47 protein-coding genes (2 of these 47 only partly in view) are annotated in these 57,671 nt (G+C 62.1%); 21 read left to right on the top strand and 26 right to left on the bottom strand.

What is annotated here, in order from left to right; translation table 11 throughout:
• From C4J86_RS26375 to aspA, 6 genes are all read right to left on the bottom strand, one after another.
• On the bottom strand, positions 1–561 hold the 5' portion of the coding sequence (locus C4J86_RS26375; RefSeq protein WP_124372318.1) for a histone deacetylase family protein. Its footprint begins 474 nt before the window's first position; the window shows 561 of its 1,035 coding nt (coding positions 1–561); it begins with the start codon at positions 559–561; its stop codon lies off the left edge, out of view.
• Positions 562–718: 157 nt separating this feature from the next.
• Positions 719–1,711, bottom strand: a complete 993-nt coding sequence (locus tag C4J86_RS26370; RefSeq protein ID WP_124372317.1) for an AraC family transcriptional regulator — start codon at positions 1,709–1,711, stop codon at positions 719–721.
• 48 nt (positions 1,712–1,759) lie between these two features.
• The gene (locus C4J86_RS26365) at positions 1,760–6,337 is read right to left on the bottom strand and encodes a dermonecrotic toxin domain-containing protein (RefSeq protein ID WP_256681715.1); all 4,578 of its coding nucleotides are present in this window, start codon (positions 6,335–6,337) and stop codon (positions 1,760–1,762) included.
• 115 nt (positions 6,338–6,452) lie between these two features.
• Positions 6,453–7,430, bottom strand: a complete 978-nt coding sequence (locus C4J86_RS26360; protein WP_124372316.1) for an asparaginase — start codon at positions 7,428–7,430, stop codon at positions 6,453–6,455.
• A gap of 78 nt (positions 7,431–7,508) precedes the next feature.
• Positions 7,509–8,954 (bottom strand): sodium:alanine symporter family protein, encoded by a 1,446-nt coding sequence (locus tag C4J86_RS26355; protein ID WP_124372315.1) that lies wholly within the window; start codon positions 8,952–8,954, stop codon positions 7,509–7,511.
• A gap of 392 nt (positions 8,955–9,346) precedes the next feature.
• Positions 9,347–10,771 (bottom strand): aspartate ammonia-lyase, encoded by a 1,425-nt coding sequence (gene aspA / locus C4J86_RS26350; protein ID WP_124368861.1) that lies wholly within the window; start codon positions 10,769–10,771, stop codon positions 9,347–9,349.
• Positions 10,772–10,952: 181 nt separating this feature from the next.
• Here aspA and C4J86_RS26345 point away from each other — a divergent pair, with 181 nt between their 5' ends.
• From C4J86_RS26345 to C4J86_RS26325, 5 genes are all read left to right on the top strand, one after another.
• On the top strand, positions 10,953–11,861 hold the full coding sequence (locus C4J86_RS26345) for a LysR substrate-binding domain-containing protein (protein WP_057726084.1): 909 nt from the start codon (positions 10,953–10,955) through the stop codon (positions 11,859–11,861).
• A 344-nt stretch (positions 11,862–12,205) separates the two neighbouring features.
• Positions 12,206–12,697: a 5-(carboxyamino)imidazole ribonucleotide mutase gene (gene purE / locus C4J86_RS26340; protein ID WP_003195648.1), complete on the top strand. Its 492-nt coding sequence runs from the start codon at positions 12,206–12,208 to the stop codon at positions 12,695–12,697.
• An 11-nt stretch (positions 12,698–12,708) separates the two neighbouring features.
• Positions 12,709–13,794, top strand: coding sequence for a 5-(carboxyamino)imidazole ribonucleotide synthase (locus C4J86_RS26335; RefSeq protein ID WP_124368859.1), 1,086 nt, complete (start codon positions 12,709–12,711; stop codon positions 13,792–13,794).
• Positions 13,795–13,899: 105 nt separating this feature from the next.
• On the top strand, positions 13,900–14,145 hold the full coding sequence (locus tag C4J86_RS26330) for a GlsB/YeaQ/YmgE family stress response membrane protein (RefSeq protein ID WP_057006311.1): 246 nt from the start codon (positions 13,900–13,902) through the stop codon (positions 14,143–14,145).
• Between the two features lie 77 nt (positions 14,146–14,222).
• Positions 14,223–14,759, top strand: a complete 537-nt coding sequence (locus tag C4J86_RS26325; RefSeq protein ID WP_124365022.1) for a DUF3299 domain-containing protein — start codon at positions 14,223–14,225, stop codon at positions 14,757–14,759.
• Positions 14,760–14,817: 58 nt separating this feature from the next.
• Here C4J86_RS26325 and C4J86_RS26320 read toward each other — a convergent pair whose 3' ends face one another.
• Together C4J86_RS26320 and C4J86_RS26315 are read right to left on the bottom strand one after the other, a co-directional pair.
• Entirely contained in the window at positions 14,818–15,717 is a 900-nt protein-coding gene (locus tag C4J86_RS26320; RefSeq protein ID WP_124372314.1) for a D-hexose-6-phosphate mutarotase, read from the bottom strand.
• A gap of 58 nt (positions 15,718–15,775) precedes the next feature.
• Entirely contained in the window at positions 15,776–16,180 is a 405-nt protein-coding gene (locus tag C4J86_RS26315) for an acyl-CoA thioesterase (protein WP_003176975.1), read from the bottom strand.
• 405 nt (positions 16,181–16,585) lie between these two features.
• On the opposite strand from C4J86_RS26315, the gene C4J86_RS26310 reads away from it, so the two are divergent.
• The 7 genes from C4J86_RS26310 (at position 16,586) to C4J86_RS26270 (ending at position 26,234) form a co-directional block, all read left to right on the top strand.
• Positions 16,586–17,875, top strand: coding sequence for an MFS transporter (locus C4J86_RS26310; RefSeq protein WP_124365020.1), 1,290 nt, complete (start codon positions 16,586–16,588; stop codon positions 17,873–17,875).
• A 314-nt stretch (positions 17,876–18,189) separates the two neighbouring features.
• Entirely contained in the window at positions 18,190–19,176 is a 987-nt protein-coding gene (locus C4J86_RS26300; protein WP_124365019.1) for a phosphate ABC transporter substrate-binding protein PstS, read from the top strand.
• A gap of 484 nt (positions 19,177–19,660) precedes the next feature.
• On the top strand, positions 19,661–21,694 hold the full coding sequence (locus C4J86_RS26290) for an ABC transporter permease subunit (RefSeq protein WP_164487700.1): 2,034 nt from the start codon (positions 19,661–19,663) through the stop codon (positions 21,692–21,694).
• 15 nt (positions 21,695–21,709) lie between these two features.
• Positions 21,710–23,380, top strand: coding sequence for a phosphate ABC transporter permease PstA (gene pstA / locus C4J86_RS26285; RefSeq protein ID WP_124372312.1), 1,671 nt, complete (start codon positions 21,710–21,712; stop codon positions 23,378–23,380).
• Positions 23,381–23,499: 119 nt separating this feature from the next.
• Positions 23,500–24,333 carry a phosphate ABC transporter ATP-binding protein PstB gene (pstB, locus tag C4J86_RS26280; RefSeq protein ID WP_048723523.1) on the top strand — a complete coding sequence of 278 codons (834 nt, stop codon included), beginning with the start codon at positions 23,500–23,502 and terminating at the stop codon, positions 24,331–24,333.
• A gap of 70 nt (positions 24,334–24,403) precedes the next feature.
• On the top strand, positions 24,404–25,165 hold the full coding sequence (phoU, locus tag C4J86_RS26275; protein ID WP_124372311.1) for a phosphate signaling complex protein PhoU: 762 nt from the start codon (positions 24,404–24,406) through the stop codon (positions 25,163–25,165).
• A gap of 166 nt (positions 25,166–25,331) precedes the next feature.
• Positions 25,332–26,234 (top strand): response regulator, encoded by a 903-nt coding sequence (locus C4J86_RS26270; protein ID WP_124372310.1) that lies wholly within the window; start codon positions 25,332–25,334, stop codon positions 26,232–26,234.
• A 121-nt stretch (positions 26,235–26,355) separates the two neighbouring features.
• On the opposite strand, the gene C4J86_RS26265 is transcribed toward C4J86_RS26270, so the two are convergent.
• From C4J86_RS26265 to phoB, 3 genes are all read right to left on the bottom strand, one after another.
• A complete protein-coding gene (locus tag C4J86_RS26265) occupies positions 26,356–27,696 on the bottom strand; it encodes a hemolysin family protein (RefSeq protein ID WP_124365015.1) in 1,341 nt (446 codons plus the stop codon).
• 265 nt (positions 27,697–27,961) lie between these two features.
• Positions 27,962–29,248 (bottom strand): phosphate regulon sensor histidine kinase PhoR, encoded by a 1,287-nt coding sequence (phoR, locus tag C4J86_RS26260; RefSeq protein ID WP_256657513.1) that lies wholly within the window; start codon positions 29,246–29,248, stop codon positions 27,962–27,964.
• 85 nt (positions 29,249–29,333) lie between these two features.
• Positions 29,334–30,023 carry a phosphate regulon transcriptional regulator PhoB gene (gene phoB / locus C4J86_RS26255; RefSeq protein WP_003195617.1) on the bottom strand — a complete coding sequence of 230 codons (690 nt, stop codon included), beginning with the start codon at positions 30,021–30,023 and terminating at the stop codon, positions 29,334–29,336.
• A gap of 154 nt (positions 30,024–30,177) precedes the next feature.
• On the opposite strand from phoB, the gene C4J86_RS26250 reads away from it, so the two are divergent.
• On the top strand, positions 30,178–30,555 hold the full coding sequence (locus C4J86_RS26250) for a hypothetical protein (protein WP_124372309.1): 378 nt from the start codon (positions 30,178–30,180) through the stop codon (positions 30,553–30,555).
• A gap of 119 nt (positions 30,556–30,674) precedes the next feature.
• On the opposite strand, the gene ubiA is transcribed toward C4J86_RS26250, so the two are convergent.
• Together ubiA and C4J86_RS26240 are read right to left on the bottom strand one after the other, a co-directional pair.
• A complete protein-coding gene (gene ubiA / locus C4J86_RS26245) occupies positions 30,675–31,565 on the bottom strand; it encodes a 4-hydroxybenzoate octaprenyltransferase (protein ID WP_124372308.1) in 891 nt (296 codons plus the stop codon).
• A complete protein-coding gene (locus C4J86_RS26240) occupies positions 31,565–32,128 on the bottom strand; it encodes a chorismate lyase (RefSeq protein ID WP_124372307.1) in 564 nt (187 codons plus the stop codon). The genes ubiA and C4J86_RS26240 overlap by 1 nt, the downstream gene beginning before the upstream one ends.
• A gap of 195 nt (positions 32,129–32,323) precedes the next feature.
• Here C4J86_RS26240 and C4J86_RS26235 point away from each other — a divergent pair, with 195 nt between their 5' ends.
• The 3 genes from C4J86_RS26235 (at position 32,324) to C4J86_RS26225 (ending at position 34,142) form a co-directional block, all read left to right on the top strand.
• Positions 32,324–32,491 carry a rubredoxin gene (locus C4J86_RS26235; protein ID WP_095093029.1) on the top strand — a complete coding sequence of 56 codons (168 nt, stop codon included), beginning with the start codon at positions 32,324–32,326 and terminating at the stop codon, positions 32,489–32,491.
• A gap of 36 nt (positions 32,492–32,527) precedes the next feature.
• Positions 32,528–33,676, top strand: a complete 1,149-nt coding sequence (locus tag C4J86_RS26230; protein WP_124372306.1) for an NAD(P)/FAD-dependent oxidoreductase — start codon at positions 32,528–32,530, stop codon at positions 33,674–33,676.
• Positions 33,677–33,866: 190 nt separating this feature from the next.
• Positions 33,867–34,142: an HU family DNA-binding protein gene (locus tag C4J86_RS26225; protein WP_003195589.1), complete on the top strand. Its 276-nt coding sequence runs from the start codon at positions 33,867–33,869 to the stop codon at positions 34,140–34,142.
• Between the two features lie 75 nt (positions 34,143–34,217).
• On the opposite strand, the gene C4J86_RS26220 is transcribed toward C4J86_RS26225, so the two are convergent.
• From C4J86_RS26220 to tssA, 13 genes are all read right to left on the bottom strand, one after another.
• A complete protein-coding gene (locus C4J86_RS26220; RefSeq protein WP_164487757.1) occupies positions 34,218–34,388 on the bottom strand; it encodes a hypothetical protein in 171 nt (56 codons plus the stop codon).
• Positions 34,389–34,462: 74 nt separating this feature from the next.
• Entirely contained in the window at positions 34,463–34,870 is a 408-nt protein-coding gene (locus C4J86_RS26215) for a hypothetical protein (RefSeq protein WP_124372304.1), read from the bottom strand.
• A 15-nt stretch (positions 34,871–34,885) separates the two neighbouring features.
• Positions 34,886–39,196, bottom strand: coding sequence for an RHS repeat-associated core domain-containing protein (locus C4J86_RS26210; protein WP_124372303.1), 4,311 nt, complete (start codon positions 39,194–39,196; stop codon positions 34,886–34,888).
• A 12-nt stretch (positions 39,197–39,208) separates the two neighbouring features.
• Entirely contained in the window at positions 39,209–39,643 is a 435-nt protein-coding gene (locus C4J86_RS26205) for a DcrB-related protein (RefSeq protein WP_124365007.1), read from the bottom strand.
• Between the two features lie 14 nt (positions 39,644–39,657).
• On the bottom strand, positions 39,658–41,598 hold the full coding sequence (locus C4J86_RS26200) for a type VI secretion system Vgr family protein (protein WP_124372302.1): 1,941 nt from the start codon (positions 41,596–41,598) through the stop codon (positions 39,658–39,660).
• A gap of 156 nt (positions 41,599–41,754) precedes the next feature.
• Positions 41,755–44,409 carry a type VI secretion system ATPase TssH gene (gene tssH / locus C4J86_RS26195; protein ID WP_124372301.1) on the bottom strand — a complete coding sequence of 885 codons (2,655 nt, stop codon included), beginning with the start codon at positions 44,407–44,409 and terminating at the stop codon, positions 41,755–41,757.
• Positions 44,402–45,445: a type VI secretion system baseplate subunit TssG gene (gene tssG, locus C4J86_RS26190; protein ID WP_124372300.1), complete on the bottom strand. Its 1,044-nt coding sequence runs from the start codon at positions 45,443–45,445 to the stop codon at positions 44,402–44,404. Before tssG ends, tssH begins: the two co-directional genes overlap by 8 nt.
• Positions 45,409–47,268 (bottom strand): type VI secretion system baseplate subunit TssF, encoded by a 1,860-nt coding sequence (tssF, locus tag C4J86_RS26185; RefSeq protein WP_124372299.1) that lies wholly within the window; start codon positions 47,266–47,268, stop codon positions 45,409–45,411. Before tssF ends, tssG begins: the two co-directional genes overlap by 37 nt.
• Positions 47,265–47,780 carry a type VI secretion system baseplate subunit TssE gene (gene tssE, locus C4J86_RS26180; protein ID WP_042945974.1) on the bottom strand — a complete coding sequence of 172 codons (516 nt, stop codon included), beginning with the start codon at positions 47,778–47,780 and terminating at the stop codon, positions 47,265–47,267. The genes tssF and tssE overlap by 4 nt, the downstream gene beginning before the upstream one ends.
• Before the next feature lie 78 nt (positions 47,781–47,858).
• Positions 47,859–48,347, bottom strand: a complete 489-nt coding sequence (locus C4J86_RS26175) for a type VI secretion system tube protein Hcp (protein WP_005792512.1) — start codon at positions 48,345–48,347, stop codon at positions 47,859–47,861.
• Between the two features lie 148 nt (positions 48,348–48,495).
• Positions 48,496–49,992: a type VI secretion system contractile sheath large subunit gene (gene tssC / locus C4J86_RS26170; RefSeq protein ID WP_065953261.1), complete on the bottom strand. Its 1,497-nt coding sequence runs from the start codon at positions 49,990–49,992 to the stop codon at positions 48,496–48,498.
• A gap of 2 nt (positions 49,993–49,994) precedes the next feature.
• Positions 49,995–50,501, bottom strand: a complete 507-nt coding sequence (gene tssB, locus C4J86_RS26165; RefSeq protein WP_003195557.1) for a type VI secretion system contractile sheath small subunit — start codon at positions 50,499–50,501, stop codon at positions 49,995–49,997.
• 54 nt (positions 50,502–50,555) lie between these two features.
• Complete coding sequence (gene tssA, locus C4J86_RS26160) at positions 50,556–51,575, bottom strand: type VI secretion system protein TssA (RefSeq protein WP_124372298.1); 1,020 nt, start codon at positions 51,573–51,575, stop codon at positions 50,556–50,558.
• Positions 51,576–51,964: 389 nt separating this feature from the next.
• Between tssA and tagH the strand changes: the two genes are divergently transcribed.
• The 5 genes in view from tagH to tssM are tightly spaced (at most 56 nt apart) and all read left to right on the top strand, a layout consistent with a single transcriptional unit that may run on beyond the window.
• Positions 51,965–53,293, top strand: a complete 1,329-nt coding sequence (tagH, locus tag C4J86_RS26155) for a type VI secretion system-associated FHA domain protein TagH (RefSeq protein ID WP_124372297.1) — start codon at positions 51,965–51,967, stop codon at positions 53,291–53,293.
• Between the two features lie 56 nt (positions 53,294–53,349).
• The gene (gene tssJ, locus C4J86_RS26150; protein ID WP_124364999.1) at positions 53,350–53,859 is read left to right on the top strand and encodes a type VI secretion system lipoprotein TssJ; all 510 of its coding nucleotides are present in this window, start codon (positions 53,350–53,352) and stop codon (positions 53,857–53,859) included.
• Positions 53,860–53,877: 18 nt separating this feature from the next.
• On the top strand, positions 53,878–55,212 hold the full coding sequence (tssK, locus tag C4J86_RS26145) for a type VI secretion system baseplate subunit TssK (RefSeq protein WP_124368840.1): 1,335 nt from the start codon (positions 53,878–53,880) through the stop codon (positions 55,210–55,212).
• Between the two features lie 6 nt (positions 55,213–55,218).
• Complete coding sequence (locus C4J86_RS26140) at positions 55,219–56,508, top strand: DotU family type VI secretion system protein (protein WP_124364997.1); 1,290 nt, start codon at positions 55,219–55,221, stop codon at positions 56,506–56,508.
• On the top strand, positions 56,505–57,671 hold the 5' end (the start) of the coding sequence (gene tssM / locus C4J86_RS26135; RefSeq protein WP_124372296.1) for a type VI secretion system membrane subunit TssM. 2,334 nt of this gene lie beyond the right edge of the window; 1,167 of the gene's 3,501 nt are visible here — the first part of the coding sequence; the start codon lies at positions 56,505–56,507; its stop codon lies off the right edge, out of view. Before C4J86_RS26140 ends, tssM begins: the two co-directional genes overlap by 4 nt.

Raw genomic sequence — 57,671 nt, 5'->3', positions numbered from 1 at the left:
CGCGTCGCCCTGATCGATAAAGGCCTGGGCGGCGATGGCAGCGTTGTTGAGGTAGCAATACCCGCCCATCAGGTCGCTGGCGGCGTGATGCCCTGGTGGTCGGCACAGGGCGAAGGCGCTGTGGGCGCCGTGTTGGATCGCCTGTTGCGCGGTCAGCGCGACCTGCGCCGCGCTGTAGGCCGCTTGCCAAGTGCCAGAGGTGATCGGTGCGCCGCCGTCGAAGCTGTAATAGCCCAACTGGCCGTGCAGGCTGGTGGGCAGTACGCGGCGCAAGGTGCGGGCGGGCCAGGTGTAGGGCAACAGGTCGCCGTCCTGGCCGAAGGTGGTCCAGCGTTGCCAGGCGCCTTTGAAAAAATCCAGGTAGTCGCGGCTGTGGATGCGCTGCAATGGGGCCAGGCCGAAGTCTTGAGGCGCCTGCACCGGGCCCAACTCGCGCTCGTTGACGCGCTGCAGTACGTAGTCGGCGCGCGAAGGCATTTCAAAACAGGGCATCAATTGCCCGTCCATCAATTCGCAACGGCCGTGGTGCAGGTGATGATCGTCCGAGTAGATCGTCAGCATTGTTGTTGTTCTCCGCAGGCTGAGTGGGGTGCCTTGCAGTGTTGCGGCGTGCGCAGGTTTGGAGAATGGCAGGAGCGGCCAAAAGGAGATAAATAGGGCCAAAGAATGTGTCCGCTATTCGCCCCTCAATGGCGCGGCGGCGCCCCAGGCCTGTGCGTCACGGCCGGAACTGACTGGGCGCCACGCCGCTCCAGCGTACGAAGGCATGCCGGAAACTGGCGGTTTCGCTGAAGCCCAACTGCTCGGCAATACGGTAGATCGGTAGTTTGTCCTCCCCCAGCAGTTGCTTGGCCTGCTCGAAGCGCAACTCGTCCAGCATTTCCTGGTAGCTACACCCCATGGCATGCAGGTGTCGGCGCAAGGTGCGCGGTGAACAGTTCATCTGCTCGGCCAAGCCATCGATGCCGGGGGCGGCGTTCAATTGCGTTGCCAGCAATAGGCGCACCCGGCCCAGCCAGGCCTGGCGACCGGTGAATTCGGTATTTTGTTTGCGGCAGCGCTCGGCCATGGCGCGGTGGGTGATGGCGTCGGCCAAGGGTAAAGGTTGCTCGAGCCAGTGCCGGTCGAAGGCAAAGGCATTGGCGGTGGCTTCGAATGTCAACGGGCAGTCGAAGCGCTCGGCATACCGCGCCTGATAGTCCGGCGCGCTGTGTTCGAAGCGGGCTCCGAGCAGCGGCAGGGGCTGGCCCAGCAAGTCGTCACAGATGACTTTTAACGAGACCAGGCACAGCTCGACGTTGAATGCGGTCAGTGCCGGATTTTCCCGATAATCACTGGCGGTGAACCAGATGCGTTGGCCGTCTTCTTCCAGGCTCAACTCAAACAGTGTTCCCAGCAGCGCCGGGTAGCGCAGGGCCAGGCGCAAAGCGTCACCGAAGGTGGCACTGGTGAGCAGCGCATAACCGAGCATGCCGTAGGACGACACGTGCATGCGCCGCCCCAATTCCAGGCCTATGTCGCGGCGCAGGGCCACGGCGTTGGCACACACGCGCATCTCCTGGTTGGTGGTGATGCGCGTGTCGGCGCGGCTCAGGTCCGCGCCGCAGATGCCGCTGCCGGCGAGCAATGCGTCAGCGGCCACGCCTTGGGCCTTGAAGGTGTCGAGCACCAGGGCAACCGCGTTCAGCGTGGTCAAGTGCGAGTGCAGCATGGGTGGTTCCTGCCGGGGTTTGGCAGGAAGCAGCAAGGAGTGTGCCGTTCAGTGGTCGAAAAATAAGCGCTTGGCCGCGTCCAGGTTGATCTCGCTACGGAAATAAGCAATTTGCTGTTGCTCGTTGAGCCCTTGCATGGAATCGGCCAGCGACCCCTTGCGGTACTCCTGGGGCGTTTTCAAGCGCGCGGAAATAAAGGACTTGGCCGGGGTCCAGGCCGCCGAGTAATGAAAGTGCGCATACCACAGCACCTCATGGCTGTAGCGTTCGCTGATGGTGTATTCATCCAGATAATCCGGCACGGTGCTCTTGAGCCGGCGCCGCTTGATGACCTTCTTGATGATGATCGCGTTGCGGTCCTTGAGCCATTCAATCCCGGCGGGGGTTGGGGCATGTTGCTTGATCATGCGCATCATGTGATCGGAGGCGAGTTTATAAAGCGCCTGCGCCGCGTCGTTGAGTTGTTTGCCGAGGCTGGCTGCCGACTGTGAGTGGGTTTCTGGGACGTTGTCGCGAGCCAGCGCCTTCTCGATGTGCCGGTTGGTTTCTTCCAGCAGCAAAGCATGCCGGTGATACAGGTACTCGATGCCGACGGCGGTGCGATCCTGCTTTTTTGCCCGCTCGACGGCGCGCTGCTTGAAGGCTGCCAGACCGTCCAGCAGTGCCCGGCCGTGGTTCAGGCTGACCTGGAGGTCGGGCACCACATCCTCGCCTTCGGGCGTGGTGACACGTTGCACCCACATGTTCGGGCTTTTCTCATGGAAGGTTGCGATGACCTGCTGGGTCAGCGGCGACCGGATATCCACCAGGTCGGTTTCAAGGCCAATGGGCGTCAGCCGAGGTTCACCGATCAGCACGCCGTTGTAACGGGTGTGGATGAATTTTTTCAGCGGCCTTGGCGGTGTCTGCGGTGGCGTCGGCCGGTTTCGGAAGACGTCACGCTCGGCGTGCAACAGGCTTAAATGCTGCAGGGCCTCCTGGGAAAATTCGCGCAACTTCAGACGCAGGCCTTGCAGCGGGTCCGACAGGACCACGGCGGGAAACTCCTGAGGGAAATCGTCCAGGCGTTCATCGATGACCTTGAATTGCTCGATCAGGCTGCCCAGCGAGTCGATACGTTCATCCAGGCGTGATTCGCTGCGCTCGTGCAGGGTGTCGCGCAACGCCTGGACCGAGAGGTCGGCGCTGTCGACTATCTCGTCCATGGCCTTCCAGGCATCGGGTTCGGTGGACGCGCTGGTTTTTTCCAGGCACAGGTTGCGCGCCAGGGTCACCTGCAGTGCCTTGAGATCGGTGCTGGTGTAGGCCGGCAGTCGCTTCCTGGCGTCCTGGATCAGGCGCATTCCGTCCTGGGCCAGGGTACGCAGTTGGGCGAATCGCGTTTGCGTGTAATCCAGGCGCGCGATCATGTCCTCGCTCAGCTCGGTCATTTGTTGCGCGCCCGCCACCTCGCGCTGCCCCGATTCGCGGCTCTGGCGTTCGATCTGGTCCAGGGTGGTCTTGAGCTTGGGGGTAAAAAGGGTTTGCGCTTCGCGGATTCCGGCTTCGTTGAGTTCCAGTTGCGCGCGTACGTAGCCCAGGGCCTTTTGTTGATAGTCGGGCACCGAGGTGAATACGTTCAGGGTCTTGAGTTGCTGCAGCGCCGTTTCATAGTCGGCACTCTGGGTGCCGAGCTTCTCCAGGTAGAGTTCGCGCTTGGCGGCGGCCGAGGTTCCGGGGGCCTCGGTCATGGCCTGGTGGGTTTGCTGCAGCTCGCTTTGTGCGGTTTTTTTCGCGTTTTCAAAGGCCACCAGCTTGGCACGCACGTCGGCGGCTTGCAGGGTTGCTTCGGCTTTCGCCAGCTTGAGCATCTGTTTGGGGCCACCGCCGCGCAGGCGCAAGCGGGTGTCGATAACCCACTGGCCCGCCGCGCTGTGAAACAGCGTCGGGCCTGTTCGCTCGAGCTGCTGCGGGTCGATGATCATGACGGTATCGTTCTCGTCCACGGCGACTTCAAACCAGCGTTCGCCGACCTGGGCGTAGTACTTATGGTCGTGCCGGGTCAGGTGTTGGTGCGGCCCCTGGTTCGTTTCGACAGTGCTCGGCTCGTGCGGCTTGCTCACCTTGAAGCTGTCCAGCACACGGCCCAGTGTGGCTGGCGCCCGATTGACCGCGCCGCTGGTGTGCAGCCATCGCGCATGGCCGGGTGGCAACTCATGGGTGGCAATCGTTTCCAGTTGGAGGGTTTCCACAGTGGGCAGCGGCGCTGGCTTGATGAGCGTGGGCTCGGGCTCCCGGCGACGACCCACGGGCCGCAGGCGCGTGCTGATGTGCAGGGTGATCGCGGTCGCGAGGTTGAGCAGCACATCGGTGAACGCCGCCCATTGCGCGGGTTTTGCGTCGTCCTCCCAGGCAATGACGAACTGTTGCACTTGCTCGACGACCTGCCAGATCCAGGCGCCGGTTGCCACGGTCGGGCTGGCAAACGGCAGTGCGGCATTGAGCAGCGTCCAGCCGGCATGCTTGAGCGTCTCCCAGCGGTTTTCCGCATTCGATACCGACTGGCGATCGGCGAGTTTGATCAGGGCTTGGGCATTGGCTTCATAGAGGTCGGCAAACAGATCGCCGTCGAGCGTGCGTTCACCCAGGCTTATCGGCCCACTCATGGTCCATTGCGTCGAGGTGTTCACCAGAAAGTCCGCGACGGCCCACGGCGAGGGCAGTGCCCCAGGGAACACATAATTGGCGTAATGGTTGCGCATGTCATCAGGCAGCCACGCCAGCACTGACTTGCGCAGGTCGGGGGACTGGGCGATGGCATACATCAGGTTGGCGTGGGAAGGGTATTGGATCAGGGCCGGGTCAAACTGCGGCCGATACAGCAGGCAGGGGCCGACGGAAGAACCCTTCGCGCCGATCACGTACATGTTTTCCACCTCGTCCGGCGAGCCATCGCTGCGGCGCTGGGGCACGAAGGCCAAGGGCCGGATGACAATGTCTTGCCCGTCGACCTTGCGGTCCTCGACGTCAGCCTGCATCGCGGCGGCGACGTAGCGGTAGCCTTGTTCATCAATCCCGTGTTCGCGACGAATCTTGCATTGCAGGGCCAGCAGCGGCAGTTGGATGCGCAGGTGGTGGGCGTAGAGACGCTTTCGCCGTGAGGCTTCGCTCTTGATCTCCAGCAGCTTGCGGTTGATCAGTGCCGGGTACTGCTTGCCGATATCGGCCTTGCTGACAAGGCTTTCCACATAGTCGACGGTCATCCATTGCGGCAACGGCCGCTCATTGCTTTGGAGCAGCGTCTTGTTGCCCAGCGGCACCGCGATCAAGTTCTGCAAGGCCAGTTCGCTGAGGCTGAAGGTGGTGGTGTCCGTCTGTCCCGGCACGGTGAAAGTGCCCCACACGACCAGGCTTTGAACCCGGATGCTGAGCTTGTCCAGCGGCAGGTGCAGCGCCTCTGGATGCTCCTTGAGCATTTCGGCCTTCAGCGCCTCAAGCGCATATTGCTCGATGGGCGGGATATCGTCCTGGTAGGACTTGCCCAGGTTCATGCTTTGCAGGGCGGCCAGGTCTTTCAAATGCCGCGAATAGAAACCCAGGTCAGAGAGAGAGGCTTGCCGCAGCCAGTCCGGCAGCAATTGCCGGTACCAATCCAGGGGCGGCCCGTTTTTGGCGATCTGCTCGGGGGTAACCAGCGCCGGTGCCGTCTCGGGTTCATCGTCGATGGAAAAATCCTGGGTGCCGATGGCCTCGATCTGCAAGGCGATCAGGCTGCAGGCCTGGTGGTCGAAAAAGTCGCCGGTCGGTTCGAACAGCCGCCACTGGATTTTTTTTCGCGTGGCCGACGGGCTCAGCCGGTCCGGCAGGCTCTGGCCAAGTTGCTCCAGCGAGGCGAATTTTTCATACCCCTTGAGCAGGGAGTAGGTGAGGATAATCTCGCGTTCGTCCCGTCGACCGATCAGTACGGCTGTCGAGCACTCGTTCAAATGCGTGACTTTTGCGTCGTCGACCTGATCGATGTCGATCAGGCACGCTCGCAGGTTGTAAGGGTCATTGAGCCGCCCGCTACGGGCCGGGGCGTGAAACAACAGGCGAGCCATGGCGCAGTCGTCGTCATCCCAGCCGTCCACCCGCTGAACATTCCACGCTGCCCGCAATGAGTTGGAAAACCCATGCCAGCGCGGGCCGTCGTCGGTGCTGTGGTTCCAGAATTCCACCTGCTGTTCCTGGAACGCGGCCGGCATCACCGGCGCCAGGGTGTTGAGGGTGTGGGCGATGTCGACAATGCGCACTGGCAGCAGCATCGGCGGGTCGGTCAGCGGTTGCTGGGTGAGGAAGTGTTCGCCTTCAATGTACGTTGTCGTCCCGCCGACTACGGACTGTCTGGCCAGGATGTCGCTGAGGGTTTGATAGAACGTCAGCCCGGGGACGATCTTGTCCTCGACGATTTCCCAGGATGGGCTGCCGACCAGGCTGAGGTCGGGATTGATGTCGAGTGCCGGGTACTGCTCTTGTAAGGTCTGGCGCAACAACACTGAGGCCACTTCTCTGAATGAGGGCCGTGCAGTGAGTTGGGTGAGCAGGTCCAGTGTCAGGTCCGCAGGCTTGACGGATGGTTGCTCAAAAGTTCGGCTGTGCGTAGTCATGGGGCATCCCTGTCTGGCCGGTTGATGGAAGCGACCCGAGGTCTCCACTCGGGTGTTCCATGCTAGGTACCGGCCAGTCAGGGCAGGGGGTGATTATGTAGCGGTCGACGCTGGCTCAGCGCAGCTCCCCACACAGGTCCAGTTCGACCAGGCGGCGGATATCGGCCGTGGCCAGCCCGGCGCCCAGCAAGGCGTTGAGCTTGCCGAAGGCCGCTTCGCGGGTCATGCCGCCGCCCGACAACACGCCCACGCCGCGCAGGCGGCTGCCGGCTTCATACACATCCAGTTCCACGCCGCCTTCATGGCATTGAGTGATGGCGACGACCACGATGCCCAGGTCCTGCGCACGTTGGAGGCTGGCGAGAAACGCCGGGTTGTCGCTGGGCCCGGTGCCGCTGCCGAAGCATTCCAGGATCAGCGCGCCGATCCCGCTGTCGATCAGCGCATCCAGTTGCCCGGCGCCGATCCCTGGCACCAGCGGCAACACGCCGACGTTGGCCAGGGCCTTGGGCTGGCGGTAATCCAGGGCGGCGGGAAGCGACTCGGCCTTGGCCGCGCCGCCGTTGCGCTGCAGCGCGGCGAAGGGATGGCGCCCAAAGCTGCGGATTTTCGCGCAACGGGTCGGCGCCATCAGCGCGCCGTGAAAGTACAGGTGCACGCCCGGTGCCAGGCCTTCGCCCAGCGCGGCCAAGGCGCCACTGACGTTTTCCCAGGCATCGCTGTCGGGCACACCGGCCGGCAGCATCGAGCCGGTAAACACCACCGGTGCCGGCAGGCCCAGCAGTTGGAAACTCATGGCTGCCGCGCTGTAGGCCAGGGTGTCGGTACCGTGCAGGATCAGCACGGCGTCGCAACCAGTGTCCACCGCTTCAACCACGGCGGTGCGCAAGCGCTGCCAGTAGGCGGGCGTCATGTTGGCGCTGTCGATCAGCGGGGACATTTCCCGGAAACGCCAGGCGGGCGCTTGCAGGTTGGCGAACTGGTCACGCATGCGGGCTTCGAATCCGGAAGCGGGTGCCAGTCCATTGGCGCTGGCCTGCATGCCGATGGTGCCACCGGTGTAGAGCACCATGACGTTATTGGCTGGTTGCATTTTGAAAATCTCCTGAACGAAAAACGCCGCCGGGCCCAGAGCATGCCCAAGGCCAGGCGGCGTGTCATCTGTCTACGCTCAGCGTTGCACTTGAGCGTTCAATTCAGCCGCCGGGGTCGCTTGCGGTTTTACCGGATTCGCCGGCCAGGCCTTGCGGTCCAGGTCCAGATCAGGGAACTGGCTGGAGTCGAACACCGGGGTCTTGATGCCTGCGGCGCGCTGATTGTCGTAGTCGTTCAGGATGCGCATGGCGATCTTGAACAGGAACGCCAGGGCGAACAGGTTGACGAACGCCAGCATGGTCATGGTGATGTCGGCGAAGGCGAACACGGTGCCCAGGTTCTCGATGGAACCCCAGAAAATCAGCACCAGCACCAGTGCGCGGTAGCCCATCAGCACCTTGCGGTTGTTGCCGACCAAGAAGCGCAGGTTGCTCTCGCCCAGGTAGTAGTTGTACATGATCGACGTGAACACGAACAACGCCAGGGCCACCGAGATGAACATGCGGCCCCAGTCACCCACCACTGCCGCCAGGGAGTTCTGGGTCAGGGCAATGCCGTCGCCTTCAAAGCCCGGGGTGTAGAAGCCGGAGAGCAGGATCAGCAAGGCGGTGCAGGTGCAGATCACAAAGGTGTCGAGGAACACGCTGAACGCTTGCACCACACCCTGGGCGATCGGGTGTTCCACCGACGCCACGGCTGCCACGTTAGGCGCGCTGCCCAGGCCGGCTTCGTTGGCAAACACGCCGCGTTTGACGCCCATGATGATCGCGCTGCCCACCAGGCCACCGAAGGCCTGGTCGAGGCCGAACGCGCTTTTGACGATCGTCGCGAGCATGGCCGGCACGTGGTCGAATTGCAGCACGATCACGTACAGGGTCACGGCGATGTAGACCAGGGTCTTGACCGGTACCAGCAGGTCGGCGATCGAGGCGATACGCTTGATCCCGCCGATGAACACCAGGCCCAGCAACACCGCCAGCGCGAGGCCGGTGTAGGTGGTGTCGAGGCCGAAGGCGTTATTCAGCGAGTGGGTCACGGCATGGGCTTGCAGGCCGTTGAAGGCGAAACCGAAGGTCACCAGCAACAGGAACGCCATCACCATTCCCAGCCAGCGTTTGTGCAGGCCGTGCTGGATGTAATAAGCCGGCCCGCCACGGTAGGTGCCCTCGGCGTCGGTGCGCTTGTACAACTGGCCCAGGGAGCACTCGATGAAGCTCGAAGACATGCCCACCAGCGCGGTGATCCACATCCAGAACACGGCACCGGGGCCGCCCAGGGTCACAGCAATGCCGACGCCGGCGATATTGCCGGCACCGACGCGGCCCGCCAGGCTGAGCATCAGCGCCTGGAATGAACTGAGTTGGCCGGAGCTGCTCTTGAGGCTGTCGCGAAACACCGAGAACATGTGGAAAAAGTGACGCAACTGCACGAAACGCGAGCGAATCGTGAAATAACCGCCGAGCCCGACAATGAGCACGATCAGTACTTTCCCTGAGAGGAAGTCGTTGATGACTTCGAGCATGGAGTGTTCCTCGCTGATTTTTCTAATGGCAAACGCAGGACGGTCCGACACATCGTATGGCACCAGGCAGTGCACGACGTTCGACCCCGATCCTTTTGCGGGTGTTGTTATTCATGCGCTTTCGCGTGGTTCCCGGGCCTCGTTACCGACGGCCGCAGACGCGAAGAGGGGCGGCACTATACCTAGGCGAATGTGATCCGTCTGCCTGGGCCGATTAAAGGTTTCAGCCAGGCCGTTACAGGAGAGGTGGGTTTGCGGTGCGATATTGGATTTTTTATGGGCGTCATTTCACAATCTCAGAGCAAAAAAAAGGGCCTGAAGAACGAGCCTTCAGGCCCTCAAAAGGTGAGAGGTGTCTAGTCCCTCAACCTGGTGAGCGGTGCAACAAACACTTAGGCCTTCAACGGGACCAAGCGTGGAGCGATCATGTTTTCGGGGCGCAGGATGTCGTCGAGCATGGCGTCGTCGAGCAAGCCTTCTTCGCGCACCAGTTCCAGCACGCCGCGGCCGCTTTCAAGGGCGATGCGCGCGATGCGGGTGGCGTTTTCATAGCCGATGTACGGGTTCAGCGCGGTGACCAGGCCGATGGAGTGTTCCACCAGTTCGCGGCAGCGCGCTTCGTTGGCGGTGATGCCGACGATGCAATGCTCGCGCAGCATGTCCATGGCGCGTTGCAGCAGGCGGATCGAGTCGAAGATCTTGAACGCGATCAGCGGCTCCATCACGTTCAACTGCAGTTGGCCGCCTTCGGCTGCCATGGTCAGCGCCAGGTCGTTGCCGATGACCTGGAATGCCACCTGGTTCACCGCTTCCGGGATCACCGGGTTGACCTTGCCGGGCATGATCGAGCTGCCTGGCTGGCGTGCCGGCAGGTTGATCTCGTTGATGCCGGTACGTGGGCCGCTGGACAGCAGGCGCAGGTCGTTGCAAATCTTCGACAGCTTCACCGCGGTACGCTTGAGCATGCCCGAGAACAGCACGAAGGCGCCCATGTCGGAGGTGGCTTCGATCAAGTCGGCAGCCGGTACCAGCGGCTGGCCGCTGATCAGGGCCAGGCGTTGCACGGCCAGGGCCTGGTAGCGCGGGTCGGCATTGATGCCGGTACCGATGGCGGTGCCGCCCAGGTTCACTTCGGTCAACAGCTCCGGTGCCAGGGTTTTCAGGCGAGCCAGGTCTTCACCGAGGGTGGTGGCGAAGGCGCGGAATTCCTGGCCGAGGGTCATCGGCACGGCGTCTTGCAATTGGGTACGGCCCATTTTCAACACATGCCCGAACTCGACGCCTTTGGCAGCGAACGCCTGGATCAGGCTGTCGAGGCTGGCCAGCAGCGCGTCATGGCCCAGCAGCAGACCCAGGCGGATCGCGGTCGGGTAGGCGTCGTTGGTCGACTGCGCCATGTTCACGTCGTTGTTGGGGTGCAGGTATTGATACTCGCCCTTCTGGTGGCCCATGGCCTCCAGCGCGATGTTGGCGATGACTTCGTTGGCATTCATGTTGGTTGAAGTGCCGGCGCCGCCTTGAATCATGTCCACCACGAACTCTTCGTGGAAATCGCCGCGGATCAGGCGGGCACAGGCTTCGCTGATGGCCGCGTGCTTGGCTTCGCTGAGTTGGCCCAGTTCGCGGTTGGCGTCAGCGGCCGCTTGCTTGACCATTGCCAGGCCGACCACCAATTTCGGGTAATGCGAAATCGGAACGCCCGAGAGGCGGAAGTTATTCACCGCTCGCAGGGTCTGGATGCCGTAATACGCTTGAGCGGGTACTTCGAGTACGCCAAGCAGGTCTTTTTCTGTGCGGAATGATGCAGCGGAGGACATGACGGAAATCATCTCGATATGGACCCGGAACTGGCCGGAACGCTGCGAATGCTAGGCTTGTAGAAGTTTTTGGGCCAATGCTGTTAAACACTGGCCTATGCACAAACGGCATAATGTGGATGTGACCCGGTTACCATGACGGGCGTGTGTGCCAAAATGGTGCATTCCCGTGGAGGCAGTGATGAACCTTGAAAGCAAATGGCTGGAAGACTTCAGCGCTTTGGCGGCGACGCGCAGTTTTTCCCAGGCGGCGGAGCGGCGCTTTGTCACCCAGCCGGCGTTCAGCCGACGCATTCGCAGCCTGGAGGCCGCGTTGGGCTTGACCCTGGTCAACCGCTCGCGCACGCCGGTGGAGCTGACGGCGGCGGGCCAGTTGTTCCTGGTCACCGCCCGCACGGTGGTCGAGCAGCTCGGTGAAGTGCTGCGCCATTTGCATCACCTGGAAGGCGGGCAGGGCGAAGTCATGCAAGTGGCGGCCGCGCACTCCCTGGCGCTGGGCTTTTTCCCACGCTGGATCGCGCAGTTGCGCAATGAAGGCCTGAACATCGCCACGCGGCTGGTGGCGACCAACGTCGGCGATGCCGTGCATGCGCTGCGCGAAGGCGGTTGCGACCTGATGTTGGCATTCTACGACCCGGATGCGGCGATGCAGATGGACGCGGAGATCTTCCCTTCGCTGCACCTGGGCAACACCGAAATGCTCCCGGTGTGCGCCGCCGATGCGGATGGAAAGCCATTGTTCGACCTGGAAGGCGAGGGCAGCGTGCCCTTGCTGGCCTACAGCGCCGGCGCGTTCCTGGGCCGTTCGGTGAATTTACTGCTGCGCCAGCGCGCCCTGCGTTTCACGACGATCTACGAGACGGCCATGGCCGACAGTCTCAAAAGCATGGCGCTGGAAGGATTGGGCATCGCCTGGGTGCCGCAATTGAGCGTGCGGGCGGAACTGGCCCGGGGCGAATTGGTGGTGTGTGGCGGATCGCAGTGGCACGTGCCCCTGGAGATTCGGCTGTACCGCTGTGCGCTGGTGCGCAAGGCGAATGTGCGGTTGTTGTGGCGCAAGTTGGAAGGTGGAGCTGCTCAAAATACCTGAGCCCAATCTCGGGCCGAATGCAGGGCAAATGTGGGAGGGGGCTTGCCCCCGATTACGGTGTGTCAGGCACGGGATATGTCACTGATACACCGCTATCGGGGGCAAGCCCCCTCCCACAAGGTTTTGTGGTGATTTGGCTGACTCTTAAGTCAATAAAACCGCCACTTTGCACCGCTGGGCAGATGGTCGTCCAAGGGGCTGTTTATCTGGATTATTACGGTATACTGCGCGGCCTTCGGCCGGTCCAACCGGCCTTAATTCGTACACCAAGCCACGCCGGATTTCCCGCGTGGCTTGTTGTTTTTTGACGCGCCTGCGGGCGCCCAGAGAGAAGAGGCACGACGATGAGTGCATTGGTTGGCGTGATCATGGGCTCCAAGTCCGATTGGTCCACCCTTAGCCACACCGCCGATATGCTGGAAAAACTCGGCATTCCGTATGAAGTGAAGGTGGTCTCCGCCCACCGCACCCCGGACCTGCTGTTCCAGTATGCCGATGAAGCAGAATCCCGTGGCATCGAGGTGATCATCGCCGGTGCCGGCGGTGCGGCGCACTTGCCAGGCATGTGTGCAGCCAAGACTCACCTGCCCGTGCTGGGCGTGCCGGTGCAGTCGTCGATGCTCTCGGGCGTGGATTCGCTGTTGTCCATCGTGCAGATGCCCGCCGGCATCCCGGTGGCGACCCTGGCGATCGGCAAGGCCGGCGCGATCAACGCCGCGCTGCTGTCCGCCAGCATCCTGGGCGCCAAGCATCCGCAGTTTCATGCGGTGCTGAAAAAATTCCGTGCTGAGCAGACAGACAGCGTGCTGGACAATCCAGACCCACGTATCGCCTGAGGTTGTTGACGATGAAAATCGGTGTAATCGGTGGCGGCCAGTTGGGCCGCATGCTCGCTCTGGCGGGAACCCCGCTGGGGATGAATTTCGCTTTCCTGGACCCGGCGCCGGACGCTTGCGCGGCCGCCTTGGGTGAACACCTGCGCGCGGACTACAGCGACCCGGACCACCTGCGCCAATTGGCCGACGAAGTCGACCTGGTGACCTTCGAGTTCGAAAGCGTCCCGGCCGAAACCGTGGCCTTCCTGTCGCAGTTCGTGCCGGTGTACCCGAGCGCCGAAGCCCTGCGCATCGCGCGCGACCGCTGGTTCGAAAAGAGCATGTTCAAGGACCTGGGCATCCCGACGCCGGCCTTCGCCGATATCCAGTCCCAGGCGGACCTGGACGCCGCCGTCGCCAGTATCGGCCTGCCGGCCGTGCTGAAAACCCGCACCCTGGGCTACGACGGCAAGGGCCAGAAAGTGCTGCGCACCGCTGCCGATGTGGCCGGCACCTTCGCCGAGCTGGGCAGCGTCGCCTGCCTGCTGGAAGGCTTTGTGCCGTTCACCGGCGAAGTCTCGCTGATCGCCGTGCGCGCCCGTGATGGCGAAACCCGCTTCTACCCGTTGGTGCACAACACCCACGTCAACGGCATTCTCAAGCTCTCCGTGGCCAGCACTGACCACCCGCTGCAGGCGTTGGCCGAAGACTACTCCAGCCGCGTGCTCAAGCAGCTGGATTACGTCGGCGTGATGGCTTTCGAATTCTTTGAAGTCGATGGTGGCCTCAAGGCCAACGAAATCGCCCCGCGCGTGCACAACTCCGGGCACTGGACCACCGAAGGCGCCGAGTGCAGCCAGTTCGAAAACCACCTGCGGGCGGTGGCGGGCTTGCCGTTGGGCTCCACGGCCAAGGTGGGCGAGAGCGCCATGCTCAACTTCATCGGCGTGGTACCGCCGGTTGAGCGGGTAATGGCGATCGACGATTGCCATGTGCATCACTACGGCAAGGCCTTCAAGGCCGGGCGCAAGGTGGGTCACGCCAACCTGCGTTGCAAGGACCGCGCGACCCTTCAGGCGCAGATTCTCAAGGTCGAAGCCTTGATCGCCGAACAATAAGCCGCGCCGCCACGGGAACCATTAAGCCTCGGCGTCCCTCTGATTGCAGGATGCCAAAGTCTGACTAGGCTTTGGCATGTCTCATACCAATCAGAGGGAAATGCCATGGGTATTATCGGAACCATTTTTATCGGCTTGATCGTCGGCCTGCTGGCGCGTTTCCTCAAGCCTGGCGACGACAGCATGGGCTGGATCATGACCATCCTGCTGGGTATCGCCGGCTCCCTGGCCGCGACCTATGGCGGCCAGGCCCTGGGGATCTACCAGGCCGGTCAAGGCGCAGGCTTTATCGGCGCGCTGGTCGGTGCCATTGTGCTGCTGGTGATCTACGGTCTGATCAAAAGGAAGTAACCAGCCGACAAAGTCCTCTGCGCTGCGCAGGCGCAGAGGGCTAGAATGCTCGCCACCTGAACTTGCCGAGCCTCTGCATGCGCCATCTTTTGTTGACTCTCCTCTTGCTGGGCCCAGGCCTGGTACACGCTGGCGAACTGCCGGAAACCGACTGGCTGGACCTGATGCCGCTGTCGGATCAGAAAGCCCTCGAGGCCATGCCCGAGATCGATCACAACTCCCCCGAAGCCCAAGGCACCTTTACCGATAAAGGCGGCCTGAAGCAGAGCAAAGGCTTGCCGGCGGTGATGTATTCCACCAAGACCGTGGCGGCCATGAACGGCAAGAACATCCGTATCGGCGGCTACCCAGTGCCGTTGGAAACCGACGCCAAGGGCCGCAGCACCCTGTTTTTCCTGGTGCCCTACCCAGGCGCCTGCATCCACGTGCCGCCACCGCCGCCTAACCAACTGGTGCTGGTGCGGTATCCCAAGGGTTTGAAGCTGGAGGATATCTATACGCCGCTGTGGGTCACGGGCACGTTGAAGGTAGAGAAGGTGAACAACGATCTGGCGGATGCGGCGTATGCACTGGATGCAGGGAAGGTGAGGGTGGTGAAGGAGTCCGATCTCTAAAACCCAACACCTATTAATGTGGGAGGGGGCAATCCCCCTCCCACATTTTGTTCTTCATCTACAGGGCGATAGCGTTGATGCTCACGCCGAGGGTGTGGCTTTCACCGGGTGCCAAAGCCACCACATCTTCCAGCACATTCGCCGTCTCGATGCACAGCATCCCCTGCCAGCCATCGTCGGCCATGTCATCGAAGGCCTTGGCGCGTTCGGTCCAGGGGTTCCAGACCACCGTCGACTTCGAACCCTGGCTGGTGAGTTGCACGCGGCGTCCCCAGTCTTTATCGACAATGCTCAGTTCAGCCGGCGTATCCAGATAGATGCGGTCGGTCTCGGCGGTGAAGTGCAGCAGGCCGGATTGCTGTTTCTCGGTCCAGCCATCGGCGGTGTCGATGTACGCCGACCCGTCCAGGCCTTCGACCTGCACGTTGCGTACATTGCTGACGGCGAAGTAGGTGTGCAGCGCCTGGCTGAGCGTCACCGTGTCAGTGCCACGGTTATGGCTGGTCAGATGGATATGCAACTGGTCGTCCAGCACCAGGCTCAGCTTCAAGTCGACCTGATGGGGCCAACCCGGAAAGCCGCCGGCGGGTACCGGCAGCACAAGGTCTACCCGCAGCGCTTGGCCTTGCAGCTCGGTCGCGGCTAACTCCCACAGCGCCGTACGCACAAAACCGTGGGCACCGGCCGGCTGATCGCTGTGGCGCATGGCCTTAACACTCTGCGGGTTGCGGTCGAATACGCCAAACCACGGCCAGCAAACCGGTACGCCGGTGCGGATGCCTTTGCCTTTTTTGAACACCGCTTCAGGATTCGGCCAGATCAGCGGCTGCTCGCCGTCGCGCTGGTAGCTGAAGAGATGCGCACCCTGTTGGGCCAGCATCAATTCAGCGCCGTTGTGGCGGATGCGCCAGCAGTCCAGCTCGTCGATTTTCACGGTTTCAACGTGGGGCGTCGGCATAACAAAGCACTCTCAGTGGCAGGCAATGGGGCAATTGACCGTCAAAACCCGGTGAGGTTTAACGTGCGCGCGATGGAACCGAGCGCGTGCGGCCACTGCCATCGATGGCGACGAACACGAATACCGCCTCGGTGACCTTGCGCCATTCGCTGGACAGCGGGTCGTCGCTCCACACTTCGACCATCATCTGGATCGAGCTGCGGCCGATTTCCAGGGCCTGGGTATAGAAGGACAACTGCGCGCCCACCGCGACCGGTACCAGGAATGCCATCCGATCGATGGCCACGGTCGCCACGCGCCCGCCCGCGACCTTGCTGGCCATGGCAGTGCCGGCCAGGTCCATCTGCGCGACCAGCCAGCCACCGAAAATATCGCCAAAACCATTGGTTTCACGCGGAAGCGCGGTGATTTGCAAGGCGAGATCGCCTTGCGGGATAGGATCTTCTTGTTCGAGTTCGATCATGCCGAGGGTGCCTCTGACCCGTGACGCTTCATGGGTATTTCAAGTGGATAGCCGTCTTCTGGAAAAACGTTTCAGCACCAACATACACCGCTCGATGCGTTTCTCGTAAGGCGAACTAAAGGGAAACTCTGCCAAATCGGCTGGATGGCGCCCAACAACGTTTTGGCACAGCAGCCCCTCAAGGCTGGGGTTTCTGCGCTTGCACGGGCGAGTATATCGAGACGCTGGCGCGACGACGACCACCTGAGGCTCATTTGGTCGGTAAATAGACGCTGTATCGGGGCTTTTGCGCGCAACTGTTCTCATGGCGCTGTGCTTTTTCAAGCGATTTGCTATCTTGCCAAACCCGCCGCAAGTCACAGGCGCGCAGTCCTTTACGATGACTACTATAAGAGAAGCCTTGCCATGTCCTCCGTGCCCGCAAGCAGCGCGCAACCTTCGCGCCCGCTGACCCGCAACGACTACAAAACCCTGTCGCTGTCTGCCTTGGGCGGGGCGCTGGAGTTCTACGACTTCATCATTTTCGTGTTTTTCGCCACGGTGGTCGGAAAACTGTTCTTCCCCGTCGACATGCCCGAATGGCTGCGCATGATGCAGACATTCGGCATCTTCGCCGCCGGCTACCTGGCGCGCCCCCTGGGCGGGATTATCATGGCGCACTTCGGCGACCTGCTGGGCCGCAAGAAAATGTTCACCCTGAGCATCTTCATGATGGCCGTGCCGACCTTGATCATGGGTCTGCTGCCGACCTACGCGCAGATCGGCTTGTGGGCGCCGCTCCTGCTGCTGCTGATGCGCATCATCCAAGGCGCGGCGATTGGCGGTGAAGTACCTGGCGCCTGGGTATTCGTCTCCGAACACGTCCCGCCACGCCATATCGGCTACGCCTGTGGCACCCTGACCAGCGGCCTCACCGCGGGTATATTGCTGGGTTCGCTGGTGGCCACGGCGATCAACTCGATCTACAGCCCGGAGCAGGTTTCAGAGTTTGCCTGGCGTATTCCGTTCCTGCTCGGCGGTGTGTTCGGTTTGCTGTCGGTGTACCTGCGCCGCTGGCTGCATGAAACACCGATCTTCGCCGAAATGCAGCAACGCAAGACCCTGGCCGCCGAGCTGCCGTTGCGCGCGGTACTGCGCGATCACCGTGGCGCTATCGTGTTATCGATGCTGCTGACCTGGCTGCTGTCGGCGGGCGTCGTGGTGGTCATCCTGATGACCCCGACCGTGCTGCAGACCGTCTACCACTTCAGCCCCACGGTGGCGTTGCAGGCCAACAGCCTGGCCATTGTCACCCTGAGCCTGGGTTGCATCGCCGCCGGCGCACTGGCCGACCGCTTCGGCGCCGGCCGAGTGCTGATCAGCGGTTGCGCCTTACTGCTGGCCACCTCCTGGACGCTTTATCACAGCCTGATGGCCCATCCGGACTGGCTGTTCCCGCTGTACGCCTTGACCGGCCTGTTTGTAGGCACTATCGGCGTGGTGCCTTATGTGATGGTGAAAGCTTTCCCGCCGGTGGTGCGCTTCAGCGGCTTGTCGTTTTCCTACAACGTGGCCTACGCCGTGTTCGGCGGGCTGACGCCGCTGGCGGTGTCGCTGCTGATGAAGGAGAGCCCGATGGGGCCTGCTTACTATGTCGCCGTACTGTGTGTGATGGGTATGGTGGTGGGCGGTTACCTGTGGAAACGCGGTCGGTAAACAGATCCCTTCGTGGCGAGGGAGCTTGCTCCCGCTGGGGCGCGCAGCGGCCCTGAAAAAATGGGCCTGCTGCGCAGTCCAGCGGGAGCAAGCTCCCTCGCCACGACGAATGTGCTTAACCAATGATTACAGTGTGTTTCTGAATTTTCGTATTTCAGCGTCTCACCCCCGCATTTCAAGCCTTCCCCTCCTAATAAGCCCTCGCTGCCAATACTGGCCTTTCATCTAATTGTCACATTCCAGACATAGAGTGTTCACACGGCCTACCGATACTTGGCCCCGATCCAACTATCCCTATCTGCTAGGAGTAAGGCATGAAACTGAAGCGTTTGATGGCGGCAATGACGTTCGTCGCTGCTGGCGTTGCAACTGCCAACGCGGTGGCTGCTGGTGTTGACCCGGCCATCCCGGCTTACGTGAAGACCACTGGTGTGTCGGGCAACTTGTCCAGCGTCGGTTCCGATACCCTGGCCAACCTGATGACCCTGTGGGCCGAGGGTTACAAAAAGGAATACCCGAACGTCAACATTCAGATTCAAGCTGCCGGCTCCGCCACTGCGCCACCTGCGCTGACTGAAGGCACCTCCAACCTGGGTCCGATGAGCCGCAAGATGAAGGACACGGAACTGGCGGCCTTCGAGCAGAAGTACGGCTACAAGCCAACCGCTATCCCGGTTGCCGTGGACGCCCTGGCGGTCTTCGTGCACAAGGACAACCCGATCCAGCACCTGACCATGGAACAGGTCGACGCGATCTTCTCCTCGACGCGTCTGTGCGGCGCCAAAGCCGACGTGAAAACCTGGGGTGACCTGGGCGTGACTGGCGATCTGGCCAACAAGCCGGTGCAACTGTTCGGTCGCAACTCGGTATCCGGCACTTACGGCTACTTCAAGGAAGAAGCCCTGTGCAAAGGCGACTACAAGCCTAACGTGAACGAACAACCGGGTTCGGCTTCGGTCGTGCAGTCGATCAGCTCCTCGCTGAACGGCGTCGGTTACTCGGGCATCGGCTACAAGACCGCCAGCGTGAAGACCGTGGCGTTGGCCAAGAAAGGCAGCACTGACTTCATCGAAGACACTGAAGAAAACGCCCTCAATGGCAAGTATCCGCTGTCGCGTTTCCTCTATGTGTACGTCAACAAAGCTCCGAACAAGCCGCTGGCTCCGCTGGAAGCTGAGTTCGTGAAACTGGTGCTGTCCAAGCAGGGCCAGGAAGTGGTGGTCAAGGATGGCTACATCCCACTGCCAGCCAAAGTGGCCGCCAAGGCCCTGGCTGACCTGGGTCTGAAAGAAGGCAACTAAGTAGCTGGGCGGGGTAAAACCGGCCTTCTGTAGGAGCGAGCTTGCTCGCGAAAGGCGACAGGGCGCCGCGTTTATCCAGAAACGGCGCGTTATCGTTGACGATCTTCGCGAGCAAGCTCGCTCCTACAGAAACTCCTAATTTTTGTGTCCGCTGCCAGCTTTGCTACGCGGCGGATTTCTTGCGTCACTGCATTGTCATCTTTCTGTCATACAGGATCGCTAGGGTGTGCGCATGAATGATCTGGCCAATTCCACCATGACGACGACTTCTCCCCCCAAGCGCATTGATTTCAATACGCCTGAGCTGCAACGCAAGCGCCGCATTCGCGCGCTCAAGGATCGTTTCACCCGTTGGTATGTACTGGTCGGCGGTCTCGCCGTGCTGGCTGCCATTACCCTGATTTTCTTCTTCCTCGCCTATGTCGTTGCGCCGCTGTTCCAGGGCGCCTCGCTGACCAAGGAAGACGCGCTGACGCCCGCCTGGATGCAGGACGCCGGCAAGCCCTTGCTGATCTCGCTTGAAGAACAGAACCAGGTCGCCATGCGGGTTTCCGACAAGGGCCAGGCGCTGTTCTTTGAAGTCGACACTGGCGCTGAACTCAAGCGCGTCGACCTGCCACTGCCGGCCGGTACCCAGGTGGTGTCCATCGGTGAAGACCAGCCGGGCAGCCCGTTGGTGATCCTGGGTCTGTCCAACGGCCAGTCCATGGTGTTCCGCCACACCTACAAGGTGTCCTACCCGGACGGCAAGAAAACCATCAGCCCTGCGATCGAATACCCCTACGGTGAAACGCCGATCGTACTGGATGAGGCCGGCCGCCCGTTGGAGCACGTCGCGCTCAATGCCACCGATACCTCCCTGGTGGTGGCCGGCTCGGCCGGTTCGCACTTGAACGTGCTGACCCTGAGCCGTGAAGAAAACATGATGACCGGCGAAGTCACCAGCGAGCAGAAGCGTGTCGAACTGCCGCAAATGACCGAGCCGGTGAAGGCGATCTTCATCGACCCGCGCCAGCAATGGTTGTATGTGATCAACGGTCGCGCCCTGGCCGATGTGTTCAGCCTGCGCGACAAGAGCCTCAACGGTCGCTACAAACTGCTTGAAGACGGCAATGCCGAAGTCACCGCCAGCACCCAGCTGGTGGGCGGCATCTCGCTGATCGTCGGTAACTCCAAAGGTGGCCTGGCCCAGTGGTTCATGGCCCGCGACCCGGATGGCGAGCAGCGCCTGAAGCAAATCCGGACCTTCCAGATGGGCACTGCGCCCATCGTGGAAATCACGGCTGAGGAACGTCGCAAAGGCTTCACCGCCCTCGACGCTTCCGGCCAGTTCGGCGTGTTCCACAGCACCGCGCACCGCACCTTGCTGGTCGACCCGGTGGTCGACGGCCAGGGCGTGTTCGGCCTGTCACCACGGGCCAACCGCGTGATCGTCGAGGCCGGTGGCAAGCTGCAACCGCTGCTGCTCGACAATCCGCACCCGGAAGTGTCCTGGAGCGCGCTGTGGAGCAAGGTCTGGTACGAGAACTACGACGAGCCTAAATACGTCTGGCAATCGACCGCCGCCAACACCGACTTCGAACCCAAGATGAGCCTGGCACCGCTGACCTTCGGTACGCTGAAGGCCGCGTTCTACGCGATGTTGCTCGCCGCGCCGCTGGCCGTTGCCGCCGCCATCTACACGGCTTACTTCATGGCCCCGACCCTGCGCCGCAAGGTCAAGCCGGTGATCGAGTTGATGGAAGCGATGCCGACGGTGATCCTCGGCTTCTTCGCCGGCCTGTTCCTGGCGCCCTATGTGGAAGGGCACTTGCCGGGGATTTTCAGCCTGCTGATGCTGTTGCCGATCGGCATCCTGGTGGCCGGCTTTGTGTTCAGCCGCTTGCCTGAGTCGATCCGCCTGCGCGTTCCCGATGGCTGGGAAAGCGCGATCCTGATCCCGGTGATCCTGTTCGTGGGCTGGCTCTCGCTGTACATGAGCCCGTACCTGGAAACCTGGTTCTTCGGCGGTGACATGCGCATGTGGATCTCCCACGACCTGGGCATCACCTACGACCAGCGCAACGCCCTAGTGGTCGGCCTGGCCATGGGCTTTGCGGTGATCCCGAACATCTACTCCATCGCCGAAGACGCCGTGTTCAGTGTGCCGCGCGGCCTGACCCTGGGCTCCCTGGCCCTGGGCGCCACGCCATGGCAGACCATGACCCGCGTGGTCATCCTCACCGCCAGCCCGGGCATCTTCTCTGCCCTGATGATCGGCATGGGCCGCGCGGTCGGCGAGACCATGATCGTGCTGATGGCCACCGGTAACACGCCGGTGATGGAGATGAACCTGTTCGAAGGCCTGCGCACGTTGGCGGCCAACGTCGCGGTGGAAATGCCCGAGTCGGAAGTAGGCGGCAGTCACTACCGCGTGCTGTTCCTCTCGGCGCTGGTGCTGCTGCTGTTCACGTTCATCATGAACACCCTCGCCGAGCTGATTCGTCAGCGTCTGCGCAAGAAATACTCGTCGCTTTAAGAAAGGTAGAAGTCTGTGAAACAGAACTCCCTGAATGGATGGTTCAAGAGCGGCGCCCCGGGCGTCTGGATCAGCGGTGGCGCGGTGTCCATCGCGGTCATCATGACCCTGGGTTTGCTGGCGGTGATTGCGGTGCGCGGTTTGGGCCACTTCTGGCCGGCTGACCTGATCCAGGCCAACTACAACGTGCCGGGCCAGGAAAACCATATCGTCATCGGCGAAGTGGTGCAGAAGGAAGAAGTCCCCCGCGAGCGCCTGAAAAGCGCTGGCCTGCCGGTGCCCGACGAGGGGCCGGAGTTCATGACTCGCGAGCTGATCAAGGTCGGCAACCGCGACTTGAACGGCAATGATTTCACCTGGATCGTCGGTGAATGGTTGAAGGACCAGACCAAACCGGTGCAGTTGATGACCATCGAGCGACGTGAGTGGGGTAACTTCTACGGCACCCTGGTCAACGTCAAGCAGGACGGCAAGGTCGTCGCCGAAGGCGAGGCCGCGTGGCCGGAGCTGCAAGCTCGCGTAGATCGGGTCAACAAGCTCGCCGCCCAGCTCAAGAGCCTGGAAAAAACCGATATCGGCGCGATCAACGCCGGGCTGGAGCGCGTCCGCCTGCACGGCCGCAAGCTGGAACTGGAAGGCAAGCTCGACGCCGCCGCCCAAGCCGACATGGACGCCGACCGCGCCGAACTGAATGCCCGCTATCAGGACATCGAAGCGCGCCTGGCCGACCTGCACGCGCAGTTCAACCGTGACGCGCTGACGGCTCGTGACGGCAACGGCAAGGAAATCGAAATCGGCATCGGCAAGGTGGTGCATGCCTACCAGCCGAACGCCATGGGCACGATGACCAAGATCGGCTTCTACTTCAGCAAGGTCTGGGAGTTCTTGAGCGACGACCCACGGGAAGCCAACACCGAAGGCGGGATCTTCCCGGCGATCTTCGGCACCGTGATGATGACCCTGATCATGGCGATGATCGTGACGCCGTTCGGCGTGCTGGCGGCGGTGTACCTGCGTGAGTACGCCAAGCAGAACGCCCTGACGCGGATCATCCGCATCGCGGTCAACAACCTGGCGGGCGTGCCGGCCATCGTTTACGGCGTGTTCGGCCTGGGCTTCTTCGTGTATGTACTGGGTGGCTCGGTGGATCGGCTGTTCTTCGCCGAAGCCTTGCCGGCGCCGACCTTCGGCACGCCGGGCCTGCTCTGGGCCTCGCTGACCCTGGCGCTGCTGGCGGTGCCGGTGGTGATCGTGGCGACTGAAGAAGGCCTGGCGCGCATACCTCGCACCGTGCGTGAAGGGTCCCTGGCACTCGGCGCGACCAAGGCGGAGACGCTATGGAAGATCGTGCTGCCGATGGCCAGCCCGGCGATGATGACCGGCATGATCCTCGCCGTGGCCCGTGCCGCCGGTGAAGTGGCGCCGCTGATGCTGGTCGGCGTGGTGAAGCTGGCCCCGTCGCTGCCGTTGGACGGTAACTACCCATACCTGCACCTTGACCAGAAGATCATGCACCTGGGCTTCCATATCTATGACGTCGGCTTCCAGAGCCCCAACGTTGAAGCGGCGCGGCCGCTGGTGTACGCCACCGCGTTGCTGCTGGTGCTGGTGATCGCCACGCTCAACCTGTCGGCGGTGTGGATACGTAACCACCTGCGCGAGAAGTACAAGGCGCTGGACAGCTGACACGATCCAATGTGGGAGGGGGATTGCCCCCTCCCACATTGGACCGCGCCATACACAGAATTTGAGTAAGCCGCCCCCGGCGGTTCAATGAAATGAATTGGTAGCACAGGGAGCATCCCATGCAACATGAAACCCATTCCCACGGCATCAACATGTCTGCCCTGGGTCGCGACAAGCAGAGCCTGAGTCTGGCCCAGGAAACCGTGGCCATCGAAGTGCCCGGCCTGAGCCTCTACTACGGTGAAAAGCAGGCGCTGTTCGACGTCAGCATGAACATCCCCAAGCAGCGCGTGACCGCCTTCATCGGCCCGTCGGGCTGCGGCAAGTCCACATTGCTGCGCACCTTCAACCGCATGAACGACCTGGTGGACGGTTGCCGTGTGGAAGGCGCGATCAACCTCTACGGCACCAACATCTACCGCAAGGGCGAAGATGTGGCCGAGTTGCGCCGCCGGGTGGGCATGGTGTTCCAGAAGCCCAACCCGTTTCCCAAGACCATCTATGAAAACGTGGTCTATGGCCTGCGCATCCAGGGCATCAACAAGAAGCGCATCCTCGATGAAGCCGTGGAATGGGCGCTCAAGGGAGCCGCGCTGTGGGATGAGGTCAAGGACCGTCTGCACGAGTCGGCCCTGGGCCTGTCCGGCGGCCAGCAGCAGCGCCTGGTGATCGCGCGCACCATCGCCGTGGAGCCTGAAGTGCTGTTGCTCGACGAACCGTGCTCAGCGCTCGACCCGATCTCGACGCTCAAAGTCGAAGAACTGATCTACGAGCTCAAGTCCAAGTTCACCATCGTCATCGTGACCCACAACATGCAGCAGGCGGCGCGGGTTTCCGACTACACCGCGTTCATGTACATGGGCAAGCTGGTGGAGTTTGGCGATACCGATACCCTGTTCACCAATCCGGCGAAGAAGCAGACCGAAGACTACATCACCGGTCGCTATGGCTAGGAAGCTGTGGTTCTGATTGCACTGACGCTGCGGTTCTCCGCACCTTACCGGACGCTCCAAGGACGCCAACATGATTAGCAAAGAAGGCCTTACCCACCACATCTCCGCGCAGTTCAACGCCGAGCTTGAGGAAGTGCGCAGCCACCTCCTGGCGATGGGCGGCCTGGTGGAGAAGCAAGTCAACGATGCGGTCACCGCGCTGATCGAGGCCGACTCGGGCCTGGCCCAGCAAGTGCGTGAAATCGATGACCAGATCAACCAGATGGAACGCAACATCGACGAGGAGTGCCTGCGCATCCTGGCGCGGCGCCAACCGGCGGCGTCCGACCTGCGCTTGATCATCAGCATCTCCAAGTCGGTGATCGACCTCGAGCGTATCGGCGACGAAGCCACCAAGATCGCCCGCCGCGCCATCCAGCTGTGCGAAGAAGGCGAAGCGCCGCGTGGTTACGTGGAAGTGCGCCATATCGGCGACCAGGTGCGCAACATGGTGCGCGATGCCCTCGACGCGTTTGCGCGCTTCGATGCGGACCTGGCGCTGTCGGTGGCTCAGTACGACAAGGTCATCGATCGCGAATACAAGACCGCCCTGCGTGAACTGGCCACCTACATGATGGAAGACCCGCGCTCTATCTCGCGTGTCTTGAGCATCATCTGGGTGCTGCGCTCCCTGGAGCGCATCGGCGACCATGCGCGCAATATCTCGGAATTGGTGATTTACCTGGTGCGCGGCACCGACGTTCGGCACATGGGCCTCAAGCGCATGAAAGCCGAAGTTGAAGGCAATGCTGATCTTATCCCTAATGTTCCGAGCGAATCTGACGATAAGTAAGGTTGCCCGAGAAATTAACGCCCGGCCATTGGCCGGGCGTTTTCGTTTGCGGCGAGCGGAATTTATTGCGGATAGGGCCAAATAAGTCCTAACGTGACTGCAGAGTTTTGGCAAACTGCCATCAGTCAGGCGTACTGCCAGCAAGGTTTTATAGGATGAAGGGTCGATGAGCAAAGTCAGTGTGTTGGTGGTGGATGACGCCTCGTTTATTCGCGACCTGGTGAAGAAGTGCCTGCGCAATTACTTCCCCGGGATCCAGATCGAAGATGCGGTGAACGGCAAGAAGGCGCAATCCATTCTGATGCGCGAGTCTTTCGACCTGGTGCTGTGCGACTGGGAAATGCCGGAGATGTCCGGGCTTGAGCTGTTGACCTGGTGCCGCGAGCAAGCCCATCTGAAGGCCATGCCGTTCGTGATGGTGACCAGCCGCGGCGACAAGGAAAACGTGGTGCAGGCGATCCAGGCCGGGGTTTCCGGTTACGTCAGCAAGCCGTTCACCAACGAACAATTGCTGAACAAGGTCAAGCAGGCGCTGCACAAGATCGGCCGCCTCGACGCGTTGATCGCCAGCGCGCCAACCAAGATGAACTCGGCCTTCGGCAACGACTCCCTGAGCGCGCTGACCGGTGGCAAGCCTGACGCCGTCAAGCCGGCACCAGCGGCCGCAGCCCCGAGCAGGGGCCTGCTCAACAGCGCGCCTGTCACCGCCGCCCCGGCCCCTTCGCCTGCCGGCGGACGTGGTCAAGGCCAGTTGCGCCTGTCCAGCGGCACCCAGCAATGCGTGATCAAGGCGCTGAGCATCAAGGAGGCGTTGTTGGTGGTGCGTCGCGGTGAGGTCCTGCCCCAGGTGCTGGAAAGCGCCGTGCTCGACCTGGAGCAAGGCGAAAACGCTGAAGTGGCGCGCCTCAATGGCTACCTGCACGCAATCGTTGCCTACGAGCCCAAGCCCGACAGCGACTGGCTGCAGCTGACCTTCCGGTTTATCGACCAGGATGCGCAGAAGCTGGACTACATCTCCCGCCTGATCGCGCGGGGCACGGCGCAGAAGCATTTCGTGCCGGGTGCGTGATCCGAAGGATGGCCAGTAACCAATGTGGGAGGGGGCTTGCCCCCGATTGCGGAGTATCAGTCACTGTATCGGGTGGCTGACACACCGCTATCGGGAGCAAGCCCCCTCCCACAATGGGTAGTCAATCCAGCATCAACACCTTGGCCAGCACGATCTTCGGCCCTTTCATCTTCTTGATGATGATCCGCAAGCCTTCAACCTCCAGCACTTCTTCCTCTTCCGGCACCCGTTTCAGGGTGTCGTAGATCAGGCCGGCCAGGGTTTCGGCTTCGATGTGGTCCAGGTCGACGCCGAGCAGGCGCTCTACCTTGAACAGTGGGGTGTCGCCACGCACCAGCAGCTTGCCCGGCTGGTAGGCGAGGATGCCGCGCTCGGCCTTGCGGTGTTCGTCCTGAATATCGCCCACCAGCACTTCCAGCACGTCTTCCATGGTCAGGTAGCCAATGATCTTGCCATCGGCTTCTTCCACCAGGGCGAAGTGCGCGCCGCCTTTGCGGAACTGCTCCAGCAACTGCGACAACGGCATGTGGCGCGATACGCGCTCCAGCGGGCGGGTCAGTTCGGCCAGGTTGAACGACTCGGGGATATGGTCCAGGGCCGCCAGTTCAAGTAGCAGGTCCTTGATGTGCAACAGGCCCACAAACTCATTGCGCACCGCGTCATACACCGGGTAACGGCTGAATTTATGGCGGCGGAACAGCGCGAGGATTTCCTTGAGGGGCGCGTTGAAGTCCAGGGTGACCAGGTCTTCCCGGGAGTTGGCCCAGTCCACCACTTCCAGTTCGCCCATTTCCACGGCGGAGGCGAGTACACGCATGCCTTGGTCGCTGGGGTCCTGGCCACGGCTGGAGTGCAGGATCAGCTTGAGTTCTTCGCGGCTGTAATGGTGTTCGTGATGCGGGCCGGGCTCGCCTTGACCTGCGATGCGCAAGATAGCATTGGCGCTGGCGTTGAGCAGGTAGATCGCCGGGTACATCGCCCAGTAGAACAGGTAGAGCGGCACGGCGGTCCACAGCGACAGCAATTCGGGCTTGCGGATGGCCCAGGATTTGGGGGCCAGCTCACCGACCACGATGTGCAGGTAGGAAATCACGAAGAAGGCGGCAAAGAACGACACGCCCTTGATCACTTCCGGCGACTCAACGCCTGCGGCGCCCAGCAACGGCTCGAGGATATGGGCGAAGGCCGGCTCACCGACCCAGCCCAGGCCCAGGGAGGCGAGGGTGATGCCCAGCTGGCAGGCCGACAGGTAAGCGTCGAGCTGGCTGTGCACGGTGCGCAGGATCTGCCCGCGCCAGCCGTTGGTGTGGGCGATGGCCTCGACTCGCGTCGAGCGCAGTTTGACCATGGCAAATTCCGCCGCAACGAAGAAACCGTTGAGCAGTACCAGGACCAGTGCAAATAGAATCATGCCGAAATCGGCGAAAAGTGTAGCGAGGGTGATACCAGGGGAAGGGTCCATGATGGGGTTTTGCAGGTTCCGTATGTTCAATAAGGGGGGAGCAGGCCTGAAAAGCAGGCCCAAGTCGGCCAATGTAGCGGCTGACGGGGCGCTTGCCTAGTACTCACTGCCGGGCGGGGCCTGGAATACACCCTCCAAAACCAAGCAAATCCACTGTGGGAGGGGGCTTGCTCCCGATAGCGGTGGGTCAGTCGGCACTTCTCATACTGTTGCACCGCTATCGGGAGCAAGCCCCCTCCCACCTTTATCTTGTGGCGTCTGCGGGTTATTCGTCGGTGCCGATCACCTGCGAGCGGGTCACCTGCGCGGGGGGGAAGTGGCAGGTAAACGTGCTGCCGTGCCCCAGCACGCTGCTGATTTCCAGGCGGGCGCGATGGCGCAGCAGCACATGCTTGACGATCGCCAGGCCCAGCCCGGTGCCGCCGGTGTTGGAGTTGCGGCTGGAATCGACGCGGTAGAAGCGTTCGGTCAAGCGCGGCAGGTGCTTGGCGTCGATGCCGATACCGGAATCCTGCACGCTCAGGTGCGCGCCGTGTGCGTCAGCCCACCAGCGGATGCGGATATTGCCGTTGTCCTGGGTGTATTTCACCGCGTTGAACACCAGGTTGGAGAACGCACTGCGCAGCTCGCCTTCGCTGCCCTTGAGCAACACAAGCGGGTCGGCTTCCAGGGTAATGTGCTGGCCGCGCTCGCCGGACAGGGCCTTGGCGTCATTCTTGATGGTGTACAGCAGGCTCTGCACGGCCACGGGGTGGTTGTCCGACGGATAATCAGTGGCTTCAAGCTTGGCCAGCAGCAACAGGTCGTTGAGCAGGGTTTGCATGCGTGAGCCTTGCTGCTGCATTTGCTGCAGGGCACGGCTCCAGCGCGGGTTGATCGCCTCGACATTGTCGAGCAGCGTCTCCAGATAGCCGCAGATCACCGTCAACGGTGTGCGCAGTTCGTGGGAAACGTTGGCGACGAAGTCTTTGCGCATCTGTTCCAACTGATGGATGCGGGTCACGTCGCGCACCAGCATCAAGTGCTCGTTGTTGCCGTAGCGCGTCAGGTACAGCTGGATACGCACGCGGTCGTTGGTGGGCGAGGGGATTTCCAGGGCTTCTTCGTAGTTGTCCTGCTCGAAGTATTCCTTGAAGCGCGGATGGCGCACCAGGTTGGTCACCGGCTGGCCGCTGTCCTGGGGCGTCTTGAGGCCCAGCAGGGTCTCGGCGGCGCGGTTCCACCATTCCAGGTTGCCGTCGCTGTCGAGCATGATCACCGCGTCCTTGAGCGCGGCAGTGGACTCCTGTACCCGGTCGATCACCGCTTGCAGGCGCCCGCGCACCCGTTGGTCGCGGCGTTGCAGGTGGTAGATGCTGTCGAACACCTCGCCCCACAGGCCGTAACCGTCGGGCGGTGCTTCGTCGGGTTTGTGCTGGCGCAGCCATTCGTGCAGGCGCAGCAATTGTTTGAGGGTCCAGCCCAGGTACAGCGCGATGCCGATGGCCAGGCTCCAGCCGTAATAACCACTGATCAGCCCGACCAGCAGGCAACCGGTGATCAGCAGGAGCATGTGGCGAATCAGGGTGCCATGCCAGTTTTGGTTCACTTGAACATGCGTCCTTGTCAGCTGTTAAGTCAGGAGACGGCGGCCCGGCTCAGCCCTTGGTGGAAAACCGGTAGCCCGTGCCGCGCACGGTTTGTACCAGATTCTCATAGGCATCGCCCAAGGCTTTGCGCAGGCGGCGGATATGCACGTCGACCGTGCGCTCCTCCACGTACACATTGCCGCCCCACACCTGGTCCAGCAGTTGGCCGCGGGTGTAGGCGCGTTCCTGATGGGTCATGAAAAACTGCAGCAGGCGGTATTCGGTCGGGCCCATTTCGGCCGGCTTGCCGTCGATGGTTACCCGGTGGCTGATCGGGTCCAGGATCAGGCCGTCGACTTCGATCGGCGCTTCGCCATCGGTCGGACCGGCCCGGCGCAGTACGGCTTTGAGGCGCGCGACCAGCTCTCGAGGGGAGAAAGGCTTGGTGATGTAGTCATCGGCGCCGACTTCCAGACCCTGGATCTTGTTGTCCTCTTCGCCCTTGGCGGTGAGCATGATGATCGGGATATCCCCGGTCAGCTCGTCACGCTTGAGGCGCCGGGCCAGTTCGATGCCGGAGGTGCCGGGGAGCATCCAGTCGAGCAGGATCAGGTCCGGCTTGCGGTCGACGATAATGGCATGGGCCTGCTGGGAGTTCTCCGCCTCCAGGCAGTCGTAGCCGGCCATTTCCAACGCAACGGCGATCATCTCGCGAATGGGCGCTTCGTCGTCAACAATCAGAATGCTCCTGCCAACCATGCTCAAAATCCTCTTGTCATTTAACTGTCTTGCGCCGCATTAGATAACGGAATTATTGCAGTCGTGTGACAGTAATTTAGTCGCTTGGGCAATTCACGGCACTCTGGACTACCCTTTGGGTCCGAATCCTGACAACCACAAAAGGAAGGTTCCGATGACTTACAGCACGATTTCCTGGAAAGCCCTGCTGGTAGCGGCCGCATTGACGCTGCCCGGCGTGGCATTCGCCGCAGAACCTGCGATGACGAAAGATGGGATGTTGGTCGATCACAAGGGCTTGACCCTTTACACCTTCGACAAGGATGCCGATGGCAAATCAGTGTGCAAGGACCAGTGCGCGACCAACTGGCCGCCACTGAAGGCGGAGTCTACCGATACCAAGGCTGGCGACTGGACAGTCATCACCCGCGACGACCAGACCAGCCAATGGGCCTACAAAGGCAAGCCGGTCTACACCTACAAGGATGACAAGAAGGCCGGGGACAAGACCGGTGATGGCAAGGGTGGGGTTTGGCACATCATCAAGCCTTGAGGCTGTTGCGCCTCTAAGACCATCGGGGGCAAGCCCTCTCCCACAATTGATGTGTGAACGCTTTCAAATGTGGGAGGGGGCTTGCCCCCGATAGCGTCAGAACAGTCACCGCAATCCTCTCATCGCAACCCGTAGTCAGCCACAATCCCCACGAAAATCGCCAACCCCGCCCAATGGTTGTGCAAGAAGGCCTTGAAGCACTTCATGCGATCCCTGTCCCGGGTGTACCAGAATTCCCAGGCAAAACAGCCCGCCGCCGCCAGCAGCCCGAGGTGGAACCAGCCGCCCAGCTCGAACCGAGCCCCCGCGAGCAACAGGCACACCAGCGCCAGGCCCTGCAGGGTGAGAATGATCACACGGTCAGCATCACCAAACAGAATCGCGGTGGATTTCACCCCGATCTTCACGTCGTCGTCGCGGTCGGTCATCGCGTAATAGGTGTCGTAACCCACCGTCCACAACAGGTTGGCGATGTACAGCAGCCACGCCTCGGCCGGCAGGTGGCCGGTCTCGGCCGTGAACGCCATCGGCATGCCCCATGAAAACGCCGCGCCCAATACCACCTGCGGGTAATAGGTGTAGCGCTTCATGAACGGATAGCTCGCCGCCAGCGCCAGCCCGCCGAGGGACAGCAGGATGGTGCTGGCGTTGGTCAGCAGCACCAGCAGGAAGCTGACGCCCATCAACAGCGCAAAAAACACCAACGCCTCTTTCGAACTGATCCTGCCGCTGACCAGCGGACGTTGCTCGGTGCGTTTCACATGGCCGTCGACCTTGCGGTCGGCCCAGTCATTGATCACACAGCCACCGGCACGGGTCAGCACCACGCCCAGCACGAAAATAAAGATATTGAGCAGCGACGGCGAGCCCTTGCCGGCGATCCACAGCGCCCATAGCGTCGGCCACAGCAGCAGGTAGATGCCGATAGGCTTGTCCATGCGCGTCAGCTGAATGAAATCCCAGGCCCTGGGGTTCAGCCGATTCAAGGATTTGAGTGCACGTTGATACATCAGCGGTTCTCCGGATGGTCCTGCAGCGCCTGCCAGAAACTCGGCAGGAAGACTTCCGCCACCAGCACGCTCAGCGAGCCGCGATCGAAGCGCGAGCGGCGTGCCCACAGCCCGTCGGCCTGATCCGCCGTGGGTAGCCATGGCCCTGGGTAATGGCACACCTCGATCGGCTGGCGGGTAAAGGCGCGGTCGCAGAACAACAACTCGCCCAGCGACCGGCTGCCCAACTCATCCATATGCAAGCCGTCGCCCTGCAACGCGTCGCGCGACGCGACACTGCGGGCAAATACCCAGGGTTGGCCATGCCCGCGCAAATACACCTCGCGTACCCAGCCGATAGTCGCCGGGGGCAGGTCCAGCGCCGCGCATTCATCGTCGCGCAACGCTTGCCAGCCCTCGAGCAGCGGCGTCACGCTGAAGCCGTTCTCGGACAGCCCCGTCAGCCGCCGCGTCAGCGAGCCTTCATCGAACAGCCAATCGAGGGTCAGGGGCGCAGGCATTGGGCTCAGCAGGCTCTGGGGCAGCCATTGGCGAGCATCGGAAGGGGCAATTGAGTGCGGCACGGCGAGTCAATATTGGCAGCAAAAGAGGCGGCGAGCTTACCATGGCGACCTGAACTTTTGCCGCGCTGAACCGGCCGTTTGCGCCGATCGTGCTTGCATCTGCCGGCCGCGATCAGTACAAAACGCCCTGAGCCGAGCGGCAGCGCAGGTTTATCGACCGTCGGCCAAGATGCCTGGACCCTGAGGAAGCAAGTAATGAAGAAGTGGCAATGTATCGTCTGTGGCCTGATTTACAACGAAGCGGATGGCTGGCCGGATGACGGAATCGCGCCTGGCACCCCGTGGCAGGACGTCCCGGAAGATTGGCTGTGCCCGGACTGCGGTGTGGGCAAGATGGATTTCGAAATGATCGAAATCGGCTAATTCGAAGTTTACGAAACCTACTACAAGGAGAAAGGAATGAACGCACCTGTCGTGATCATTGGCACAGGATTGGCCGGTTACAACGTAGCTCGGGAGTTTCGCAAGCTCGACGGCGACACCCCATTGCTGCTGATCACCGCAGATGACGGGCGCTCCTACTCCAAGCCCATGCTCTCCACCGGGTTTGGCAAGAACAAGGAAGCCGATGGCCTGAGCATGGCTGAACCTGGTGCCATGGCCGAGCAGCTCAAGGCGCAAGTGCGCACCCACACGCGTATCAGCGGCATTGACCCAGGCCACAAGCGTCTGTGGATCGGCGAGGAATCGGTGGCCTATCGTGACTTGATCCTGGCATGGGGCGCAGAGACTGTCCGCGTACCCGTGGAGGGTGACGGCGCCGGCCTGGTTTTCCCGATCAATGATCTCGAAGACTACGCCCGCTTTCGCGCCGCAGCTGCCGGCAAACGCCGCGTGCTGCTGCTCGGCGCCGGCCTGATCGGCTGTGAATTTGCCAACGACCTGATCCTTGGCGGCTATGAAGTCGATCTGGTCGCGCCGTGCGAACAGGTTATGCCGACCCTGCTGCATCCGGCGGCTGCGGCTGCGGTGCAAGCCGGGCTGGAAGGGCTTGGCGCGCGTTTCCACCTGGGGCCGGTGCTCAACCGCCTGCTGCGCAGCGCTGACGGTCTCGAAGCCCATTTGTCCGACGGTGAAGTGATCCAGTGCGACCTGGTGGTGTCCGCCATCGGCCTGCGCCCGCGCATAGACCTGGCGGCGGCGGCCGGCCTGCAAGTCAACCGCGGCATCATGGTGGACCGTCACCTCAAGACCTCCCACGCCAATATCTACGCCTTGGGCGACTGCGCCGAAGTCGATGGCTTGAACCTGCTGTACGTCATGCCCTTGATGAGTTGCGCCCGCGCCTTGGCCCAGACCCTGGCCGGCAACGCCACGGCCGTCAGCTACGGGCCGATGCCGATCACCGTGAAAACCCCCGTCTGCCCGCTGGTGGTCTCACCGCCTCCACGCGGCAGCGAAGGCGTGTGGAGTGTCGAAGGCGAGGGCGCCGACATCAAGGCCCTGTGCCGCGACGCCAGCGGTCGCCTGCTGGGCTACGCGCTGACCGGTACCGCCGTCATGGAAAAACTGGCATTGAACAAGGAACTTCCGCCGCTGCTGGCGTAAATGCTGGTCGTTCTGTCGGAATCAGCCCCTTCTTACCCATAGAAAGGTCGCGGCGAGACTGGCGGAGCGTGCGAGGGCATGCCATCCTCACTCCCGTCTGCCGCAGAGTAGAGCCTGCGGCGCCTTGGCGCTGCTCCACCAGAGAGCAGCACGGACATAACAACAAAAAACCGTCAAAGAGGCTTCATATATGCGTAAACCAGATCTCGCAGCCGCCATCGCTGAAAAAGCCGATCTCACCAAAGAACAGGCCAACCGCGTACTCAACGCCGTTCTCGAAGAAATCACCGGTGCCCTGCACCGCAAGGACAGCGTCACCCTGGTCGGCTTCGGCACTTTCCTGCAACGCCATCGCGGCGCCCGCACCGGCAAAAACCCGCAAACCGGTGAGCCTGTGAAGATCAAGGCCAGCAACACCGTAGCGTTCAAGCCGGGCAAGTCGCTCAAAGACAGCGTCAACCCGTAAAAAGCGGTGCCGTTCTCGAAGGGAGGCGGGGAGGGTAAGAAGAATGGGCACGCCAACTGGGTTGGGTGCCCATTTTTAGTGGGCCTTGAATAAGGCCTGCGCGCTGATGACAGCTTTGTTTACTCGTTCCGATGCAGCGGTGCTGTCTACCCGCAAGTCGGGGGACAAGCGCTCATAATCCATCGGCTCATTCTCTGCCAGCGCGCCGCGAAGATGGGCAATCACCCTGAAGATGAGGTGATCCATACGCCAGGCGGTCCTTAAATAAATCTGCCCATTTGTGCAGTCAATATTGAGGCAGTCTTGGCAAATCGTTCGATTCAGGCAGTCCACCCTTTTTCGGCACACCATTTCTGTACGTCCGCGATCAACGCCGCTGAAACCGGCTGTAGATTGGGCAGCTTTTTTTCGTATTTTTTTATGCTCTCAATAAAAAAAGTAATAAACGCCGCACCGATTATTTTGCGCTGAGCGTCCACATCTTTTTTATGCGGAATGAAATCTTCCTCATTCATGGCGATATCGAGACCGAACATCTTGTCCTTGGCGTAGTAACGGCAAAATGTCTTACGTTCTAGGGCCTTCGGCAGGCATCGCATACAGACCGCCAGTTCCCAGTCCAGCGTGGGATACTTTTTTTCAAGCGTCTCGCTCAAGCCATTTAACTCGTCGGTGATTTCAAAGACTTTGGTCCAACTCGGTGAGTCCGATGTCGTATCGACTCGCATAAAGTAATCCTTATATCAGTGCCTACATTTGTTACCCGGAGGTAGTTTTCCTCGGCGTTTGAAATATTTCCCTATTTTTAACCTTTCCCATACCTGCATATTGCCCTTCGTCGGTGCCGCCATGACGCGTTTATAAGCAAGATTTTTGGCTTTAAGCCACTTTTGGGTATACCGCCGGTTCGGATTTACGGTTTCACCGACTTTCCATACCTCACCCTTTTTCAAATAGACCTGACCAATTGGCTTTTTATGACCCCATTGCATCTCATCATAAAAGCCATCCTTCTTCGCAATCAGATAGTAAAGCTCGGGGGCCAATCCCCATGGATCAATCCAGGATATTGGATTGGGGGCGTACTGGTAAAAATTGAGTCCGCCATCCAATTCGATCGGATCCGGCGTCGTAAACCGCCCCACATCCGGATCATAAAACCTGAACGTATTGAAATGCAGCCCTGTCTCCCGGTCCAGGTACTGTCCCTGGAACCGCAGATTCTGCTCTTCAATGTAATAAGGCTCGCGCACCTCTTCCAGCGTATTGCCCCACACCCGATAGGTCGCCTGCCAGACGTTGTGTCCGTCGGCCTCGGTGAGCTGCTCCGGCAGGCCGTTCAGGTCGTTGTGGTAATAGCGAATTTTCTGCAGCGGCCCGCTTCCGTCGACGCGTGCCAGAGGCTCGTAGCCTTCGTCCTGATAAACATAAAGACTCGTCTGACTGTGCTTATGCTCCTGCAGCAACCGCAAACCATCCCAGGTAAACCGCGTTTCTCCCAGCGGATACCCATCGCTGCCATGCTCGGTTTTCTCAACCCTGCGCCCCAGCGGGTCATACGTCATCCTGACGATGCTGCCATTGTCATTACGCACTTCAATCAATCGGCTTTCAGCGTCATACGCAAAGCGCTGCACGCCGCGCTTGGCACTGCGTTTCTCGATCATCCGCCCAAACGCGTCGTACCGATAACGCTTGTCCTGATAGGTCAGCAGCTTGTTATGCACCACGAGCCCCGCACCGGCCTGCGGGCCGTCGAGCAGGTTGGCGGCGGCGTCGTAGGCGAAGGTTTCGCGCTGGCCATGGAGGCTGTCCTGGCTGGCGATGATGCGGCCGGTGGCGTCGTAGTGCAGCAGCTGGCGGTGTTGTGTAGCGGGTTGCTGGTCGAGTTTGCCGATCAGGTTGTCGGTGGGGTCGTACTCGAAGTGCTTTTGCGCGGCGGTTGGCATCAACGAGGGCTGACTCGCCAGGCGGCGTTGGCGTGAGCGCAGTCGGCCGCTGCGGTCGTATTCGCTGCGGGTGCTGAGCTGGCCCTGGGTGCGCAGCACTTCGCGGTGCAGACGGTCGCGTTCGAAGTCGCTGATGACCTGGCCGTCGAGGTTGATCTGGTGCAGGTGGCCGCTGCCGTAGTACAGGCGATTGAGCCAACGGCCGTCCGGCAGTTGGGTCTGGATCAGGTTGCCGAGTTCGTCGTAGTGGTGTTGCAGGGTGCCTGCCGAGCTCTGTTCGGCAAGCAACTGGCCAAGCGGATCGTAACTGAACCCCAGGGCCTGGGCATTGCCTTGCATGTCGGTGAAGGTGACTGCCGTCAGTTGATCCACTTCATCGTAGCTGTAGTCGGTACGACCATCGTCGGTGGTTTTAGCAGTGAGTCGGCCGACCGCATCGCGCTCCAGCCGATGAACGATGGGGGCGGGTGGCGTTTCAGGAACAACCGCCAGTCCATTACCAAACGGCGCAGGCATGGCCGTCACCGTAGTGACATTGTCGAGCGGGTCGTAGGCATAGCGTTTGGCGCTGCCGTCGAGGTCTTGCTGTTCAGCCAGCCGATCGCCGGCATCCCACGCAAATCGATAGCTTTCACCGTTCTCATTGACCAGCGCTTGCAACCGCCCGTAGCTGTCATAGCCGAACTGCACCTGTCGGCCATGGGCATCGGTGCGCTGGCGTACCTGGCCACGCCGGTTGTGTTGATAAAGCGTGGTATGCCCGGCGGGATCGGTATAGCCCACCAACTGCCCGCTGGCATCACGCTGGAACTGTTCGGTGCGTCCGTCCGGCAGTTGGCTGCTGAGCAAACGGCCCTGGGCGTCATAGCTGAACTGCGTGCGCTCGCCGACGGCATCGGTGATGACCTGCAGATAACCGCGCTCGTCGTAGCTGAACCGCGTTGGGTAACCCGAGCAATCGACATGCTCGACCAATTGCCCGAACGGGTTCCAGCGCAGCTTTTTGCGCTTGCCGGTAGCGTCGATGATGTCGACGACCTGACCGTGGGCGTCATAGCGGTAACGCGTGACGTAGCCCAGCGGATCGGTTTCGGCGATGCAGTTGCCGCGTTGGTCATAGCGATACTGCCAACTGTTGCCGGCGGCATCGGTTTCCACCAGCGGCAGCGCCCAATGCTCCAGCCACAAGGTGGAGTCGCTGCGGCCCAGCGGGTCGGTTTCACCGATAAGGTTGCCGGAATCGTCGTAGCTGTATTCGTAGCGGCCCGCCAACGGGTCAGTGGCGCTGAGCAATTGGCGTTCGTCGTTCCAGTCGAAAAGCCAGGTCTGGCCGAGGTTGTCGCTGTATCGAATGATCTGGTGCTGAGTGTTCCACAGGCGCGTGCTGACGCGCTGCAAGCCATCGGTGATGCGGGTGAGGCCGGCCTGCAAGTCATAGTCGAACTGGTAAGCGTCGCCCTCATCGGTCCAGTGTCGAACGACTCGCCATTCCAGGCCTTCAACCAAGGCCCACTCATAGAAGCAGCGCAACCCGGTGGGCAACTGGTGCTCCACCATCCGCCGTCCGGCATCGTAGGCGAAGCGCCGTTGTACCTGCTCGGTTGCATCGCGAACCTCAGCCAACTGACCGGTCACGTCATAGCCATAGCTGACCAGCACTTCGCGACGTTGATCGGGGTACAGGCGTTCGATCCGGGTCACGCAGTCGAGGTCGCGGACCAGCTCAACCCGCACCAGGTCAAACGTATCGCGCAGGCGCAGCAGGCGCCCAGCTGCGTCATAGTCGACATAAATGCGGTTGTCATTGCGGTCACCCAACTGAACCAGGCGCAACCGCGCAGCATGGGTCGGCGTGGGTTCAAACAGGCGGTACAGGCCATCATCACTTTCGATCAACAACTGCCCGTTGAGGTGTCTGCGCACCGCAAGCCCTTCACCGGCGCTGAACACTGCGCCACCCAAGGGAATGGAACCCATGTCGATGGGGCGTCCCTGCTCGTCGGTGTACACCAGCGTTTCACCGCCTTCGGGATGAGCACGGACCTCGACGCACACCTCATACGGCACGCTCCAGCCCGCACCGAACAGACTGCCAGTGCGCTCGTCACGGCTGTTGAAGATGCGTTGCCAGTCAATCGGCAAGATGCCGGGCAGTACGAAATCCAGCTCGTCATCGCCGCCCAGCACTTTGGCGCCAGTCGCCGCATGCACCGGGTTCGACGAGCCCATCGCCGCATTGGCCAGTGCGCCCATCGCACTGCTGACGGCCATCGAGGTGGCACCGCCGATCAGCATGCACGGCAGCTTGCTGAAGAACTTGCCCTTGCCGCCCTTGAGCATCAATAGCGCTGTGACCGCCAGCCCCACGCCTGGCGTCTTGCCGCTGCGAATCTCGCGCACCACCACTGAACCGCCGCCGATGGTCACGTTGGAGGAAATCAACCCGGACGACACCACGGTCGCATCGCAGGTGCTGCGATCACCGCTGCGCACCGCCGGCTGGCCGTTGATCGTGACCTTGTCCGAGCCCTCGGCCAGAAACTGCGGCGGCATCGGCGGGTGCTTCATGCACACGACCAGGTCCAGGGGCTTGGGCACGGCGCCGGGAGCAGGTGTGGCAACGGTCGGGCGCCACATCTGTGAGAAGAAACTCTCGGCCATGTCCAGGTAGCTGGCTTCGGGTTCCGGCTCTGGAGCTTCCAGTTCGGTACCGGCGGGCGCGACATGGGAACTGATCGCCCCGGCGGCTCGGGCGGCGGGAATATTGTTGGTAAGCGTATCGGTGGAGCCGGTGAGAATATTTGCCTGCACCGTGGGAGGGAACAGGGCGTTGCTGAAGGCATCGCATAAATCCGTTAGCCCTTTGTCCGCCCCGCTCTTGCTCATGAGAAGGCCGACTATCGTGCCCACCACTGCGCCCAGCAGGAAGCATCCCAACCCGCCCGTAGCGACGGTAATGCCGGTAGCTGCGACCACGGCAAACGTGGCCACGGCGGTGATCGCGATATTCGCCGCCACCTCCAGCACGCCGCCGAGGATGTCGGCCATCATCGAGGTGTGGGCCAGCGCATCGCCCATCCGGGCTGCCCATAACGCGTCAGACATGCAGGCTGCTCATCAGGACACAGCGTCGAACGACAGCGAGTTTTTTATCAGTGCCCAATGCGCCGCTTCGGCATCACCCAGCGCGTCCGCCTTCACGTAACTCAAGGCAAGCATCTTGCGCGTGCCGGGAATCACCAGCGCCAACTGAAACTGGAAGACCTTGTCATTACCCTTGTTGAACTGGCTGCGCAGCTCGATGCCTTCCACCTCTTGATTCGCCCCCAAACGCACATCAACGCCGGGTTGATAGCGCAACTCCTGCACCTGTTTTTCCAGGCGCTGGAGCTGGTCGTTGAAGTTGCTGTGCAGGGTTTCGCCTTCGGCGAGCAAGCTACGGCTGACGATCAGGGACGTGCCCAGCTCAGGGAACTTGAGGATGTTGATCGTCGCGTCCTGCAGCTCGCCGGCAGGCAACTGAAACTGGAATTCATTGATTCGGTACGTCATAAAAACAGGTCTCGTCAGGAGCTCTTAGGCGTGGGAAACGCGGCTTTGATATTGGCGTCGATGCTGGCTTTCACGCCCTGGCCATCAGGCGTGGCGCCCGCGCCGCCACCGTTGTTGAGGTGCAGGACGCCGCCGGTATTGAACTCGGCATCACCGCTGGCGTAGAAGCTGATTTGCACACCGGTCAGATTGATCTGCCCGCTGGCGTTGAGCTCGAGGATGCTTTCGCCACAGACCAGGCGCAGGTTTTCGCCCACTTCGATCACGTAGCTCTGGCTGATGCTGTCGGTCTTGCGCTGGCCCACCGAGAGGATGTCCTCCTGCTTGACGATGCGCAGGCGATTATTGCCGATGGTCACCGTCTCGTTATGCCCAATACTCTTGTTACGGTCATGCCCCACCGAATGGCTTTCATCCACCTCCACCACGATGTCCTGATTACGCTCGGCATGGATGTACAACTGCTCCAGCCCCTTCTTGTCCTCCATGCGGATTTCATTGAAGTTGGCCGGCGTGCCGCCTTTGCTGGATCGGCTTTTCATGCCGCTTTGGGTGGCGTTCTCCGGCAGGTCGTAGGGCACCGTCTGCTCGGCGTTGTACACGCGCCCGGTGATGATCGGTCGGTCCGGGTCGCCTTCGAGGAAGCTGACGATCACTTCCTGGCCGATCCGTGGGATCTGCATCGAGCCCCAATTCTTGCCGGCCCAGGATTGCGATACGCGGATCCAGCACGAGCTGTTCTCGTTGGACTGGTCGTGGCGGTCCCAGTAGAAGTGCACCTTCACGCGGCCGTATTGGTCGGTCCAGATTTCTTCGCCCTTGGGGCCCACCACCAGTGCGGTCTGCGGGCCTTTAACGACGGGGCGGTGGGTGTTGGCCAGCGGGCGGAAGCTTTGCTGGGCGTCGATGCAGGTGAGGCTGCTTTCAAACTGCGCGCCGCCTGCGCCGCCGCCGCTTTCCAGGCTTTCCTGAACGATGTAGTAGCGACAGCCGACGATCAGGTATTCGCGGTTCTGGTCCTGGCGGCTGAAGCCGGTGAGGCTGAACAGGTGGCCCGAACCCAGGCCACGGGCATTGCCGGCGAACTCGATCTGTTCATGCAGGGTTTGCAGGGCTTCGATGCGGGTGCGCGCGTAGTGTTCGCCGTCGGCGCTCTGCACGTAGGTGCCGGGATAGTCGTACAGCGGATAGTCGCCGGCGGTGTGCGGGCGCGGCATGGCCGAGCGCACGTCGATGCTGGCGCTGGGGCGCTGGAAGTCGTAGTCGTTGAGCTCCAGCGACCCCGGCTGTACCTCCTGCGCCAGGTGCCAGTTATGCATATGGTCGCGTTCGCGCTGCTGCTCGTCCTTGGGGTAATACGGGATCGACGCGTAGCCGGGCACCAAGGTGTGGGCGCCGTAGGCGTCGGCCAGCACCAGCACGTGACGGTCCTGCTCGTGGCGGAAGAAGTAGTAGATGCCTTCCTGTTCCATCAGGCGGCTGACAAAATCGAAGCTGGTCTCGCGGTACTGCACGCAGTATTCCCACTCGCGATACGGCCGGCTCAGGGCATCTTCGAAGTCGGAAAAACCCAGGTCGCGGAACACCTGCTTGATGATCTGCGGGATGCTCAGGTTCTGGAAAATCCGGCAGTCGGAGGTGCGGCTGAGCAGCCACAGCCAGGGGCGCAGCGTCACCTGGTAACTGGCGAACTGGCCCTGGTCGATGTTCTGGCTGCAGCGCGCGACGATGCCGTGAAAGTGCCGCTCGCCACCGTCGGCCAGTTGCAGACCGATGCTCATTGGCTTGCCCAGCAACTGGTTGAGGTCGATGTTGGCGTCCAGGGACGTCAGTTGCAGCTCATAGTTGAACAGCCTTCCTAACTCTTCACCGCCACCCATTTCATTGAGCAGCAGCACATCCGGCCCGAGGGGGCTGGTGATTTTGGCCAGGCGTGAGGCTTGGTTGAATAGCATCGGGCGTCTCTTATGACTAAATAACTGAAGAAACCGGTTCAAAAATGTGGGAGGGGGCTTGCCCCCGATGGCGGTGTATCAGGTTAGAAATTTCTGGCTGACCCACCGCCATCGGGGGCAAGCCCCCTCCCACAGTTTTAATCGCATTCCGTCAGGTTAATCGCTGAAGTCGTAGTGCAATTCATTATCCTGGTTGCTGATGCGCACCCCCGCCAGCGCCTTGCCTTCGAGCATGCGCGTGAGGAATTCACGGCTCATGTCCGGCAGCAGGCTGTTGGTCAGGATGGTGTCGATCATGCGCCCGCCGCTTTCGGTTTCGGTGCAGCGTGAGACGATCAGGTCGACCACCGCCTCGTCGTAGTCGAAGGCGACCTTGTGGGTATTCTCCACGCGCTTCTTGATGCGGTTCAGTTGCAGGCGAGTGATCGCCTTGAGCATCTCGTCGCTCAGCGGGTAATAGGGAATGGTTACCAGGCGGCCGAGCAGCGCGGGTGGGAAAATCTCCAGCAGCGGCTGGCGCAGGGCCTTGGCGATTTCCTCGGGCTCGGGGATGTTCGCCGGGTCTTTGCAGACGCGGGAAATCAGCTCGGTGCCGGCGTTGGTGGTCAGCAGGATCAAGGTGTTCTTGAAGTCGATCACGCGGCCTTCGCCGTCTTCCATCACGCCCTTGTCGAATACCTGGAAGAAGATTTCATGCACATCCGGGTGGGCTTTTTCCACCTCGTCCAGCAGCACCACGCTGTAGGGTTTGCGCCGCACCGCTTCAGTCAGCACGCCGCCTTCGCCATAGCCGATATAGCCCGGTGGCGCACCTTTGAGGGTGGAAACCGTGTGGGCTTCCTGGAACTCGCTCATGTTGATGGTGATCACGTTCTGCTCGCCGCCATACATGGCTTCGGCCAGGGCCAGGGCGGTTTCGGTCTTGCCCACACCCGAGGTGCCGGCCAGCATGAACACGCCAATCGGCTTGCTCGGGTTGTCGAGGCCGGCGCGGGAGGTCTGGATGCGCTTGGCGATCATCTGCAGGGCGTGGTCCTGGCCGATGATGCGTTTCTTCAGGTGCTGGTCGAGGTTGAGTACGGTTTCCAGTTCGTTGCGCGCCATGCGGCCCACCGGAATACCGGTCCAGTCGGCGACCACCGAGGCGACGGCCTGGTAATCCACGGTGGGCAGGATCAACGGGGTTTCGCCTTGCAGGGCGCTGAGGCGCTGTTGCAGGTCCACCAGTTGGGCGCGCAATTCATCGTTGCCGCTGTCGACGTCGCCGACTTTTTCGCGCAGCGTCGCGCGGGTGGCGAGCAGCTCATCCACCAAGGCTTTCTCGTCGGCCCAACGGTCTTCCAGGCTGGCCAGGCGCTCACGCTCGGCCGTCAGCAGCGCTTCGCTGTTGGTTTGACGCGCGCCAATCGCAATGCCGATTGCATGTTCCCGGGCGATGATTTGCAGTTCGGTTTCCAGCGCTTCGATACGGCGGCGGCTGTCGTCCACTTCGGCAGGCACCGCGTGCAGGCTGATGGCGACGCGGGCGCAGGCAGTGTCCAGCAGGCTCACGGATTTGTCCGGCAACTGGCGCGCGGGGATGTAGCGGTGGGACAGCTTCACCGAGGCTTCCAAGGCTTCATCGAGAATCTGCACTTGATGGTGTTTCTCCATGGTCGAGGCCACGCCGCGCATCATCAGCAGCGCTTTGTCTTCCGACGGCTCGGCAACTTGCACCACCTGGAAGCGGCGGGTCAGGGCCGGGTCTTTTTCGATGTGCTTCTTGTACTCGGCCCAGGTCGTGGCGGCCACGGTACGCAGGGTGCCACGGGCCAACGCAGGCTTGAGCAGGTTGGCCGCATCGCCCGTACCGGCAGCGCCACCGGCACCGACCAGGGTGTGGGCTTCGTCAATAAACAGGATGATCGGCTTGGCCGAGGCCTGCACGTCTTCGATGACCTGGCGCAGGCGCTGTTCGAACTCGCCTTTCATGCTCGCGCCGGCTTGCAGCAAGCCCACGTCGAGGCTGCGCAGTTCCACGTCCTTGAGCGCCGGCGGTACATCGCCGGCGACGATGCGCAGGGCGAAACCTTCGACCACGGCCGTCTTGCCCACCCCGGCTTCACCGGTGAGGATCGGGTTGTTCTGGCGCCGCCGCATGAGGATATCCACCAGTTGGCGAATCTCTTCATCGCGCCCCACGATCGGGTCGAGCTTGCCGCTGCGCGCCTGTTCGGTCAGGTCGACGGTGAAGCGCTTGAGCGCTTCCTGCTTGCCCATCGCGCTGGGGGCCATGGCGCCGCTGGCTTCGCCGGGAACACCGGCATTGAAACCATCGCTGGCGCCAAGGGCATTCTCAGGCGAGTCGCCGACGTATTCATCAAACCGCTCGCTCAAGGCCTCGGGCTTGATCTTGTCGAATTCGGCCGACAAGCCCAGCAGCGCATGGCGCAGGCTCGGGGTTTTCAGGATGCCCAGCACCAGGTAACCGGTGCGCACCTGGCTTTCGCCGAACATCAGGCTGCCATACACCCAACCGCGCTCCACCGCTTCTTCCACATGGGACGACAGGTCAGTGATCGAGGTCGAGCCGCGCGGCAGGCGGTCCAGGGCTTCGGTGAGGTCGCGGGCCAGGCGCGCCGGCTCCACGTTGAACTGGCGGATGATGCGGTGCAGGTCCGAGTCCTGCAGCTGCAGCAACTGGTGAAACCAGTGGGCCAGCTCCACATACGGGTTGCCCCGCAGTTTGCAGAACACGGTGGCGGCTTCGATGGCCTTGTAGGCCACGCTGTTGAGTTTGCCGAACAGTGCGGCGCGACTGATTTCACCCATGCTCTGGATTCCTTGAGGTGGTGGCGTGATCGGCGTAATGCCGGGCCAGGATTAGGTCGTTGGCGTCATGCGCAGGTTGGCCGAGCCAGGTGTTGAAGCCCAGGCGGAACTGGCCGTTGAGTTGCAGCGCCGGGACTTCGGGTTGTTGCAGAACCAGGTTCAAGTCCCAGTCCAGTTCATGGCCCAGGTACTCGGCGACCCACGCCACCAGCTCGTTGAACGGCTGATGGCCGGGCAGCATGCCCATGTAATCGTCGAGTTTCAGCGGCCCGAGGCGAATGCGGAATTTGTGCTGGCGGTCCCACACATGGCTGCCCAGGCAGAAATCCACGCCGAGCCGGTTGGCGCTGACGCCGACGCGGCTGCGTTCGGGCAATTCCAGCCATTGGCCGACGTATTCTTCGATTTCCACCGGCAAGCCGAAGTACTCGCTGAGGATGGCCTTCAAGCCATCCGGGTAACGGGTCTGCGCCGACAGGTGGCCGCTGTAATGCAGCTTCGCCGTGTCGGGGATCAAGCCCTGGTTGAGCAAGCTCGGCATGCCGCGGCCACTCAAGGCGGCGAGGCGTGCGGACCAGTAGTCATCGTCCGGGCGGTCATGGCTGACCGTCGGGCGTGCCTCGGCCCAGGTCCGGTAGAACAGGGTCAGCAGGCGATGGTGGAACACATCCAGGAACTGTTTGCTGGTGCTGTCGGCATTGTTGCGCTGGCGCTCGCGCACGTACTCGGTGATATGCAGCGGCAACGGGCCGTTGGGGCCGCCGAGGCCGAAGAAGAACTGCTCCAGCCGCGCCGGCTTGCCGTCACCGCCGGGGCCGACCGAGGCCAGCGTAGCCGGGGCGAAGGTGCAATCGGCCTGTTGCCCCAGGCGCAGCGGGTCATCCGCCAGGCGCAGGGAATGGCCCAGGCGCGGCAGGTCCGGCGATTCGCACTCGATACGCCGCAGTGCCTGGAAGAAGTCATATTCCCAGGGCTCCTGGTGCATCGCGTCCAGGGTACTCACAGGGTCGGACGACGTCCGGGCTTGGCTTTCCATCGCATGATCTCGCCGCGTTCGGTGGTACGGATCACCGTCTCGGTAAAACTGTTGATCGACACGTAGCGTGCCAGGAAGCGTTCCAGCACCGCACCGAGCAGGAACACACCGGTGCCGCGAAACGCGTTTTCATCGAATTCCAGGGTGATCTCCAACCCGCGGCCAAACACAATCGGGCCCGGCATCGGCAGGCGTCGGGTCACCGCCTTGCTGCTGACTTCGCGCAAGCCTTCGATCTGCAATTGCAGGGCGGCGTCGTTGCTGTCGCCGTACAGGCGCAACAGCTCACGCAAGGCGCCGGCGCCCTGGCCCTGTTCGCTTAAGGAAAGGTAGTTGAGCGACAACTGGCTGATCAGGCGCCAGGCCTTGGCATCGTGGGCATGGCTGGGGCGCGGGCGGCTGGGACCGGCGACGCACCGCACCGAGAGCACCGGGGCGCTGTCGGCCAGGGTGAAGTCGGTCTTGCCGTTGCCCACGCTCATGAACAGCGGCAGGTCGCGGTTGGTGCACAGTGCGGTCACACCCAACTGGCGCAGATCATGGCGGTACGGTGCTTGCCGGCTGTCCACCAGGCTGACGAAGGTTTCGCTGCCCACGTAGGTAGAGCGCGGGCCGTTGCGGCGCTGGTCGCTGGACAGCACACGCGGTTCGCGGCGCACCGTGTAATAGGCCTGGTCGCGGCCGTAGCGGGAGGGATCGCGCACCGCGTAAAACGGCAAAAATGGCTGCTCCGGCCCGGTGCCATGGCCGGTGATGCCGCTCAACGAATGAATCTCGAAATCCATCGGCCGCGTGCGGTCGGCGATCACATGGTGTTCGTTGACCCGGTCGGACAGGTGGATGCGGTCTACGCGTTTGGGGAACAGGTTGATCGCCGGCGTGCAGAACGGCAGGAACTGCGCCGCGCCAACACTGCCTTCCAGGCTCGGCTCGTGGCGGTCGAACAGCACGATCAGTTCCAGCTCCTGGCCGTCGCAGCGTTTGACCGCACGGCTCAGTTCGGCGAATTCAACGAACAGGAAGCGGTGGGGCAGGGCGAAGTATTCCTGCAACAACCGATAGCCCTGGAACGCACGCGCCACCACCGGCATGGCCGCGTCGGCGTCGTCAAAGCCCCGTGAGCGCAAGGCGTCCTGAGACAAGCGCTCAACCCAATCACCGCCGGGCTTGCGCGCGAACACCGCGCAGGCGTTGCCCAGCAATTGTTCATAGAGGCGGAACGGTTGCTCATCGGCGCCGCTGAGGTACAGCGGCAGGTTATCCAGGTCGAGGCTGTTGAATGGCAACTCGGCGCCGGTGCGCAGGGTCAGGCGCAAGCCGGCCTTGGCTTTCGGTTCGGCGGCGGCCAGGCGGCCGAGCACGGCGGCAGGGTTGCCGAAGTATTCGGCATTGCTCACCTGCAACGGCCACAGCGTCACCGGGTGCGCAGTGCGGTACTCGCAGCAGGTCTGGGTTTCACGGCCCAGGGCGGCGCGCAGTACCGTGTCGCGGGGCAGGGGGAAGCCGCTGGCGAGGGAGCCTTCGTCGGGGTCGGTCTGCAGTTGCACCACGGTCATCGACGGGGTGGGCGCCAGGTAATGCGGGTAGGCGATTTCCAGCAGGTTGTGGGTGAAGGTCGGGTACTCGGCGTCGAGCTTGAGCTGCACGCGGGCCGTGAGGTAGGCAAAGCCTTCGAGCAGGCGTTCGACGTACGGGTCGGCGCAGTCCATGCCGGACAGGGTCAGCCGACTGGCGATCTTCGGGTATTCCTTGGCGAACTCGGCGGCGCTTTCGCGCACATGGTGCAGTTCCTGGTTATACAGCTCCAGCAGGCGCGGGTTCATGGGCGCCTCCGTTGGTCGGCGTTCACTACACGCACATGGCCGGACTCCAGGTCCAGGTCGGTTTGCAGCAGCAGGCGCAACGGCACCGGCTGGGCCCACAGGTCGCCTTCGATCTCGAAACTCAAGGCGTTGTGGTTCATTTCACCCTGGCCGACGCGGGCTTTGACGCGCAGCGTGTGGCGCAGGATGCGCGGCTCGAACGTCGCGATGGCTTGGTAGATCAGCGCTTCCAGGGCCTTGATGTCTACGCTGGAAACGCTGTTGCCCGCCAGCGCCGGCAGGCCGTAATTGACCACCGAGGTGCCGGCCGGGGTGTGCAGCGTGGCATCGGCATCGAGCAACGACGTGGTGTTGAGCAGCCACGCCAGGTCGCGCAATACCGAGGCTTTCAATTGGGTCAGGGACAGCACGCGTTTGTCGGCGCTTTCCTTTGGATTGGTTGGGTCGTCGTCGGTCAGCCGGTCCAGCAGGGACGGTTGCAGACGGTCGCGGGAAGCGATTTCAGTTACCACCAAAGCAGCTCCACGGACGGGTTGCGAGAGGAACATAAGGTTTGCGACCGTGGCGTGAAACCACGGTCACAAGGGCTATCAGCGCTTGGTGTTGGAACGGATGTTCCAGCCAAACTTGATCGCGCCGCCGTCTTTGGTGCCGTCGGCTTTCTGCGGTTGGTAGTCGACCATCACTTGGGCGAAGTTCAGGGTGACGTTCTCGGTCAGGCGGTCATCGGTGCCCGAACCGCCGGTGCTCAGCGAGGTCACCAGGACTTCTTCCAGGTTGATCACCATGTACTCGACCTGGCTTTCGCCACCGGCCTTGCGCACGGTCAGCTTGACCTTGTCGATGTGCTTGCCGCTGGCGCAGTGCATCATCAGGTTCGGCGACGCCTTGTCGACGTATTTGGTCAGCGACAGGTCCTGGATATTCACCTTGCCCGCGCCGCCGCCACCGCCCACATGCATGTTGCCGGACTGGGCCATGCCCCAGCTCCAGTTCAGCACGTCGATCTCGTCCTTGTGGGCCTTGTCCATGGACTCGCCCTTGATGTCGCCGATCTTGATGAAAATATCAACAGCCATGTTTTCTCCCTGTGTGGCCCTGGCCACTTGATTTGGTGATCGTTCCCACGCTCTGCGTGGTAACGCATCCTGTGACGCTCTGCGTTACTGGGACGCAGAGCGTCCCCGGGCGGCATTCCCACGCGGAGCGTGGGAACGAGCGAGTTACTTAAGCGCTCTTGGCCGAAGGCAGCTTCGATACCAGACGCAACGACACCGTCAGCCCTTCGAGCTGGTAGTGCGGGCGCAGGTAGAACTTGGAGTTGTAGTACCCCGGGTTGCCTTCCACTTCTTCCACGATCACTTCGGCGGCTGCCAAGGGATGCTGGGCCTTGGTGGTTTCGGTGGAGTGCGCCGGGTCACCGTCGACATAGTTGAGGATCCAGTCCTGCAACCAGCGCTGCATTTCGTCCTTCTCTTTGAAGGAGCCGACCTTGTCGCGCACGATGCACTTCAAGTAGTGCGCGAAACGGCAGGTGGCGAACAGGTACGGCAGGCGCGCGGCCAGGTTGGCGTTGGCGGTAGCGTCCGGGTCATCGTACTCGGCCGGTTTCTGCAACGACTGGGCGCCGATGAACGCAGCGAAGTCGGTGTTTTTCTTGTGCAGCAGCGGCATGAAACCGTTCTTCGCCAGTTCCGCTTCACGGCGGTCGCTGATGGCGATTTCGGTCGGGCACTTCATGTCCACGCCACCGTCGTCGGTCGGGAAGGTGTGGGCCGGCAGGTTTTCCACTTCACCGCCGGACTCGATGCCACGGATGCGCGAGCACCAGCCGTAGTGCTTGAACGAACGGTTGATGTTCACCGCCATCGCGTACGCGGCGTTGGCCCAGGTGTACTTGGAGCTGTCGGCGCCGTCGGTGTTTTCTTCGAAGGCGAAGGCTTCCACCGGGTCGGTCTTGGCGCCGTACGGCAGGCGCGCCAGGAAGCGCGGCATGGTCAGGCCGATGTAGCGCGAATCTTCCGATTCACGCAGCGAGCGCCAGCCGGCGTATTCCGGGGTGGTGAAGATCTTGGTCAGGTCGCGCGGGTTCGACAGTTCCTGCCAGGAGCCCATGCCCATCACGGTCGGCGAAGCCGCAGCGATGAACGGCGAGTGCATGGCGGCGCAGACTTTCGACAGCTCGCCCAGCAGTTCCACGTCCGGGGGCGACTGGTCGAAGTAGTAGTCGCCTACCAGGCAGCCGTAAGGTTCGCCGCCGAACTGGCCGTACTCTTCTTCGTACATCTTCTTGAAGATCGGGCTCTGGTCCCACGCCGTGCCTTTGAATTTCTTCAAGGTCTTGTGCAAGTCCGGCTTGGAGATGTTGAGCACGCGAATCTTCAGCTGCTCATCGCTCTCGGTGTTGTTGACCAGGTAGTGCAGGCCACGCCAGGCGCTTTCCAGCTGCTGGAAATCCTGATGGTGGATGATCTGGTTGACCTGGGCGGTGAGCTTGGCGTCGATGGCGGCGATGATCGATTCGATCGACTTGATCGCATCGTTGGACACCAGGTCGGTTTGCGCCAAAGCCTGTTCGGCCAAGGTGCGCACGGCGGTTTCCACGGCTTCGCGGGCGCGCTCGGTCTTGGGCTTGAATTCTTGCATCAACAGCGAGGCGAACTCGCTGGTTTCTTCGGTGGCGCCCAGGTTGGACGCGCCTTCGCGAACGGTATTGTCAGTCATGCTTACTGCTCCCCTGCAGGCTTGGGCGCACTGGCAAGTGCCTGGAGCAGTGCCGGGTCCTTGATCGCCTTCATGATGATTTCTTCGGCGCCGGTCTTGCCGTCCATGTAGGTCAGCAGGTTGGCCAGTTGGGTGCGGGCTTCGAGCAGCTGGTTCAAGGAATCGACCTTGCGCGCCACGGCGGCCGGGCTGAAGTCGTCCATGCTTTCGAAAGTGATGTCCAGGCTCAGGTTGCCTTCGCCGGTCAGCTCATTGGGTACGTGGAACGCCACGCGTGGCTGCATGGCCTTGAGGCGGGAGTCGAAGTTGTCGACGTCCACTTCAAGGAACTTGCGATCGGCCACGGGTGCCAGCGGCTCGGCAGGCTTGCCGGCGAGGTCGGCCATCACGCCCATGACGAAGGGCAGCTGGACCTTTTTCTCGGCGCCGTAGAGCTCGACGTCGTACTCGATCTGCACTCGAGGCGCGCGGTTGCGCGCGATGAATTTCTGAGAACTTTGCTTCGCCACGTTGCTGCTCCTGGTCGCTTGAGCGACGGTGTTGTTACTGCACGGTCCGGCGGCTTACTCGCTGTCCGGGCCGCGCAGGTTTTCAAATTGGGACATGCCGTCGGGAATCAGATTGCGCACGATGGCCGCGAAATCGGCGTGCACCAGATTCTTCGCACGGTTCAACAGCACCGGCAGCGGGCTCGAAGGCTCGTGCCGGGTGTAATACGCAAGGATTTTGTCGAGGCTGCGAAGCACCTCATCGCGGCTGGCGATATCGCCGGCAGGGCGGGGTGCTGCGGGGGCGGCGGCGTAGTCCACCGAGGGGGCGTTGTCTTCACTGACGGCCTCGGGTTCGCTGCTGCTGTCGGTGCCTGGCACCGCTTGGTTGAGCAGTTGCAAGGCCTGCTTGAGCGGCTGTTTCAACGCGCTGAGGTCCACGCCCCGGGCGGAACCGACCTGCTCGTTGACCTGTTGTTCGATGGCTTCGCAGGCGGCACGCGCCGCGCTCAAGGCGTCGCGGGTGGCCTGCAGTTGCTCCGGGTCGCTGTCGAGGAACGCAGCGTTGAGTTGCTGGGCGCCCAGTTGTTCATCGGGAAAACTCAGCAGGCCGCTGGCGTTCAACGCGGCGCGCAGGCTCACCGGGCCGAAGGTGCGCGAACGCGTGAGGATGCTCTCGCGCAGCAGACGAATCGTGGTGTCGCCGGTCAAGCCGGACAGCGCGTTGATGCGCACGGTGGGGTCGTTATCGTCATCGGCATCCAGGCGCGGGTGCAGGTCGGCCCAGTATTGGCGCAATAACGCATCGATCAGGGTCAGGACGTCGGCCAGCCCGACCACGCCTTGCAGGGCGAGCGAGCTTTGCAGCAGGAAATGGGTGATGCGCAGGTCTTTGCTGCGCTGCAGCAAGTCGAGGCTCTGCTGCTGGATGCTGCGCCATTCGGGTGGCTCAGCGGGCAGGATCGAATCGCCCATGCTGCGCTCGGGCTGGCCCTTGGCATCACGTTCCAATTGCAGAAATTGCGCGTCATATTCCATGTCTTCGCCACAGGGCGAGGACGCGGAAACGGCGGTGAGCAACAATGGCACATCCACTGAGTTCGATCTCCCTATCAGCCCGTTAGATGCCGGGCAATGCATGCATTAGTTGCGCGGTGAACTTTGCATGTTCTTGGTGATACCATCAGAGTGCCACTATCGTGCCATCATTGATGTTCAAGAAGTTGTGCATTTTTGGTGTAGTACTTATGCCTTGTCAAGGTAAGCTATTCGCCCTCTGTGACAGATGTGCGGTGCTTAACAACCTGCGCGACTGGTGGGTCGAACGGTGCGCCCGCAGAGGATTTTTGTCATGCAAGCCAGATAAGATCAGCGATCATGCTGGCAATTGCAGATTTAGACGGTCGTCCCCACGACCTGGCGGAGTATCCAGGCAAGCGTAGCCCTTGGATCGACCGCGCGCGATGTATCAGCAAGGAGGCAAGATGTCGCTGTGTTTGACTATCACTAGTTATCACAAGATTACCCCTGGGCAGTGCTCCGAAAAGTCCATGAACCAGGGCTCGATGGCGATCGGCCGCAGTTCGGAAAACGACTGGGTACTGCCCGACCCCGAGCGCCTCGTCTCCTCCCAACATTGCGTTATTCAATACAAAGACGGCCGTTATTACCTGACTGATAACAGCACCAACGGCGTGGAGTTGGTTAACGCCGGTATCCGTTTGCGCCGGGGTAACAGCGAGCCGCTGCAGGATGGCGAGCTGATCCGGATCGGCGATTACGAAATTCAGGCGCGTATTGATTTCAACGTGCAGGCCGTCGACAGCCAGCCGTTTGCCGGTGAGTCGCCGAACAGCTTTGAAGCGCTGATGGGCGCGGTGGCGAGCCCATCAGCGCCGACGCCAATGATCGCGCCGCAGTTCCATGGCGCCTCGTCGATGGAAACCCTGCCGGACCTGTTCGACTTCCTCAGCCCTGCTGCCGTGCCACCGCCCACCGTGGCGGACCATGTGCCGTCCGAACAACACGACTTCCGTGCGCCGGAGCCGGTCGCCGTGCCGGTTGTCGACACACCGGTGGTACAAGGTTCGGTGATTCCCGAAGACTGGGACCCGTTTGGCGACGCGCCCGCGCCGCTCATCAATGCTGCGCCAGCTCCCGCGCCGATTCCCCCGCCGCCGCCCGTGGTTGAGCCTGTTGCGCGCCCCGTCGGCGACGCCCAGCCACAGCCCGACCTGCTGCAAGCATTCCTGCGCGGTGCCGGCCTCGATCAGCTGCGCCTGGACCAGGCCGCTGCCTGCGCCCAGATGGAAAACATCGGCCGCAGTTACCGGCTGATGGTCGAAGGCCTGATCGACGTATTGCGTGCCCGCGCCAGCCTCAAGGGCGAATTCCGCATGCAGCAAACCATGATCCGCCCCGCCGAAAACAACCCGTTGAAATTCGCCCCGAATGCCGACGAAGCGTTACTGCTGCTGCTTCGTCACGGCAACCAGGCGTTTATGGCGCCTGATGTCGCGGTACGTGACAGTTTCGACGACCTGCGCACCCACCAATTGGCGGTAATGGCCGGCGTGGAAGCCGCGCTCAAGCATCTGCTGCTGCGCTTTGAACCGGCGCAGTTGGAAGAGCGCATGGGCAAGCCCGCTGGCCTCTCGAGTATTTTCAACGGTTCGCGCCAGGCCCAGTACTGGCAGCAATTCACCGAGCTTTACAACACTATTTCCCGCGAGGCCCAGGAAGATTTCCAGGACCTGTTCGGCCGCGAATTCAGCCGGGCCTACGAAGAACACAGCGCACGACAGCGACGCTGAACCGCGTCGCACTGATGGATAAAACGGATAGCTAAACACGTCATTGAGGACGCAGGATGATTCCCAGGTTTTTACTCGTAGCCGCCACCGCGCTGCTGCTGGCGGCGTGTGCCAAGGACGCGGCCAAACCCGAAGCCGCTGCCGAGGCTGAAGCGGACACGGCTGCCGTCGAATTGCATTTTCACGCGATTGCCGGGCTCAACCCCGGCGCCAATGGCCAGGCCGCCCCTGTACGGGTGCGTATTTTCGAGCTGAAAAACGCCGCTACCTTCGCCCGCTCCGATTACTTCGCCCTGGCTGATCGTGCGCAATCCACCCTTGGCCTGGACCTGCTCGACCAGGACGAAGTGGTGATCCAGCCCGGCCAACAGCTGAGCATCCAGCGCGATCTCGACCCGGCCACGCGCCAGATCGGCCTGCTGGTGGGTTATCGCGAGCTGGACCGCGCGCAATGGCGCACCGTTATCAACGTGCCGCCACGCCAATACACCGAATATCAGATCAGCCTTGATGTGCGTGCCGTGCGCGCAGACGTCGTGGCTACCCCCGCCAGCCCAGCCCACTAACAAGCAATCGGAGCCCCCATGTCCTGGAACAATCGCGTGGTCTGGTCGGAAGGCATGTTCATCGGAACGCAGCACTTCCAGCAGCATGACCGTTACCTGGAAAACCTGATCGACGCCCGCAGTCGTCCGCTGTCCGCTGGCGCCTGGGGCTTTTCCGAGTTGCTGATCGACCAGGGCCTGCTCGCCCAGGGCAAGCTGGCCATTGTGTCGGCGCGTGGCCTGTTGCCTGACGGCACGCCATTCAATATTCCCCAGGACGACCTGGCGCCGAGCCCGCTGAATATCGACGATAACCTGCGCGACGGCCTGGTGTACCTGGCCCTGCCGCTCAAACGCGCCGGCGCGCGTGACACCGTGGATGCCGGCGAGGCCCTCGAAGCTGCGCGCTACGTGAGCCAGGTGCGTGAAGTGCGCGACGACAACGCACCCTTCGAAAACCGCGCGCCGGTGGCCGTGGGCTCGCGGGCGTTGCGTTTGCTGACCGCCCAGGACGGCATCAGCGACTACGCCGCCATTGGCCTGGTGCGCATCAAGGAAAAGCGCGCCGACCGCGCACTGGTGCTCGATGACAGCTACATTCCGCCGGTGCTGGACGTGGCCGCGAGCAAACCGCTGAGCGCATTTCGCAGTGAGCTGCTCGGCCTGTTGCACCAACGTGGCGAAGCCCTGGCCGGTCGTGTGGTGGCCTCGGGTGCCGGTGGCGCTTCGGAAATCGCCGACTTCATGCTGCTGCAACTGGTCAACCGCGCCCAGCCGCTGATCCAGCACTTCAGCCAGTTGAGCCCGCTGCACCCGGAACGCCTCTTCAGCGAGCTGGTCAGCCTTGCCGGTGAGTTTTCGACGTTTTCCACCTCCGGCCGGCGCCCCCAGGAATACCCGCACTACCAGCACGACGACCTGGCCCTAAGCTTCGCCCCGGTGATGGCGGCCCTGCGCGAAGCGTTGTCGATGCTGATCGACAGCAAGGCCACGCCGATCCCGATCGTGGAGAAGGCCTACGGCATCCATGTGGCGATGCTGGCCGACAAGACCCTGCTCGACAACGCCAGCTTCATCCTCGTGGTGCGTGCCGACGTGCCCGGCGAAACCCTGCGTGCGCGCTTTGGCCAGCAGAGCAAGGTCGGCTCGGTGGAGCACATCCGCGACCTGGTCAACCTGCAGTTGCCGGGCATTGGCCTGCTGCCGTTGCCGGTGGCGCCACGCCAGTTGCCGTATCACGCGGGCAGCACCTATTACGAGCTGGACCGGGGCAGCGAGCACTGGCAGCAGTTGAGCAATTCCGGCGGTTTCGCCTTCCACATCGCCGGGCAGTTCCCGGGCTTGAACCTGGCCTTCTGGGCGATCCGAGGATAAACCGCGATGCATCCCAATGATGATGACCGCACTCAGTTCATGCCGCGCCCAGGCGGCCGTGCGCCGGAACCTGCGCGTGCGGAGCCGGCGCCCTTGTCGATGCCGGCCGCACCGATGCTCACCGGCAAAAGCCAGGGCCTGAACCCGCTGGAAAGCGCCGCCGGCCCGCTGCTGGCCTTGCTGACGCGGTTGCGCAACACCATCGCGCACCCGGCGCCAGCCAGCCTGCGCGCGCAGTTGTTGGCCTATCTGCGCCAATTCGAAGAGCGCGCCGAAGCCGCCGGTGTGGCGCGTAACGAAGTGCTGCTGGCCCGTTACGCGCTGTGCACCGCCCTCGATGAAGCCGTGTTGAGCACGCCCTGGGGCAGCACCAGCGATTGGGGCAAACAGAGCTTGCTGATCACCGTACACAACGAAGCCTGGGGCGGCGAAAAGGTCTTCCAATTACTGGACCACTGCCTGCAAAGCCCACGGGAACGCCTGTACCTGCTGGAGCTGTTGTACCTGTGCATGTGCCTGGGGTTCGAAGGCCGCTACCGCGTGATGACCGACGGGCGCAGCCAGTTGGAAGCCTTGCGCGAGCGCACCGCCGCCGCGATTCGCACTGCGCGGGGCGAGCACGAGCGTGAGCTGTCGCCGCACTGGCGCGGCGTGACCGTGGCCCGCGATCGCCTGGCGCAATTCATGCCGCCGTGGATTGCCGTGGCGATCGGCCTGGCGCTGCTGCTGGCGTTGCTGTTTGGCCTGCGCATGCTGCTGGCGTCGCAGGCTGAACCGGTGTTCAAGAATATCCATGCCCTGGGCGAGATCCCGGTGCAGGCCATCGACCGTCCGGTGGCGCAGCCAAAAGTGATCGAACGACCGCGTCTGGCCGGGTTCCTGGCCGAAGACATCAAGGCCGGCCGCGTGGCCGTGGAAGACAAGGTTGATCGCTCGGTGGTGACAATTCGTGGCGATGAACTGTTTGCATCCGCCAGTTCCAGCATCGTCGATGACTACCAGCCGCTGATGCTGCGTATCGCCGACGCGGTCCGCAAGGTCAAGGGCCAGGTACGGGTGACCGGTCACAGCGACAATCGTCCGATTGCCACGCTGCGCTTCCCGTCGAACTGGGCGCTGTCCGAAGCGCGGGCCAAGTCGGTACTGGAAATCCTTGCGGCCAAGACCGGCCAGGCCGAGCGCTTCAGCGCCGAAGGCCGCAGCGACACCGAGCCGTTGGCGACCAACAGTACGGCCGAAGGCCGTGCCCGCAATCGTCGGGTTGAAATCACCGTATTGGCGGAGGGCGTCGAGTGAAGGCGTTGTTCAGTTTCATGATTCGCTGGGTGATCCCCGTGCTGGGTTTGATCGCCCTGGGCTTGATCATCTGGTTCGTCGGGCCGTTGCTCGATGTGTTGGTGCCGGAAGGGCGCCGCTGGGCGCTGATCATCCTGGTGTTTGCGCTGTGGATCGCCTATCGCGTGCTGCGCATCATCCAGGCGCGCCGTCAGGCCGCCGAAGTGATGCGCAGCCTGGCCGCAGAAACCCCGGCCGACCCCAACAGCGTCGCCACCGCCGAAGAGCTCAGCACCCTGCGCCAGCGCATGGACGAGGCCTTGGCGCTGCTCAAGAAGGCCAAGCTGGGTGGCGACGAACGCCGCAATCTCTATGAGCTGCCGTGGTACGTGATCATCGGCCCACCGGGTTCGGGCAAGACCACCGCGCTGGTCAATTCCGGGCTGCACTTCCCGTTGGCTGCGCAGTTGGGCGCCGGTGCGGTGCGCGGCGTCGGCGGCACGCGCAACTGCGACTGGTGGTTTACCGACCAGGCCGTTTTGCTCGACACCGCCGGGCGCTACACCACTCAGGACAGCAACTCCACGGTGGATAAGGCCGCCTGGCTGGGCTTTCTCGACCTGTTGAAAAAGCAGCGTTCACGCCGCCCCATCGACGGCGCGTTCATTGCCATCAGCCTCTCGGATCTGCTGCTCGGCACCGACGCCGAACGCGCCGCCCACGCGGCCGCGATTCGCTTGCGTATCCAGGAGCTGTACACCCAGCTGGGGGTGCGCTTCCCGATCTACCTGATGCTGACCAAGCTCGACCTGGTGCCGGGCTTCATGGAGTTCTTCGACAACCTGAGCAAGGAAGACCGCGCCCAGGTGTGGGGCATGACCTTTGCTCTGGACGACGGCAAACACAGCGACAGCCCGCTGGCCCATCTGCAGAGCGAATTCGTCGGCCTGGAGCAACGCCTCAACGAGCGCCTGGTGGAACGCCTGCAACAAGAGCGCGACCCGGCGCGCCGCGACCTGATCTATGGCTTCCCGCAACAATTCGGTGCGCTGAAAGACTGCCTGCAAAGCTTCCTCGAAGGGGTGTTCAAACCCAACGCCTTCGAAGAGCGCGTGCTGTTACGCGGCGTGTACTTCACCAGCGGCACCCAGGAAGGCAGCCCGATTGACCGCCTGATCGGCGCC

The sequence above is a fragment of the Pseudomonas sp. R2-7-07 genome (genome assembly GCF_003852355.1).
Taxonomy (GTDB): domain Bacteria; phylum Pseudomonadota; class Gammaproteobacteria; order Pseudomonadales; family Pseudomonadaceae; genus Aquipseudomonas.
Note: the sequence above shows the minus strand (reverse complement) of the source record. Positions and strands in the feature narration are given on the sequence as shown.

Coding starts and splice junctions, on each gene's coding strand:
- ubiA (WP_124372308.1), bottom strand. CDS start 31,565: ATGTATCAACGTGCACTCAAATCCTTGAATCGGCTGAACCCCAGGGCC.
- C4J86_RS26200 (WP_124372302.1), bottom strand. CDS start 41,598: ATGCTATTCAACCAAGCCTCACGCCTGGCCAAAATCACCAGCCCCCTC.
- C4J86_RS26175 (WP_005792512.1), bottom strand. CDS start 48,347: ATGGCTGTTGATATTTTCATCAAGATCGGCGACATCAAGGGCGAGTCC.
- pstB (WP_048723523.1), top strand. CDS start 23,500: ATGCAACATGAAACCCATTCCCACGGCATCAACATGTCTGCCCTGGGT.
- C4J86_RS26320 (WP_124372314.1), bottom strand. CDS start 15,717: ATGCCGACGCCCCACGTTGAAACCGTGAAAATCGACGAGCTGGACTGC.
- tssK (WP_124368840.1), top strand. CDS start 53,878: ATGTCCTGGAACAATCGCGTGGTCTGGTCGGAAGGCATGTTCATCGGA.
- C4J86_RS26365 (WP_256681715.1), bottom strand. CDS start 6,337: ATGACTACGCACAGCCGAACTTTTGAGCAACCATCCGTCAAGCCTGCG.
- C4J86_RS26325 (WP_124365022.1), top strand. CDS start 14,223: ATGCGCCATCTTTTGTTGACTCTCCTCTTGCTGGGCCCAGGCCTGGTA.
- purE (WP_003195648.1), top strand. CDS start 12,206: ATGAGTGCATTGGTTGGCGTGATCATGGGCTCCAAGTCCGATTGGTCC.
- C4J86_RS26310 (WP_124365020.1), top strand. CDS start 16,586: ATGTCCTCCGTGCCCGCAAGCAGCGCGCAACCTTCGCGCCCGCTGACC.
- C4J86_RS26220 (WP_164487757.1), bottom strand. CDS start 34,388: ATGGATCACCTCATCTTCAGGGTGATTGCCCATCTTCGCGGCGCGCTG.
- C4J86_RS26265 (WP_124365015.1), bottom strand. CDS start 27,696: ATGGACCCTTCCCCTGGTATCACCCTCGCTACACTTTTCGCCGATTTC.
- C4J86_RS26210 (WP_124372303.1), bottom strand. CDS start 39,196: ATGTCTGACGCGTTATGGGCAGCCCGGATGGGCGATGCGCTGGCCCAC.
- phoU (WP_124372311.1), top strand. CDS start 24,404: ATGATTAGCAAAGAAGGCCTTACCCACCACATCTCCGCGCAGTTCAAC.
- C4J86_RS26335 (WP_124368859.1), top strand. CDS start 12,709: ATGAAAATCGGTGTAATCGGTGGCGGCCAGTTGGGCCGCATGCTCGCT.
- C4J86_RS26250 (WP_124372309.1), top strand. CDS start 30,178: ATGACTTACAGCACGATTTCCTGGAAAGCCCTGCTGGTAGCGGCCGCA.
- C4J86_RS26225 (WP_003195589.1), top strand. CDS start 33,867: ATGCGTAAACCAGATCTCGCAGCCGCCATCGCTGAAAAAGCCGATCTC.
- C4J86_RS26370 (WP_124372317.1), bottom strand. CDS start 1,711: ATGCTGCACTCGCACTTGACCACGCTGAACGCGGTTGCCCTGGTGCTC.
- tssH (WP_124372301.1), bottom strand. CDS start 44,409: ATGGGTGAAATCAGTCGCGCCGCACTGTTCGGCAAACTCAACAGCGTG.
- tssJ (WP_124364999.1), top strand. CDS start 53,350: ATGATTCCCAGGTTTTTACTCGTAGCCGCCACCGCGCTGCTGCTGGCG.
- phoR (WP_256657513.1), bottom strand. CDS start 29,248: ATGCTCCTGCTGATCACCGGTTGCCTGCTGGTCGGGCTGATCAGTGGT.
- C4J86_RS26235 (WP_095093029.1), top strand. CDS start 32,324: ATGAAGAAGTGGCAATGTATCGTCTGTGGCCTGATTTACAACGAAGCG.
- C4J86_RS26215 (WP_124372304.1), bottom strand. CDS start 34,870: ATGCGAGTCGATACGACATCGGACTCACCGAGTTGGACCAAAGTCTTT.
- C4J86_RS26330 (WP_057006311.1), top strand. CDS start 13,900: ATGGGTATTATCGGAACCATTTTTATCGGCTTGATCGTCGGCCTGCTG.
- tssG (WP_124372300.1), bottom strand. CDS start 45,445: ATGGAAAGCCAAGCCCGGACGTCGTCCGACCCTGTGAGTACCCTGGAC.
- C4J86_RS26270 (WP_124372310.1), top strand. CDS start 25,332: ATGAGCAAAGTCAGTGTGTTGGTGGTGGATGACGCCTCGTTTATTCGC.
- tssF (WP_124372299.1), bottom strand. CDS start 47,268: ATGAACCCGCGCCTGCTGGAGCTGTATAACCAGGAACTGCACCATGTG.
- C4J86_RS26230 (WP_124372306.1), top strand. CDS start 32,528: ATGAACGCACCTGTCGTGATCATTGGCACAGGATTGGCCGGTTACAAC.
- C4J86_RS26355 (WP_124372315.1), bottom strand. CDS start 8,954: ATGCTCGAAGTCATCAACGACTTCCTCTCAGGGAAAGTACTGATCGTG.
- phoB (WP_003195617.1), bottom strand. CDS start 30,023: ATGGTTGGCAGGAGCATTCTGATTGTTGACGACGAAGCGCCCATTCGC.
- C4J86_RS26315 (WP_003176975.1), bottom strand. CDS start 16,180: ATGATCGAACTCGAACAAGAAGATCCTATCCCGCAAGGCGATCTCGCC.
- tssC (WP_065953261.1), bottom strand. CDS start 49,992: ATGACTGACAATACCGTTCGCGAAGGCGCGTCCAACCTGGGCGCCACC.
- C4J86_RS26300 (WP_124365019.1), top strand. CDS start 18,190: ATGAAACTGAAGCGTTTGATGGCGGCAATGACGTTCGTCGCTGCTGGC.
- C4J86_RS26345 (WP_057726084.1), top strand. CDS start 10,953: ATGAACCTTGAAAGCAAATGGCTGGAAGACTTCAGCGCTTTGGCGGCG.
- C4J86_RS26205 (WP_124365007.1), bottom strand. CDS start 39,643: ATGACGTACCGAATCAATGAATTCCAGTTTCAGTTGCCTGCCGGCGAG.
- C4J86_RS26290 (WP_164487700.1), top strand. CDS start 19,661: ATGCAGGACGCCGGCAAGCCCTTGCTGATCTCGCTTGAAGAACAGAAC.
- tagH (WP_124372297.1), top strand. CDS start 51,965: ATGTCGCTGTGTTTGACTATCACTAGTTATCACAAGATTACCCCTGGG.
- aspA (WP_124368861.1), bottom strand. CDS start 10,771: ATGTCCTCCGCTGCATCATTCCGCACAGAAAAAGACCTGCTTGGCGTA.
- C4J86_RS26360 (WP_124372316.1), bottom strand. CDS start 7,430: ATGCAACCAGCCAATAACGTCATGGTGCTCTACACCGGTGGCACCATC.
- C4J86_RS26140 (WP_124364997.1), top strand. CDS start 55,219: ATGCATCCCAATGATGATGACCGCACTCAGTTCATGCCGCGCCCAGGC.